The following is a 40391-nucleotide window of genomic DNA, read 5'->3' on the forward strand; positions in this document are numbered from 1 at the left end:
CCCGCGGCGGCACGAACTACGTGGTCACGAAGCGCCGGGCGCAGACCTACTCCGCGCGCACCATGCGCTGGGGCGGCGTGATCCTGGCCGGCTTCCTGGTCTTCCACCTGCTGCAGTTCACGGTGAAGGCCATCACCACCGGCTTCAAGGCCAGCGATGACCCCTACACGATGTTCGTGAAGAGCTTCAGCGGTCCCATGAGCTTCATGGTGGTTGTGTATGCGATCTGGCTCGTGTCCGTGTGCATGCACGTCCGGCACGCCGTGTGGAGTTCCCTGACCACGCTGGGCCTCAACACCTCGGAGCGGGCCCGCGGCGTCCTCAACGCCCTCGCGATGGCCGTCGCCGTGCTGTTGTTCCTCGGCTTCATCGCCGCCCCCCTGGCGTGCGCTCTCGGATGGATTCACTGATGACGACTACGAAGATTGCTCCCGCCGCTGACTTCTGGACCGTCGGCGCCGACATCGAAGACACCAAGGCGCCCAAGGGCGTCCCGGTGCAGGAGAAGTGGTCCGAGCACAAGGCGCACGTCCGGCTGGTCAACCCGGCCAACCGCCGCAAGCTGACCGTGATCATCGTGGGCACGGGCCTGGCGGGCGGCGCCGCTGCCGCAACGCTGGGCGAAGCCGGCTACAACGTGCAGAACTTCTGCTACCAGGACAGCCCGCGTCGCGCGCACTCGATCGCCGCCCAGGGTGGTATCAACGCCGCGAAGAACTACAAGAACGACAACGACTCCACGTTCCGCCTGTTCTACGACACGGTCAAGGGCGGCGACTACCGCGCCCGCGAGACCAACGTGTACCGCCTGGCCGAGGTCAGCGCGAACATCATCGACCAGTGCGTCGCCCAGGGCGTCCCGTTCGCTCGTGAGTACGGCGGCCTGCTCGACAACCGGTCCTTCGGTGGCGTCCAGGTGCAGCGCACCTTCTACGCCCGCGGCCAGACCGGCCAGCAACTGCTGATCGGCGCCTACCAGTCGCTCGAGCGGCAGGTCGCGGCCGGCACCGTCACGATGCACACCCGGCACGAGATGCTCGAAGTCATCCTGAAGGACGGCAAGGCTCGCGGCATCGTCACCCGCGACATGGTGACGGGCAAGATCGAAGCCTGGACCGGTGACGCGGTCGTCCTGGCCACCGGCGGCTACGGCAACGTGTTCTTCCTGTCGACCAACGCGATGGGCTGCAACAACACCGCCGCGTGGCGCGCGCACCGCAAGGGTGCCTACTTCGGCAACCCTTGCTACACGCAAATCCACCCGACGTGCATCCCGGTGCACGGCACCTCGCAGTCGAAGCTGACGCTGATGTCGGAGTCCCTGCGCAACGACGGACGCATCTGGGTCCCGAAGCGCGCCGAGGACTGCGGCAAGGATCCCCGCCAGATCGCCGAAGAGGACCGCGACTACTACCTGGAGCGCATCTACCCGGCGTTCGGCAACCTGGTGCCGCGTGACATCGCGTCCCGTCAGGCGAAGAACATGTGTGACGAGGGCCGCGGCGTCGGCCCGAAGGTGGCCGAAACCGATCACCACACCGGTGAGACGGTCATGCGGTCCCGTGGCGTCTACCTCGACTTCGCGGACGCCATCGGACGCCTCGGCAAGAAGGCCGTCGAGGCCAAGTACGGCAACCTCTTCGACATGTACGCCCAGATCACGGGCGAGAACCCGTACGAGACGCCGATGCGCATCTACCCGGCCGTGCACTACACGATGGGCGGCATCTGGGTCGACTACGACCTGATGACCTCGATCGAGGGCTTGTACGCGTGCGGTGAGGCGAACTTCTCCGACCACGGCGCCAACCGCCTGGGGGCGTCCGCCCTCATGCAGGGCCTCGCGGACGGCTACTGGGTGCTGCCGAACACGATCAACGACTACCTCGCGGATGCTCCGTTCCCCAAGCTGGCGGCGGACGATCCGGCGGTCGTCGAGGCGCTCGCCAGCGTCCAGCAGCGCATCGACAAGCTGCTGAGCATCAACGGCAACCGGACGGTCGACGACTTCCACCGCGCCCTCGGGCACATCATGTGGGAGTACTGCGGCATGGAACGCACCGAGGAGGGCCTGAAGTACGCCATCGGCGCCATTCAGAAGCTCCGCGAGGAGTTCTGGACCAACGTCAAGGTCACCGGCGTCAACGAGGACTTCAACCAGACCCTCGAGCGGGCCGGCCGCGTGGCCGACTTCCTCGAGCTGGGCGAGCTCATGTGCGTGGACGCCCTGCACCGTCGCGAGTCCTGCGGCGGCCACTTCCGGGCCGAGTCCCAGACCGAGGACGGCGAGGCGCTGCGCCATGATGACGAGTACCTCTACGTCGCCGCCTGGGAGTACACCGGCACCAAGCCCATCCTGCACAAGGAGCCCCTGGTGTACGAGGCGATCGAACTGAAGCAGAGGAGCTACAAGTGATCATCAACCTGCGTGTTTGGCGCCAGCCGAATGCCCAGACCCCGGGCAAGATGGTCGCGTACCGGGTCGAGGACGTGTCCGAGGACATGTCGTTTCTGGACATGCTCGACCTGCTGAACGAAGACCTGACGGTCCGCGGCGAAGAGCCGGTGGCGTTCGACTCCGACTGCCGCGAGGGCATCTGCGGCATGTGTGGCGTCGTCATCAACGGCTCGGCCCACGGGCGCGCGTCCTCGCACGGCAACGTTCCGACCACCACGTGCCAGCTGCACATGCGCAGCTTCGCCGACGGTGCGACGATCGACGTCGAGCCCTGGCGTGCGGGCGGCTTCCCGGTCATCAAGGACCTGGTCGTCGACCGGTCCGCGTTCGACCGGATCATCCAGGCCGGCGGCTTCATCTCGATCAACGCGGGCTCGGCCCCCGAGGCTCACTCGGTGCCGGTCCCCAAGATGCAGGCAGACCGCGCGTTCGACGCGGCCACCTGCATCGGCTGCGGTGCGTGCGTGGCCGCCTGCCCCAACGGGTCGGCAATGCTGTTCACGTCCGCGAAGATCACCCACCTCGCGATGCTTCCCCAGGGCCAGCCCGAGCGGTACCTGCGCATCAAGAACATGGTGGGGCAGCACGACGCCGAGGGCTTCGGCGGCTGCACGAACATCGGCGAGTGCGCGGACGTCTGCCCCAAGCAGATCCCGCTCGACGCCATCTCGCAGTTGAACCGCGACCTGATCAAGTCGCTGTTCAAGGCGGACGGCAAGACGGCCTGACGTCTCGCTTCAAGCACGGCGGCGCCGGCTCCCTCGGGACCGGCGCCGTCGGCGTCCGCTGAAGAAAACGATCGGACGCCGGCCGAGCCGTTGGCTTCAGGGCGGGCGGCGTCCGGATTGGCTCGGACCGGATGCCTTGTGGCAAACTTGGCCCTCGTTGTGCCGTGACGCTCCTGCCACAGGGGGTTCCGTGTCCGGACGACCACCAAGACGATTCCAAGGTGACCTGTGGCACCGGCGAGGACTGAACTGATGAACAAGCTGGTCTCCGAGATCACGCAGGCGGCGCTGCGCGACGACATCCCCGACTTCCGCCCCGGCGATTCCGTCAAGGTGCACGTCAAGGTTGTCGAAGGCAACCGCTCCCGTATCCAGGTGTTCGCAGGCAATGTCATCGCCCGCAACGGCTCCGGCATCGCCGAGGCTTTCACCGTTCGCAAGGTGAGCTTCGGCACCGGCGTCGAGCGCACCTTCCCGCTGCACTCCCCGATCATCGACAAGATCGAGATCGAGCGCCGCGGCGACGTGCGACGCGCCAAGCTGTACTACCTCCGCGGTCTGCGCGGCAAGGCTGCCAAGATCAAGGAGAAGCGGGACCACTAGCCCGCGGGATGCGGGAGGACGCCATGACGGACGCGAAACGTGCGCTGAAGAAGGGCGGTGGCGTCCTCGGAGCAGTCAAAGAGATCGGCATCATCCTGGTCGGGGCGCTCGTCGCCTCGACCTTGTTGCGCATGTTCCTGCTGCAGGTCTTCGTGATCCCGTCGGGGTCCATGGAGAACACCATGCTCATCGGCGACCGGGTCGCGGTGCAGAAGGTGTCCGGCTTCCAGCGCGGCGACATCGTGGTGTTCAAAGACGATCTTGGCTGGCTACGCTCCACCACCAAACCGCCGCAGCAGTGGTGGCAGTCCGGGCTGACGTTCGTCGGCCTGCTGCCGGACGAGAGCCAGAATTACCTCATCAAGCGCGTCATCGGCATGCCCGGCGACCACATCTCCTGCTGCGACTCGGCGGGCCGGCTGGTCGTCAACGGGTTCGCGCTGGAGGAGTCTGAGTACCTGTTCAAGGACGCGTCCGGCAAGCAGGTGCAGCCCTCCGAGATGGTCTTCGACATCGTCGTGCCGCAGGGCAAGATCTTCGTGATGGGCGATCACCGCAACGCCTCGTCGGACTCGCGCTGCCACCTGGACGCTACGTATAACGGCGTGGCCGGGGCGTCCGCCTTCGTCAGCCAGTCCTCGGTCGTCGGCCAGGCGGTCGCCACCGTGTTCCCCTTCTCGCGGATCGGCGGGCATCCACGCCCGGCCACCTTCGCCGGGGTGCCGGCGGCGACGGGTACCGCTCCCGCTTCGCCCGTCATCAACGGCCAGCCGCCGCCCGCCTGTTAGGGGGGCCATGGCGTTCGTGATCCGGCGGGCTGCCGGTCTGTACGGCTACGAGCGTGCGCTCGCCCGGGCCGGGTTCGTCCGCGTCGCGGGGGCCGACGAGGCCGGACGCGGGGCCTGCGCTGGCCCGCTGGTGGCCGGCGCGTGCATCCTGGGCAGCCGGGCTATCGAGGGCTTGGACGACTCCAAGAAGCTCACGGCGCCCGCCCGCGAGCGGCTGTACGACATCATCACGAAGCGCGCCGTGGCCTGGTCCGTGGTGAGCATCTCCCCAGCGGAATGCGACGCGCTCGGCATGCACGTCGCGAACCTGGAAGCCCTGCGCCGAGCGGTCTGGCGCCTCGGCGTCCAACCGGATTTTGTGCTCACCGACGGCTTCAGCGTCGACGGTCTGGGGCAGCCTTCGCTGGCGATGTGGAAGGGGGACGCCGTGGCGGCGTCCGTGGCGGCGGCGTCCATTCTGGCGAAGGTGACCCGAGACCGGATCATGGCTGATTATCACGCTGACTACCCCGATTACCGGTTCGACGTCCACAAGGGCTACTGCACCAAGCTGCACCAGGACGCGCTGGATGCGGTGGGGCCGTGCGCGATCCACCGCCTGAAGTGGGACAACGTGGCTCGGACTATTAGGCTGGGGGAGTTATGAGCGCCGAGGATCTTGAGCAGTACGAGAGCGAGCTGGAACTCCAGCTGTACCGCGAGTACAAGGACGTCGTCGGCATCTTCACCTACGCCGTCGAGACCGAGCGGCGCTTCTACTTATGCAACGCGGTCGACCTCAAGGTTCGCACCGAAGGCGGTGACGTCTACTACGAGGTGTCCATGGGGGATGCCTGGGTCTGGGACATGTACCGTCCGGCGCGCTTCGTGAAGTCGGCGAAGGTGTTGACCTTCCGCGACGTCTCGATCGAGGAGATCGCGCACGCGGATCTGAAGATTCCCGACGACCTCCGCTGAGCTTGAGCCGGGTAACTGAACAAGAGTTATCCACAGGCTGCAAATATTCGCCCTCCCGCGCCCAATGTGTGCGCGGAGGTGGCAGATGACACATGGGGTGAGTGACCGGCGCGAGACCGGCGTTTCGGGCGAGGACATCGCGGCCGTGCACCTGGCGCGTCGCGGCTGGCTGATCGTGGCCCGCAACTGGCGGTGCAGGTCCGGCGAGATCGACATCATCGCGAGGGATCCCGACGGCGTGCTGGTCGTCGTCGAGGTCAAGACGCGGCGCGGGCTCGGCTTCGGCGACCCGTTGGAGTCGTTGACCTACGCCAAGGTCCGCCGACTCAAGGGCCTGGCCATGGAGTGGGTCCGATCGCAGGAGGACGCCGTCGGCCCGGTTCGCCTGGACGCCATCGGGGTCTTGTTGGACGCCGACGCGGCTCCCCGGCTGCGGCACGTCCGCAACCTGGAGCAGCCGTGAGGCTCGCGCGGGCGTGGTCGATCGCGCTGGTCGGCATGGAGGCGACACTGGTCGAAGTCGAGGTGTCGATCGGTGGCGGCCTGCCCAACACGATGATCGTCGGGCTGGGTGACACGGCCGTGAAGGAAGCGAGCCAGCGGTGTCGGTCCGCGGTCGCAGCGGCCGGTTTCGCCTGGCCGCCGTCGTCGGTCACCGTCAACCTCACCCCCGCGGACATGCCCAAGAGCGGATCGCATTACGACCTGCCCCTGGTGGCGGCCACGATGGCCGCGTCCGGTGTGGTGCCCCGGCGCGCGCTGGAGGCGACGCTGTTCCTGGGCGAGCTGGGTCTGGACGGGCGGGTGCGATCGGTCCGCGGGGTGCTGCCGGCGGTGCTGGGCGCGAGCCGGTCCGGGTTCGAGCGGGCGGTGGTGCCGCTGGGCCAGATCCGTGAGGCGCAGCTCGTCGAGGGCATCGGCGTGGTGGGTGTGGAGTCGCTGGGGCACCTCGTGGCGGTTCTGACGGGCGAGCCCTATGACGTGGACGTGGTCGATCCTGCCGCTGGCAGTGACGAGGTGGCGGGGAGCAAAGACCTGGCCGACGTCGTCGGTCAGCCCGAGGCGCGGTGGGCGCTCGAGGTCGCTGCGGCAGGGGGCCATCACCTGTCGATGGTCGGCCCTCCTGGGGTGGGCAAGACGCTGCTGGCCGAGCGGCTGCCGGGCATCCTTCCCGATCTGGCCGTGGACGAGGCTCTCGAAGTGTCGGCGATCCACTCGATGCTGGGTGCGTCCCTCGAGGGCGGACTCATTCGGCGGCCCCCCTATGCCGACCCCACCACTCGGCGTCCCTCCCCGCGCTGGTGGGCGGGGGTCCGCACCTGGCACGTCCGGGAGCGGTGTCGAGGGCCCACCGAGGCGTCCTGTTCCTGGATGAGGCGTCAGAGTTCTCGCCGGCGGCCCTGGAGGCGCTGCGGACGCCGTTGGAGAAGGGGGTGATCGTGCTGGCGCGGTCCCAGGGGGCAGCCGCGTACCCCGCCCGGTTCCAGCTGGTGTTGGCCTCCAACCCGTGCCCGTGTGGCTGGTACAACGTGGCGGGATTCGCGTCCCGGTGCCGGTGCCAGCCGTACGCGATCAAGCGGTACTCGAGCCGACTCTCCGGGCCGATCATCGATCGGATCGACATCCAGCTGCGGCTGCAGCCCTTGAGCAAGTCTCACCTGCGGGGCAACCACCCCACCGAAGAGACCTCTGCCGTCGTGGCGCAGCGAGTGCTGGAGGCCAGGTCGCGGCAGCGACACCGCCTCGACCGGCACGGGTTCTCGCGCAACGCGGAGGTCCCCGGCTCTCTGCTTCATCGGGACCTGCCCAACCCGACCGGTGTGGAGGACGTCGACGCCGCCGTTCGGCGGGGCGTGCTCAGTTCGAGAGGCGTCGACAAGGTGCTCCGGCTGGCCTGGACGATCGCCGATCTCATGGGGCACGGGGTTCCCGATCGGGGCGACGTACACACCGCGCTGGCCATGAGACAGGGCGAGACCGAGGAGGTGAACTGTGCCTGACGAAGAGCGAGAGGCACGCAGGGCTCTCGCCTGCGTGGTGGAGGCGGGTGAGCCGCGGCTGGCGTCCGCGCTGGGCAAGGCGGAGCCGCAGGTGATCTGGGAGCGCGTCGCGGCCATGGCGGGCAGACGGCTGGAGGATGGGAGCCACGACCCTTGGGTGCGCCGGGCGTCCGCGATCGATCTGGACGCGGTCCGTGCAGGTGAGGTGGCCCATGGGCTGCGGTTCATCATCCCTGGCGACGACGAGTGGCCGGCTGGTCTGTCCGCTCTCGAGGGGTGCCCCGCGGTTCAGGGCATCGCAGGGGCGCCGATCGGTCTGTGGGTGCGTGGTCCCCGTCCACTGGCGGCGTTGTCGGAGGTGTCGGTGTCCATCGTGGGGTCGCGGGCTGCGACGTCCTACGGGGAGCGGGTCGCGTCCTCGCTGGCGGGAGGGCTCGCCGAAGCCGGCGTCTGCGTGATCTCCGGTGGCGCGTACGGCATCGATGCCGCCGCGCACCGGGGCGCACTGGGGGAGAAGGGGACGACGGTCGCGATGCTGGCCTGCGGGCTCGATGATCCGTATCCGAAGCTCAACGTGGGACTCCTGGAGTCGGTGGCGCGGGCGGGGGCGTTGGTGTCCGAGTACCCGCCCGGAGCACATCCCACGAGACCCCGGTTCCTAGCCCGCAATCGCCTGATCGCGGCTCTATCCCAGGGCACGGTGCTCGTCGAGGCCGCCGCCAGGAGCGGCGCCCGCAACACCGTGAGCTGGGCGACCGGGTGCGGTCGCCCCGTGATGGCCGTGCCGGGGCCCATCGGCAATGCGACGTCCTACACGCCCCATCGGCTGATCCGGGAGGGCGAGGCGGTGCTGGTCAGCAGCGTCGACGAGGTGCGGGAGCTGATCGCTCCGCTCGGAACGGTCGCGCTGGGGCGGCCTCGTGCCGGACGCCTCCTCGACACGCTGACCGACGATCAGCGGTCGGTCTACGAGGCCCTTCCTGCGCGCGGAGGACGCACCGTCGACGACCTCGCGATGCGCGCCGGCCTGCGGATGCCGCTGTGCCTAGCGGCCTTGTCGATCTTGGGCGACGCCGGGCTGGCGACCTGCCGCTCGGACGGCCGATGGCGGCTCGGATCGGTCTCCGACCAGCCGGTCTTGATCCCCGACGTAGCGACCCCGCCGGCCCTGCAGCCCGGGAGTCGTCCAACCGAACCGACGATGCCGCGCTCGGTCGCGCCGAAGGAGTCACAGCGATGAGTACGTTCCGACCCAGGCCCCGACTCACGCTTCGTCACGCGGTGGTCTTCGTCGCACTCGTGCTGGTCTGGCAGCTGACCGGGGCGCTGGGCGCCCTCGCCTTGGTCGTGCCCTATGGCTACTCCGGCTACAACAGCATCGGCATCTCCGACACTCCGGCCGGCCAGGACCAGTCGTCCGCCACCCACATGGGCACCTTCTTCGGCCGCGTCGCGTCGAACGGGGGAGCTGGGACGGGCGCCGACCGCGTGGTGTGCATCAACGCCGACCGCAGCACTCCGACCTATCTCGATGCTCACAAGGACGTGTCGACCAACAGCCAGCTCGGCTACCTCGTCAACAGGTACGTCAACGTGGGAGACGACCGCACCCTCTGGACGCCAGGGGGAGCGGTCAACAGGAACCACCTGTCCTACCCGGCCGGAGGCGCCGCAGCGCTGCAAGCGGGGGCGCTGCAGTACATCCTTCGAAACGCCCTCGATTCGTCCGCGACCTGGACGGGGATCAAGGCCACGTTCGCACGCGGGAACCCCATGGCGTACAACGCGATGGTCGACCAGGCTGCCCAGCTGTCCGCAGAGGCGATCAGCATGACCTCACTCTCGGCGGGCCCGGCCGTGGCGGACGTCAACGCGAAGCACTCGGGCGGCACCGTGACCGGCATCGGCGTCCGCACAGGAACGGGTGACTTCCTGGCGGGCCAGACCTACACCGCCAAGCTGGTGGCCACGCCCGAGGGGTCTGCCACGTTCCACGGCGGCAAGACGACCCTCACCGGTACGACATCCGCGACGCCCATCCCCCTGGCGTGGGCGGTGACCGACCTGGCCGTCGGGACCAACGTGACGTTCGAGATCACCTATACGGGGCCCCTGATCGGTTCGCACTCGTACAAGGTCTACTCGTCGAACGTGGCTGGTCAGCAGGACATGGTGTCGGCCGGCGCTTTCGCCCCCTCCAGGCTGTCGGCGCAGGCGCAGGCGACCGTCGCACCAGTCGTTCTTACCCCCACGGTGGACTCCAAGGCCGCCGTCCGTGTCGACCTCCCAGGGGCCGCCTTGAGCGACACCGTGACCGTTGCGGGGCTGGAGCTCCTGGCTGGTCATGAGGTGGCCGTGGTCAACACGATGTACGGGCCGTTCGCGAGTCGTCCGCCCGCCGGCGGGCCAGTCCCGGACGGGGCGCCGGTGTTCGCGCGGCTGACCAAGACCGTCGTGCCCGAGGCGTCCGGTGCCGGCACGGTGACGTTCACGAGCCCGGAGGTGACCGCCAAGGGCGGCTACTACGTCTTCGTGGAGTCGGTTCCCGAGCAGCGGGTCGCCGGCTTCCTCGTGAACGGCGTGGTGGGGTCGTTTGGTCGGGACGCCGAGACCACCCTCGTCCGGGACGCCGAGGTCACGACCACCGTGTCGCGGCAGGACGCTGTTCTTGGACAGTCGGTCGCCGACGCCGTTGTCGTGAAGAACGCCGATGGACTCTCAGGCAAAATCGTGGCTCGCCTGTACGGACCCTTCCCCGGACAGGTGACAGCGCCGCCCACGGATGCGGACTGGCGCAAGGTGGTCGCGGCGGGTCTCGCCCCGGTGACCTCCGAGACGCTGGCCTTCCACGGAAGCGGCACCTACACGACCAAAGCGGTCAAGCTCAGCTCACCCGGCTACTGGACCTGGCATGAGACGTTGATCGTGCAGGAGACCGGCAGGAAACTCGAGACCGCGTACGGGGTTCCAACCGAGACGACACTCGTGATGCGACCGGCGCTGGCGACGAAGGCCAGCGCGCGGGTGGTGCTCATCCGCGGCGCCGCCGTCACCGACGAGGTCATGGTGACCGGGCTCGGCGAGCAGACCGGGCACGTCGTGGCCAAGCTCTATGGCCCCTTTCCCGAGAGCCGACCAGCAAGCACTGTCCAACCGACTGACACGGAGTGGCGCGACGCCATCAAGGCCGGACTAGCGCCCGTCTTCGTCACGTCGCTGGACGCCGTGGGTGACGGCACCGTGACGACAGCGGGGTTCGCGCCGCTGCTGCCGGGCGTCTACACGTGGTACGAGTCCATGACGGTCGAGGGATCATCTGAGGAGTTCGAGACCCCACTCGGTGTCAGCTCCGAGACCTTCAGCGCCATTGAGCCGCGCCTCACGACCGTGGCGAAGGCGACCACGACGATGGTCGGCGGCCACCTCTCGGACACCATCGTGCTGTCGGGCACCGGTGGACAGCCCGGGACCATTCTGGGCGAGCTCCTGCACGCGGAGGGCGTTGACTGCACCCGCGTCGACTGGGCGACGGCGACCCGCCAGCGGATCAAGAGCATCACGACGTCAGGGGACGGAACGTTCCAGACCGAGTCGTTCACCGCCGATCGAGCCGGCTGCTGGACCTTCGTCGAGACCTGGACCGCAGACGTCGACCCGGCTGTCACGGTCGCCACGTCGCCGGGGGAGCCGTCCGAAACGGTGCGGATCTCCCCCAAGCCGAGCGCCGAGGGCGCGGGTGCCGCCACCGGCTGGTCGCCCGACGCGCCGAACGAGGTGCTCGTCGGGGTCGGCGCGGCCGCGGGCACCGTCGGGGTGGCCCTCCTCCTGGCTCCCAGCTTCCACTCCCGGCGGAAACCGTGAGGCGGGCACGTGGCCGGCGGGTGCTGGGTGCAGCCACCGGGCTCCAGTCTGCGGGACTCGGTCGAGCGGGGTGCCCTCCGCGACGGGCCGTGAGCGGCTGGCCGGTCCCGGGCCCGCCGAGGTGGGGACGGCTCATCCGGATGGCCGGCGTCGGACTGGTTCTGGCCGGTGCGGTGCTGGTCGGGCTGGGGCAGTGGTGGCTCAGGGTTCCCGGCATCGAGCCTCCCGCGCTGCCGTACGCCTTCGATCTGGACGCGTCCCAGTCCACGACGCCAACGACCGATGCCTCCCCGGCATCGTCGTCGCCAGAGGACGGGGCCAACGCCGGCATTGTCCAACCGACGCCATCGGCCGCGCCGGAGCGGATGTCGGTGAGCATCCCGGCTCTAGCGCTCAAGGCGAGAATCGTGCCCGCGGACTCGTTCGAGCAGGTCGGCGCCCTGAGGTCCCTGTCGATCCCATCGGACGCCAGCGCGGCGGCCTGGTTCAGCGGCGGCGGGACCGTGGCCAACCTGGGCCGCGGTACGACGCTCGTCGCCGGCCACGTGGTCAACGACGGGCGGCGAGGGGCCTTCTTCTCGTTGTCCCTGGCCAAACCCGGCATGCTCGTCTACACCACGGACGCGGACGGCCGACGACGCGAGTGGTCCGTCGCCGGGTCGCGCCAGACCCCCAAGGCCCCGTTTCCCGCCGACTTCTGGTCGGCCGAAGGCCCGGCGCGACTGGTCCTGGTGACGTGCGGTGGCCGAGTTCTCCCGGACGGTCATTTCGAGGACAACATCATCGTGACCGCGGTGCCGACCGGACGACTCGAACCGGGCGCCGCAACCGGGGGGGCCTAGTGGACGCCGCAGCCGGGCTGTCGTCGCGCAGACTGGTCTCCTGCCGGCGGCGCGCCCCGCCCGCGGTCAGTACATCCGCGCGCAGGGATGGCTCTTCGGGCGACTCCACCCGGCTCATCCGCCGGCGATGCGTTGCTCAGCGAGGCGCGTCGGGTGGCGGGGGCCGATGCAAGCCACCACTGTCGCCAGGCGTACCGGGGCTTCGGCCAAAGAGCAGGCCTCAGTGTTCGAACTCCGCTGCCTCTTCGTTCGTGTAGAAGGTGACCTCTTCGGGCCCCGGCAACCGGTCGTCGGGAAGGGCGAGCAGGCGCTGTCGCCGCGCCTCCCGGTTGGTCGTGGCCAGCGCTTCGAGGGCGCGGAGGCGTCCAGGGACGTCGTTGTCGCGGAGCAGCGCCAAGCCCTCTTCATAGACCGCGGCGCTGCCATAGATCAGCTCCGCTTCGTCGAAGACCTTGCAGGCGACCATCGTGGTGAAGCTGTCGAAGGACGCCTGATCGGCGAGGCGAGCCATCGGCTTGATCACGTAGTCGACCTCTTCCCGAAACGCCGGGTTCCGCAGGTAGAGCCACTTGCGACCGAGCAAGGCCTCGTCCAGCACGGGCATCAGGGCCGCGGCGTCGGCGTCCCGAACGAGCACGATGATGTCGAGGTCGGAGCCCTCCACGACCGACTGCGTGCTGGTCTCCCGCCGCGCCACATCGTGCGACATCCCGTACACGATGTCCCCGGCGACCAGCGCGCAGAAGGCGTCCAGGTTCGCGCGTCCGGCTCGGACCAGTGGCCCGAACGCCTCCTGGACGATCCGGGTGGCGAGGCGGTGTTTGTTACGGCTGATCACGGTGATCCGAGCCTGCAGTCGTCGGGCCGCCTCGTCGACCGCGTCGGCATCGGACGCCAGCCCCACGATCGTGTAGGTCATGAACTCGCGCAGGATCGAGGGCGACAGGCGGGCGAAGCCCTCGATGGTGCGGTCGAGGCGGACGTAGCGGCGTCCCACGGTCTTCAGCAGCAATGCGTCAGCGGTCGTACACGCCTTCCACAACGCGAAGATCTCCCCGCCCACGGCCTCGTGCAGCTGAGCTCCGGTCAACGGACCCTGCTCAGCCAGGACCTTGAGCACGTCATCGATCGCCGCACCGGCCACGACCGTCAGCCGATCGCCGCGCGCACCACGTCCGCGATCTGCTCGGCGTAGCGGTCGGTGACGTCTTCGCTCGGCCCCTCCACCATGACTCGGCACATGTTCTGGGTGCCCGAGTAGCGCACCAGCACGCGTCCGCGTCCCTCGAGCTCCGACTCGACCCGGGCGATGGCGTCGGTGAGACCGGCGATGTCCTCGACGGGCGGCTTCGACGTGACGTCGATGTTGATCAGCTTCTGCGGGAAAATCGCCATGACTGTTGCCAGCTCCGACAGCGGACGGCCCGACTTCAGCATCGTCGCCACCAGTTGCAGCGCGCTCAGGGTGCCGTCGCCCGTCGTGTGGTGCTTGAGGAAGATCATGTGGCCGGAATCCTCGCCACCGAGCACTCCGCCGAGCCGCTGCATGTCCTCCAGGACGTTGCGGTCGCCCACCCCGGACGCGTGGTGCACTATGTCGAACGTGCGGCAGGCCTCGCGCAGGCCCAGGTTGCTCATCACGGTCGTGACGAGGAGGTCTTTGACCAGCTTCCCCTCGAGCTGCAGCTGACGGGCGCAGATCATCAGCACCTGGTCGCCCCGGATCTCTTGGCCGCGCTCGTCCACCGCGATCAGTCGGTCGCCGTCGCCGTCGAACGCGAGCCCCACGACCGAGCCGGTGTCCAGCACGACCTGGCGCAGCCGCTCGGTGTGCTGGGAGCCGCAGTTGTCGTTGATGTTGTAGCCGTTCGGCTCGTCGTTGATGACGGTCACGTCGGCGCCCAGCTCGGCGAACACGGCCGGCGCCACCTTGTAGGTCGCACCGTGGCCCACATCGAGCGCGATTTTCACGCCGTCGAGCGACAGCGATCGCGGGAACGTGTTCTTGAGGAAGACGACGTAGCGCCCCATGGCGTCCTCGAGCCGGTGCGCGCGGCCCATGTCGCGGGCATGCGGCACCATCGTCGACAGCTGCCCGCCCAGGATCAGCTCCTCGATGTGCGCCTCCTCCTCGTCCGACAGCTTGAAGCCGGAGCCGGAGAAGATCTTGATGCCGTTGTCCTGGAAGGGGTTGTGGGACGCCGACACGACGACTCCGGCGTCCGCGCGCATGCTTTCGGTGATGTAGGCGATGCCGGGCGTGGGCAGCACCCCGACCATCTCGACCGACCCACCCATCGAGGTGATGCCTGCTTCCAGCGCGCTTTCGATCATGTAGCCGGAGATGCGCGTGTCTTTGCCGACGACGACCCGGCCGTGCTTGCCCTCGTCCTTCAGGACCCTTGTGAGCGCCTGGCCGACGTCGAACGCCATCGTGGCGTTCATCGGGTACTGATTGGCCTCGCCGCGGATTCCGTCCGTGCCGAAGAGCTTGCCCATCGCGCCTCCTGACTAGTGCGCTCAGCCGAACAGCCCAAGGTCAGGTGCGAGGGCCGCGCTGCGCGCACGCAACGCCGACACGATACCGGTCAGCCAGGCGGTCCCGTCGGCCTTGACCGAGGGCTCGAGTGCACGAACGGCGTCGACATAGGCGAGGCCGCTCGCTGCGGCGTCCGATAGCGAGGCCACCAGCGAGACTGGAGCGACGGCGTCCGAGGGGTCGAAGAGTCCGGGCAAGTCGGACGCCGCAGCCACGAGTTGCGCGCGTCCAGGATCGCCGTCGGCGGGCACTTTCGCGATCATCGCCAGGAGCCGCTTGATGCGTTCCGCACGGCCGGCCGCGAGGGCATCCAGGGCGCCCTGCAACACGAGCGGTCCGAGGTCGACGGCGTCGAAGAAGGGACGCCGCGCCGCCCGGTACCACGCGTCGAGGGCCACCAGGGAGGCCAGGTAGTCGACGTTGTGCTCCAGGACGCGCCGTAAGGCTCGGTAGGACGCCTTCGCCGCCGGACGCCGCAGGTCGCGGTGGACGCCTTCGAGGACCAGCAGTCCGTCCTCGTCGACGTCGCCGCGCAGGATGCTGCCGGCCCCGACGATCGTTCCGAAGCCGGTGTGGACGGGCCCGACCGCGCCGCCTTGGCCGCCGAGGAAGATGGGCGGCTGATCCAGCATGACGCCGCGCGGCACGTCGCCGAACAGGGACGCCGTCGTCTTGTCACCGTCCGGGGTGAAGTTGAAGTGGATGTAGGAGGAGCCGACCTCGCTGTGGTCCGATCGGCTCGTGCCGCCCGACAGGAGGCAGTCGCAGAAGTTGATGAGCGAGCCCAGGGTGACGAACGGGAACAGGATCGTCTGCTTGAGCCCGACGCAGTGCGCCCCGGACGCCTCCTCCTCGAGGATGCAGCCCTCGCGCACGTGGGCCCCCAGGCCCAGGTTCGCTCCGTCCAGGAACGTCGAGTTGGCGACGTAGCCGCCCTTGAGGTGGACGCCGCCGCCGAGTTGGCAGTTCTCGACGGTGACCGGGGTCTCGGCGCCCAGGACACAGCCGGCGGAGATCACGGTCTTCGCGCCGCGGAGTCGGGTTCCGGGGTGGAGCACCACCCCGTCGCCCGAGATGCGGTCGATGTCGACGTCGTCGTCGACGTCGAGGCTGCCGGGGTTGGGGATGACGACGCCTTTGGCGAGAAGGTCCGCGACCGCGGTCTGGCCGCGTGGCAAAAGGGTCATGTGGGCGTCCTCACTACGTCGTCTGCGCCGGACGAGGGGAGTGTATCGCCGGGCTCAGCGCACGATCAGGAGGCTGGCCCCGACGGCGGTTGCTGCCAGCGTGGCGTATTCGAACTGCCGCTGCGAGACGCGGTGGATCGCCGCCCGCCCGGCTGCGGCGCCGATCAGAACAGCGGGCACGGTCAGCGCAGCGATCGTGAGGACCTGCGGCGTGAACAGGCCGAGGGACGCCGAGAACGGCACCTTGCAGACGTTGACGATCCCGAGGTCGTTGCCACGATCGACGATGAGGCGGCTAAACGGGGGACGGGCGGTCGTGGGCGCTCCTGGATGAATGCCAGCGGACGGGACCTAGCCCTCCGGCCGGTGGGTTCCCGGACCTTCAGCCCGCGTCTCGACCTCCTGATACCAAGTGCGCGAACGCAGGGGCTTACCGAACGATCGGTGGTCATGCACGCCGGGATCAGCGTCCGATGTCGTGCACTCTACGTGCACTTCGGGGCAGTCAAACCCGGACGACTCCGATCGAATCCGGACGCACGAAAAGAGCGAACCCCCGGTCAACGTGCGTTGACTAGGGGTTTCTCTAGTGCGCGAGAGAGGACTTGAACCTCCACGCCCAATCAAGGGCACTAGCACCTCAAGCTAGCGCGTCTACCTATTCCGCCACCCGCGCAGGTGGTGACCCGGTTCCCCGGAGCAGCCCGGCAACTATAGCAATCCCGTCCGGCCAAGACGAATCACGCCGAGGCCGCGACGTCGGCGTCCGGACGCCCCAAGTTGGGACCACCCGAGACGTCGTCCAGCGCCAGCGCGATTTCGGCGGGCAGGTCGACGTCGTCGAGGCCGAGGTACGTGTCCAACTGCTCCACCGTGCGGGCGCCGAGCAGGGGAGCGGTGACGCCGGGGGCGTCACGGACCCACAGCAGCGAGACCTCGGCCGGCGTGAAGCCCAGCCCGGACGCCGCCGTGGCGACCGCCTCCACGACGGCCCGGGAGCGCGCCTCGAGATAAGGGGTGACATACCAACTGAAGTGCTCCATCGAGGCCCGCGACCCCTTCGGGATCGACGCCCGATACTTGCCGGTCAACACACCCCGTCCGAGCGGCGAATAGGGGAAGAACCCCAGCTCGAAGTGCCGGATGCACGGCAGCACCTCGACCTCGGCCCGCCGCGCCAGCAACGAGTACTCGACCTGGGCCGAGACGATCGGCGTCCGGCCGGGGAACGCCGCTTGCCAGGTCACGGCTGCGGCCGTCTGCCAGCCGACGAAGTTCGACACCCCGGCATACCTCACGGCGCCTGTGGCGACCGCATGATCGATGGCAGCCAGCGACTCCTCCAAGGGCGCCTGCCCCCAGGTGTGCAGCTGCCACAGGTCAATGTGGTCGGTGCCCAAGCGCCGCAACGAGTCGTGCAGATCGGCCAGCAACGCCCCCCGCGAGGTGTCGACGATGCGCGAGCCGTCCCGAATGCTGAAGCCGGCCTTCGTCGCGATGACCAGATCGTCCCGCCGGACCACGGTCCGCATCAGCTTGGCGAGCATCCGCTCCGCATCGCCCTGGGCGTACGCCGCCGCGGTGTCCACCAGGTCGCCGCCGGCGTCCACGAAGGCCTTGATCAGCCCGCGGGCATCGTCCATGCCGGTGTCCCGACCCCAGGTCATCGTCCCGAGCCCGAGGCGTCCGACCGCAAGACCGGACGCCCCCACCGACCGCCGTCGCACGCTAGACCGCCAGGATCGTGCCTTGCCAGAGCAGGGCAGCGATGGCCAGACCGACCAGGATGCGGTAGACCACGAAGGCCGTGAAGTTGTTGGACGCCACGAACTTGAGCAGCCAGGCGATCGACGCGTACGCCACCACGAACGACACCAGGATGCCCACGACGGTGGCCCCCCAGCCGACGCCGGCCGAGATGTTCTTCGCCTGCGTAACGGCCTCGAAACCGCCCGCCGCCAGCAGCGTCGGGATGCCCAGGAAGAAGCTCATTCGCGTCGCGGTCACCCGGTCGATCCCCATCAGCAGGCCGCCCGAGATCGTCGCGCCAGAGCGCGAGATGCCCGGAATCAGCGCGATCGCCTGGATCAGGCCCAGCAGCAGGCCGTCCTTGATCGTGATCGAGTCCTCGCCGCGCGTCTGCTTGCCGAGCTTGTCGGCGACCAGCATGACCAGACCCCACACGATGAGCGCGGCGACGATCACCCACAGGTTCCGTAGCGGTCCCTCGATCTGCTTCTTGAACGCCAGCGCCACGACGGCCGTCACGAAGACACCCGCGATGACGGCCCACCCCATCTGGAAGTCAGGGTTCTTGCGCCGCGAGGCGTCCCGCAGGCCACCCAGCCAGCCTGTTGCGATCCTGACGATGTCCTTCCAGAAGTACACGATCGCCGCTGCCATCGCGCCGACCTGGATCACCGCCGTGTACGCCGTCACGCCCGGATCATCGATGGGCAGGCCCATCAGCTTCTGGACGACGTTCAGATGGCCGGTGCTCGAGATCGGCAGGAATTCGGTGACCCCCTCGACGATTCCGAGAATGATCGATTGCCACCACTGAAGCATGGGTCCACTTTCTGCCTGGGAGTGCGCGTTCGCGCGGCCGTAACACTACCCCGGACGCCCTGAAGGGCGGCTGAGCCGGGCCGGTACGCTGACCCCGCCGATGAGAGAGGAATGCCCCATGAAGGCCTGGACGCGCCCCGAGGTGCCCGTTCTCGATCCGTCTCCCGGACGCCCCCGCGTGCACGACACCGCGTCCGGCCAGCTCGTGACCGTCGGTCCGGACGACGGCGCGGCCCGCCTGTACGTGTGCGGTATCACGCCCTATGACGCGACCCACCTCGGCCACGCGAACACCTACGTCACCTTCGATCTCCTCAACCGGGCCTGGCGCGACGGCGGCCTGGACGTCGTCTACACCCAGAACGTGACCGACGTCGACGATCCGCTGCTCGAGCGCGCCGAGGCGACCGGCGTCGCCTGGGAGGAGTTGGCCGCCGACCAGGTCGAGCTCTTCCGCACCGATATGGAGGCGCTCAACGTCATCCCGCCCGATCACTACATCGGGGCCGTCGAGTCCATCCCGCTGGTCATCGATCTCATCGGACGCCTCCAGGCCACCGGCCTGATCTACGCCGTCGACGACGCCGAGTACCCCGACCTCTACTTCGCCTGCTCGCAGGCCGCCGGCTTCCTGAGCGAGTCGCACCTCGACGTGGACGCCGCCATCGCGATTTTCGGCGAGCGCGGCGGAGACCCGGATCGCCCCGGCAAGCGCGATCCGCTCGACTGCCTCGTCTGGCGGCTGGCGCGACCGGGGGAGCCGTCCTGGGAGTCGAACCTGGGCCGGGGGCGTCCGGGCTGGCACATCGAATGCACCGCCATCGCGCTCGAACACCTGGGCGAGCACTTCGACGTCCAAGGCGGAGGCTCCGACCTGATCTTCCCGCACCACGAGATGTGCGCCGCGGAGGGCACGGCCGCGACCGGGCGCCCCTTCGCGCGCGCCTTCGTGCACGCCGGCATGGTCGGGTACGACGGCGAGAAGATGAGCAAGTCGAAGGGCAACCTCGTGCTCGTCTCCAAGCTGCGCGCCGCCGGCGAGGACCCGATGGCCATCCGCCTGGCCCTGCTCGCACACCACTATCGCGACGACTGGGAGTACACGGACGCCGACCTGGCCGCCGCCCGCGAGCGACTCGCCCTGTGGCGTCGCGCCGCCCATGGCGATGCCGGACTGCCGGCGTCCGACACCATCGACGCCATCCGCGCGGCCCTGCGCAACGACCTGGACGCCCCCGCAGCCCTGACCGCCGTGGACGCCTGGGCGGCGGCGTCCGTCGACATCGACGTCGACGACACGGACGCCCCGAGCGCCGTGGCCCGAGCCCTGGACGCCCTCCTCGGCGTCCGGCTGTGAACTAGGCTGACCGGCCGTGAAGACGTTCGAGGGACTGTTCGCCGAGTTGTCCGAGAAGGCGCGGACGCGCCCCGCAGGCTCCGGCACCGTGGCCGAGCTGGACGCCGGCGTCCACTTCATCGGCAAGAAGCTCGTCGAGGAGGCAGCCGAGACCTGGATGGCGGCGGAGTTCCAGTCCGACGCGCAGTGCGCCGAAGAGGCCAGCCAGTTGCTGTATCACCTGCAGGTCATGCTGATCGCCAAAGGTCTCACCCTCGACGACGTGTACGCCTACCTCTGAGGCCCCCTTTATCCTCATGGGGTGAGTGAGGATCGTGCCCTGTTGAAGATCGCCCTGCCGAACAAGGGCTCCCTGGCCGAAGAGACGACCGCGATGCTGCGGGAGGCCGGCTACAAGCAGCGCACGGATCTGAAGGACCTCGTCTTGGTCGACGAGGCGAACGGCGTCGAGTTCTACTACCTGCGTCCGCGCGACATCGCCGTCTACGTGGGGGAGCGCACGCTCGACCTGGGCTTCACCGGACGCGACATGCTGCTCGACTCCGCCGCCGAGGCCGACGAGATCATGCCGCTCGGCTTCGGTGGCACGCGGTTCCGGTTCGCCGCGCCGGGGGCGTCCGAGTGGACCGTCGCCGACCTCGAGGGCAAGCGCATCGGCACGTCGTACCCGGGTCTGCTCCGCAGCTACCTCGACTCGCACGGCGTCACCGCCCGCCTCATCAAGCTGGACGGTGCGGTCGAGTCATCGGTCCGGCTGGGGGTCGCGGACGCCGTCGCGGACGTCGTCGAGACGGGCAGCACGCTGAAGCGGGCCGGACTGGTGATGTTCGGCGACTCGATCCTCGACTCCGAGGCGATCTTGATCAAACAACGCGGCGTCGCCGACCCGTCCGGGCTGGACCTGCTGAAGCGTCGCCTGACCGGCGTCATCGCCGCCCGCAACTACCGGATGATCGACTACAACGTGCCCGTCGAGGAGCTCGAGGCCGCGTGCTCGATCACGCCCGGCATCGACAGCCCCACGGTCTCGCCGCTGCACCGCGAGGGCTGGGTGGCCGTCCGGGCGATGATCCCGTCCAAGCAGGCCCAGGCGATCATGGACGAGCTCTGGGACGCCGGAGCCGAGGGCATCCTCGTGACCGACATCGCGGCCTGCCGACTCTGAGCCCCAACGCAGACGATGGCCCCCGTGATCGGGGGCCATCGTCTGCGTTGGGCCTAGGTGGTCGTCGTCTCGGACGCTGGCGTCTGGTCGTAGATCGGACGATCGCGGACGGCGGTGGCGCCAGGCGTGCTCGGGGGCGTCTTCTTCTTGCGCGGGCGGTGCGGGATCACGCGGCTGAGAAGCATGAGTGCCAGGCCGACTCCGAGCACGATGAGTCCGGCCATGGCGACGGGGGCTAGCGGAGCGCCCATGAGCAGCTGCCACCACTCCGCCATCCGGTTCCAGCCGTCGATGAGGAAGGGCACCGCCCCGGCCAGCAGCGCACCCACCGGGAGGCAGGCGAGGCCGACCCACCAGACGAGCGCCCGGACGGTGGCGCGCCGCAGCATGACGGCGACACCCACCAAGATGAGGAGCGAGACCGCGATGCAGATGATGGTGATGAACAGGTTGGGGTCCATGGCGAACACCTTAGAGGGGGGCCCGCACTGCGCTGCTTCGGCACGCATGCGAATTCGGCACCGATTTGAGTTCCACTAGGTTGCTGCGCGTGAACAGCGCTTCGTGGCAGCCCACCTCATCGGTCGACCGGGGCCAGGCGGACGCCGACGTCCGGGCGGCCCTCGCGGCGGCCTATACCGGCGGCGACTCGTACGCGCGAGCGATCGCCGCCCTGTGTACGGCCCGGCTGATCCTGCCGACGGTGGATGCGCCGGCCGAGGCCGAGCCCGGGGCGTCCAAGAAGGGCGACGATCACGACCACGACCATTCGGACGCCGACGGTCACGGCCATCCCGAGCTGGCAGCGGTGCTCTTGCGCTCGGCGTCCGGGGAGAAGGCCGTGCTGGCGTTCACCGGCATGGACGCCTTGGCTGCGTGGCGTCCGGACGCTCACCCGGTGCGCTGCACGCTCGACGATGTGGCCGCGACGGTGGCCGAGACGGAGTCGTCCACCATCGTCATCGACGTGGCGGGCCCGCATCAGCTCGTGATCGAGTCAGAGCTGGTGGCCGAACTGGCCCAGGGTCATCGCCTCGCCGAATTGGAAGACGGCAGCTTCGCCTGGGTCTGGGTGGACGGGTCGTCCGGAGCCTGACCGCTGACGATCATCGCGGCCGCCTGAGCCCGCGTGTTCGCCCCCAGCTTGCGCAGCACCTGCTCGACGTGACCCTCGGCCGTCCGGATCGAGATGGTCAGCGCCGTCGCGATCTCCTTGTTCGACAGGCCGCGAGCCAGGTACGTCGCGACCTCCGCCTCACGGCTCGTCAGCCGGACGCCGGGCAGCGGCTCCGTTGAGGGCTTGGCCTGGGAGAATTCGAGCGACTCAGCCTCAGCTGAGCCGACGCGGCAGGGCCCGGGACGCATGGTCCCGCGCCCTGCCGCCTGTTGGAATCGGCGGTCAGGCTTCGGTGCGGTTGGCGATCACGACGGGGGCGCCCACGACGGCTTCGCCCGCGCGACGAGCATGTCCCAGCCCGAGAACCGACAAGACCAGCATGCCGAGGCCCGCGAGTCCCGTGGCTACGAACCCCCAGAATGCGATCTTGCCGATGGTGCCGAAGGCGTAGGCGGTGAGCAGCATGCTGCGCAGCGTGTCGCCCATGAACAAGGTCTCGCGGAGATCGCAGGCCTGCTTGGTGGCGTCCTGTGCCATCGTCGGATCGGCCTTCTTGGCTGCGTTGCAGACCCCGGAGACCTCTGCGTAGGTCTTGCCGCCGGAGGAGGCGTTCATGTGAGCCTGGATGTAGTGGTCCGCGTAGGCCTTTGCTGCGTCGCCGTTGTCGAGGGGCTGGCCTGCGAACGGTGTCAAGGCAGCCTTGTCGGCGTCCGACAGCCCAGCCATGGCGGCGGCGACGGGCATGGTGATGCGCTGGGCGGCGAGCTGGTCACGCACCGTGCCGGTCGCGAATGATTGGCCCCAGAAGGCAAGACCTGCCACCACCAGCAGCACGGCGGCGATGAGCAGGCCGACATAGGACACGAGTCGGTCGAAGGTCGAACGAAGCATGGTTGATCTCCTGAACCTGGGGGCGGCCGCCTGGTCGGCGACCACCTCGACGATACCCCTAGGGGGTACGTGGGTGGGCGCAGGAATGCTGAAGCTCGCATCGTTGGTTACGTGTCGAGCGGCCGGGCGGCTGCCGAGCTCGCGGTCGATTAGGACGCCGCGCTGGCTTCCACGTAGACTGCTCGGGTTCGATTCACCCGACAGGGTGCGTCCGCATCAAGTGGGGCCCCGGCTCCCACCCGCACGATTCACGTCGTCGGGTCACCAAGGTGCCCTCGCCGATGGCGAGGTGAGTGCCTGTGGCTGGGGCTTTCGCGTGCGCGGAGGCCCTTTTCGTTTGTCCGGACGCCATACCAGTCAACCTTGGAGGAACCCATCAGCACCGAACCGCGCATCAACGAGCGTATCCATGTGAACGAAGTGCGTCTGGTCGGCCCCAAGGGCGAGCAGGTCGGCATCGTCCGCATTGAGGACGCGCTGCGGCTCGCCAGGGACGCCGATCTCGACCTGGTCGAGGTCGCACCGCAGGCACGCCCCCCGGTGTGCAAGCTCATGGACTACGGCAAGTTCAAGTACGAGGCCGATCAGAAGGCCCGCGAGAGCCGCCGTAACCAGGCCAACACGGTCATCAAGGAGATGAAGTTGCGTCCGAAGATCGACGGGCACGACTACGACACCAAGAAGGGCCACGTCGTCCGGTTCCTCAAGGCCGGCGACAAGGTCAAGATCACGATCATGTTCCGCGGACGCGAGCAGTCGCGTCCGGAACTGGGTTACAACCTGCTGAAGAAGCTGGCTGACGACGTGTCCGAGGACGGCACCGTCGAGTCCGCGCCCAAGCAGGACGGCCGCAACATGCTGATGGTGCTCGCACCGACGCGCAAGAAGTCCGAGGCCAGGGCCGAGCAGGAGGCCGAGAAGGTCGCCCGCATGGCGTCCCGCGCGGCCGCGACCGAGGCGGAGGAGCGCGAGCTCGCCGAGCACCGGGCGGCCACCAAGGCCCAAGCAGCACCGAAGAAGAAGAGGGGTCCGGCCGACAACCTGGACCCGGACATCGACCTGTAAGACGTCCGATCGCCCCGGCCACGCGAGTGGTCGGGACCGTATGACCGAGAGAAAGAGAGCGGCCTAGATATGCCGAAGATGAAGACGCACTCCGGTATGAAGAAGCGCGTTCGCGTGACCGGGAGCGGCAAGTTGATGCGTCAGCGCGCCGGCAAGCGCCACCTCAACGAGCACAAGCCCACCAAGCGCACCCGTCGTTTGAGCGTGGACGTCGCCGTCGCCGCGGCAGACATCAAGATCGCCAAGCGCCTTCTGGGCAAGCGCGCCCGCTGACCCGCTGCCCTGCAGCAACCCGACACGAGCAACAAGGAGTACTCCCATGGCACGCGTGAAGCGTTCCGTCAACGCGCAGAAGAAGCGCCGCGAGGTCCTCGAGCAGGCATCCGGCTACCGCGGTCAGCGTTCGCGGCTGTACCGCAAGGCGAAGGAGCAGATCCTTCACAGCTACGTCTACAACTACGCGCACCGCAAGGACCGCAAGGGCGATTTCCGCGCCCTGTGGATCCAGCGCATCAACGCCGCGGCGCGCGCGGAGGGCATGACGTACAACCGATTTATCTCGGGCCTCAAGGCCGCTGGCGTTGAGGTCGACCGGAAGATGCTGGCCGAGCTGGCCGTCAGCGACACGAACGCATTCGCCGCGCTCGTGACGCTCGCCAAGGCCAACCAGCCCGCTCCGGCCGCTGCCTGAGACATTCTGCACACAACGCCCGCGGCGCACCCCGGCGATCCTCGCCAGGGGTGACGCCGCGTTCGCGTCCCACCGCCCCCATCCGGCGCGACCGCGCCACACCGAGTGGAGATTGAGATGACCGAGAGCTTGTTGCTGGAGGAGCCCTCGCAGGCCGTCCTGCGAGATGCCCGGAAGCTGGTGCGGAGCAAGGACCGCAGGGCCGCCGGGAAGTTCCTGGCCGAGGGGCGCCAGGCGGTGCGTGAGGCGCTGAAGGTGCCCGGCGTCGTCGATTCGCTGTTCCTGCGCTGGTCGAGCGCTCGCGAGAACGTGGACCTCGTCGAACTGGCTCGCGCCGGGGGCGTCCCGGTGTACGGGGTGTCCGAGCAGAACCTGGCCACGATGTCGGACACCGTGACGCCGCAGGGCGTCATCGCGGTCGCGAACGACGTCGACATCTCCCTGTCCGAGCTGATGGGCACCAAGCGCAAGAACCCGACGCTGCCCAAGAAGAAGCATCAGCGCAAGGACGTTTCGCTGGTCGTCATCTGTGCGCAGATCCGCGACCCAGGCAACGCCGGCACGGTGATTCGCTGCGCGGACGCCTTTGGTGCGGACGCCGTGATCCTCAGCTCCGACTCGGTCGAGCTCTACAACCCCAAGGTCGTGCGGGCGAGCGTGGGCAGCATCTTCCACCTGCCGATCGTGACCGGGGTCGACCTGGACCAGGCGATCCAGGCTTGCCGCGCGGCCGGCATGCAGGTGCTCGCCACCGACGGCGACGCGGGCATCGACCTGACAGACCTGGAAGCCGACCTGGGTGGTCCGACCGCCTGGGTGATGGGCAACGAGGCGTGGGGGCTCCCGTCGGAGAGCCTCGAACTCGCCGATCACACCGTGGCCGTGCCGATCTACGGGCAGGCCGAGAGCCTCAACCTGGCGACGGCCGCGGCGATCTGCCTGTACGCCTCGGCGACTGCACAGCGGGCCAACCCGGGCCAGCCGTTGCCCTCGGCTGACCAGCCGGCCCTGCCCTGCGCGGAGCCCTTGGCCTAGTCGGCCCACGAACCACCGAAGGGGAGTGCCCATGACGGGCGAGCAGAACGGACCGCTCAGCGAGGCGTCCATCGAGGCGATGGTCGCGGACGCCGTGGCGGCGATCGCGGCGGCGTCCAGCATCGCCGAACTCAAGACGGCGCGGCTCGCGCACAGCGGCGACAAGTCGCCGCTGGCGCTGGCGAACCGCGAGATCGGACGCCTCACGCCCGATGCCAAGCGCGAGGCCGGCCAGCGCATGGGCGCGGCACGCGCCCGCGTTACCGCGGCGCTCGCCGAGCGGGAGGCCGAGGTCGCGTCCGCCGAGCTGGCCGCGACGCTGGCGTCCGAACGGGTGGACGTCACGCTGCCCGTCAGCCGGACGCCCCAGGGCGCGATCCACCCGATCACCGGCCTGATCGACGAGCTGAGCGACGTGTTCGTCGCGATGGGCTGGGAGATCGCCGAGGGACCCGAGCTCGAGGCCGAGTGGCTGAACTTCGACGCGCTCAACATCCACGGCGACCACCCGGCGCGCGGCACCACCGACACCCTGTTCGTCGAGCCGGTGACCGCCCACCAGGTGCTGCGCACCCACACCTCGCCGGTCCAGATGCGAACGATGCTCGACCGCGAGCCTCCCATTTACGTCGTCTGCCCCGGACGGGTCTACCGCGCCGACGAGTTCGACGCGACGCACGTGCCGGTGTTCCACCAGATCGAGGGACTCTGCGTCGATCGCGGCATCACGATGGCGCACCTGAAGGGCACGCTCGATCACCTGGCCCGGTCGATGTTCGGCGACATCACGACGCGGCTGCGTCCGAACTACTTCCCGTTCACCGAGCCGTCGGCCGAGATGGATCTGGAGTGCTTCGCCTGCCACGGCGCCTCGGTCGGCAATCCCGAACTCGACTGCAAGACCTGCCGCAACGAGGGCTGGATCGAGTGGGGCGGCTGCGGCGTGGTCAACCCGCGCGTGCTGCGCGCCGCCGGGATCGACACGGATGTCTACTCGGGCTTCGCGTTCGGCATGGGCATAGAGCGGACGCTGATGTTCCGCAACAACGCCGCCGACATGCGCGACATGGTCGAGGGCGACGTCCGGTTCAGCCGCTCACTGAAGGGAGAGGCCCGATGAAGGCCCCGAAGAGCTGGATCGCCGAGTACGCCGCGCTGCCCGCGGGCCTGTCCGGACGCGAGCTGGGCGAGGCCCTGATCAAGGCCGGCCTCGAGGTGGAGAGCGTCGAGACCATCGGCGGCGAGCTGTCCGGCCCGATCGTGATCGGACGCGTCCTGGACTTCGTCGAGGAGCCGCAGAAGAACGGCAAGACGATCCGCTGGTGCCACGTCGACTGTGGTCCTGATCAGGCCCCGGACGCCGCCCCGCAGCCGGTCCGCGCGGGGGAGATCACCGCCCAGCTGCCCGGCCCTTCGACAGGCTCAGGGACCGGTGATGAGAGGCTGGCTGAGCTTGTCGAAGCCCCTGCCTCGGCGTCCGGGTATTGGCCGCGCGGCATCGTCTGCGGTGCCCTGAACTTTGCGCCGGGCGATGTCGTCGTGGTCGCGCTGCCCGGCTCGGTGCTGCCCGGCGGCTTCGAGTTGGGCTCGCGCAAGACCTACGGGCACCTCTCCGACGGCATGATCTGCGCGGTCGACGAGCTCGGGCTCGGCTCGGACCACTCGGGCATCTTGATCCTTCCGGACGCCGCGCCGTCCGGCGAGCCGTGGGTGCTGGGCTCCGACGCGCTGGACGCGATGGGCGTCCGCGACGACGTTCTCGACATGCCCGTCACGCCCGACATGGGCTACTGCCTCAGCATCCGTGGGCTGGCGCGCGAGGCGTCCCAGGCCCTCGACGTGCCGTTCACCGATCCGATCGATCGCGCGGTGCCGGCCGAGAAGCACGAGGGCTACGGCGTCCGGCTCGAGACGCCTGGCTGCCCGCTGTTCGTCGCCCTCACCGTCACGGGAGTCGACCCGACGCGTCCCACGCCGTCCTGGCTGGCGACGCGGCTGGAGGCGTCCGGGATGCGTTCCATCTCGCTGCCGGTCGACATCTCGAACTACGTGATGCTCGAGACCGGTCAGCCGAACCACTGCTACGACGCGGCGCTGTTGGACGGCGACATCGTCGTCCGTCTCGCGGCCCCCGGCGAGCGCCTGGTGACCCTCGACGACGTCGATCGGGCCCTTGATCCGGCCGACATCGTGATCGCGGACGCGGCCGGAGTCATCGGTCTTGGTGGCGTCATGGGCGGTGCGCGCACCGAGCTGAGTGACTCGTCCACCACGATCGTGATCGAGTGCGCGCACTTCGATCCCATCGCGATCGCCCGCACCTCGCGGCGCACCAAGCTCAGCTCGGAGGCGTCCCGTCGGTTCGAGCGCTACGTCGATCCGGGCGCGACGTATGCGGCGGCCCATCGGGTCGCGCAGCTGCTGGTCGAACTGGCCGGCGGCACGTTGGCCGCGGGGGAGACCGTCGCAGGTTCGGTGGCGCCGTTGCCGGCGACGACGATCGCCGCGGACCTGCCCTCGCGCGTCCTCGGCATGCCCGTCACCCCGGAGCGCGTGGTGGCCATCCTGGAGCGCTCGGGCGTTGCGGTGGCGCAAGACGGCGACCACCTGCACCTGCAGCCCCCGACCTGGCGTCCGGACCTGGCCGAGCCCTACGACTACGTCGAAGAGGTCGGCACCAAGGTCGGGCTCGATCAGCTGCCCTCGATCGTCCCCTCGGCGCCGGTCGGCCGCGGGCTGACGCGCGAGCAGCGCCTGCGGCGCGCGATCAACCTCGCACTGGCGTCCGCCGGCTTCGTCGAGGTGCTGACGTTCCCGTTCTCGTCGAGCGCGGATCTGGACGCCCTCGGCGCCGGTCCCGACGACGAGCGCCGCCGGACGGTTCGGCTCGCCAATCCGCTGGCGGACACGGCTCCGTTCATGCGGACGACGCTCCTGCCCGGCCTGTTCGCCGCCGTCGCGCGCAACACGTCGCGCGGCAACGACGACCTGGCGATCTTCGAGGCCGGACGCGTGTTCGTGGCAGGAGAGGGCGGCCAGTCGCCGATGCTGTCCGTCGCGTCGCGTCCGTCGGAGGCCGAGATCGAGGCCCTGGACGCCGCCTTGCCCGCCCAGCCCCGGCACCTGGCCGCGGTGTTGACCGGCAACTGGACGCGCGCCGGCTGGCAGGGTGCCGCGGAGCCCGCGTCCTGGACACAGGCGCTGGCCTTCGCCGACGTGGCTGCGTCCGTGCTGGGGCTCACGCTGGACCGCCGCGCGGTCGAGTACGCGCCGTGGCACCCGGGCCGCTGTGCCGAACTGTCGGTCGCGGGCACGGTGGTCGGTCATGCGGGTGAACTGCACCCGACGGTCTGCGCGACCTTCGGGCTGCCGGCGCGCACGGCGGCAGCCGAGCTTGACCTCGACCTTCTCCTGACGCTGTTCGGCGGGCCGGGCTCGATCGCGCCGGTGTCGTCACACCCGGTGGCCAAGGAGGATGTCGCCCTCGTCGTGGACGAGTCCGTGACGGTCGGTGACCTCGAGCGCGCGTTGCGCGACGGTGCCGGCGACCTGCTCGAATCGCTCGCGCTGTTCGACATCTACCGCGGCTCCCAGGTGCCGGAGGGCAAGAAGTCCGTCGCGTTCGCGCTGCGGTTCCGGGCGCCCGATCGCACGCTCAAGGACGCCGATGCCGCGGCCGCCCGGGACGCGGCCGTCGCCGTCGCAGCCGAGCGCCACGGGGCCGCGCTGCGGGCCTAGGGCGCGATGCGCCTCGACCCTTTCCTCCCGCCGGACGGCTCCGCCGACCCCGACGACCTCTACGACGGGTTCGTCGCCTGGGCGAAGGCGTCCGAGGGGGTCAGCCTGTACCCGCACCAGGAGGAGGCGATCCTCGGCGTCCTGACCGGCGCGAACGTGATCGTGACCACCCCGACGGGCTCGGGCAAGACGCTGATCGCGACGGCGTCCCATTTCGCCGCTTTCGCCGCCGGACGCCGCACGTTCTACACAGCCCCGATCAAGGCCCTGGTCAGCGAGAAGTTCTTCGCGCTGTGCGCGATCTTCGGTCACGAGTCCGTCGGAATGGTGACCGGGGACGCCTCGGTCAATCCTGACGCGCCGATCGTGTGCTGCACCGCCGAGATCCTGGCGAACATCGCGCTCCGACAGGGGGAGACGGCCGACGTTGGGCAGGTCGTCGTCGACGAGTATCACTTCGTCGCCGATCGCGATCGCGGCTGGGCCTGGCTCGTGCCCCTCGTCGAGCTGCCCCAGGCGCAGTTCGTGATCATGTCGGCGACGCTGGGCGACGTCACCGGTCTCGCGCGCGACCTCGAACGCACGACGGGGCGTCCGACGTCGATCGTCTCGGACGCCGTCCGTCCGGTCCCGCTGAGCTACCGCTGGGCGTTGACGCCGATCCACGAGACGATCGCCGAGATCGTCGACACCCACACCGCGCCCGTGTACGTCGTGCACTCGACGCAGAGCGCGGCCGTCGACCGGGCCCAGGCGCTGCTGTCGTCGGGCACGGTCAAGGCCGCCGCCGCGTCCGGACGCCGCGAGCTGACCGAGGCGCTGCGCGGGTTCCGCTTCGCGGGCGGCTTCGGCAAGACGCTCTCGTCGTTGTTGCACGCGGGCATCGCGGTTCATCACGCGGGGATGCTGCCCCGCTACCGGCGTCTGGTCGAGCAGCTGGCCCACAAGGGCCTGCTGACCGTCATCTGCGGCACCGACACCCTCGGGGTCGGCATCAACGTGCCCATCCGGACGGTCCTGTTCTCGGCCCTGACGAAGTTCGACGGACGCCGCGGGCGCACGCTGCGCGCCCGCGAGTTCCACCAGATCGCCGGACGCGCTGGACGGGCCGGCTTCGACACGGTGGGTTACGTCGTCGCGCAGGCGCCCGAGCACGAGGTCGAGAACGCGCGCATCCTGGCGAAGTTCGCCGACGACCCGAAGAAGCTGCGCTCGGTTCGGCGCAAGCAGCCGCCGGAGGGCTTCATCAACTACACCGAGGCGACGTTCACCAAGCTCATCGAGTCGGTGCCGGAGGAACTGCACGGACGCCTCCGCGTCACGCACGCCCTCCTGCTGAACCTGCTGCAGCGCGACGCCGACACGGCGTCCGCCTTCCAACATCTGGTGGACGCCTGCGTCCCGGACCGCTCAGGCCGCCGCAAGCTTGACCGGCGGGCGGCTCAGATCGGACGCTCGCTGATCCGCGCAGGGGTCGTCAGCCGCCTTGAGACGCCCACCGCCGGTGGCCGCCGCTACGCGCTGAACGTTGACCTCCAGCGTGACTTCGCGCTCAACCAGCCGTTGTCGGCGTTTGCCCTGGCGACCTTGGACGTCCTCGATCCGGAGTCGCCCACGCATGCCCTGGACGTCGTCAGCGTCATCGAGGCGACGCTGGAGGACCCCCGCGTCATCCTCGTCGCCCAGCAGTTCAAGGCTCGGGGCGTTGCCGTGGCCGAGATGAAGGCCGACGGCGTCGACTACGACGAGCGCATGGAACTGCTCGAGGACGTGACGTGGCCGCGGCCGCTGGCCGACGTCATCGACGCGACGTACGCGCTGTTCCTGCCCGCCCATCCGTGGCTGTCCGAGACGCCCCCGTCGCCGAAATCGATCGTCCGCGACTGCTTCGAGCGGGCGATGACGTTCGGGGAGTATGTGGCGTTCTACAAGCTGCAACGCACCGAAGGGCTGCTGCTGCGCTACCTCTCTGACGCCTACCGGGCCCTGCGCCAGACGGTCCCCGCCGCCGCTCGGACCGAGGAGTTCACCGACGTCCTGGAGTGGCTGGGGGAGGTCACCCGGCTGGTCGACTCGTCCCTGCTGGACGAGTGGGCTGCCCTGGGTCAGCTGTCGTCCGGGACGCCCTTGGCTGCCGACGACGCCCCGCCGCCGAACCGGACCGTCACCTCCAACGCGCGGGCGTTCCGCGTGCTGGTGCGCAACGCGATGTTCCGGCGGATCGAGCTGGCGGCGTCCGACGACGTCGACGGCCTCGCCGCGCTGGAACCGGCGGGCACCGCGATGACCCGGGCCCGCTGGGACGCCGCCCTCGGCGACTACTGGGACGCCCACGACGAGATCGGCACCGGCCCGGACGCCCGCGGTCCGGGCCTGCTGGTCATCACCGAGGCGGGCCGCACCTGGGGCGTCCGGCAGATCGTCGACGATCCGGCGGGGGACCACGACTGGTCCATCACGGCGACGGTTGACCTGGACGAGTGCGACGAGGCCGGCGAGCTGATCGTCCGGACGCTCGACTTCGCTCGTTTGGACTAGTCAGGCGGACGCCGCGCCGCGCGTCCCCGCAAGGCTCTACGCTCGCTCCATGGCCATGACGGTGGAGCAGTTGACGAAGATCCTGGCCGAAGCCGACCCGGTCGGGCTGATGGCCGGGGGTGCGGCCCAAGACGAGTACGCCCGCGAGGCGGAGGCGATCCTGGCGCTCAAGGGGGTGCCGACGCTGACCGAGATCACCGGCGTCTTCGCGGTCAGCTTCAGCGAGCCCGGGGCGTGCACGCGCGAGACCGCGCGGTGGATCGCCGAGCAACTGGCGCAACACCGCGACTAAGTCCGTTTTGCATAGTTATGTGAGCTGAGGAATACTCGGGCGCATGACCGTCAAGATCGCCGTTGCAGGCTGCTCGGGATACGCCGGGGGTGAACTGCTCCGGTTGCTGCTGGCCCATCCTGAGGTCGAGATCGGTGCGCTGACCGCCAAGTCGTCCGCGGGGTCGACGCTGTTCGAGCATCATCCCCACTTGACCCCGCTGGCCGGACGCACCGTCGTCGAGACCACCCCCGAGAACCTGGCCGGCCACGACGTCGTGTTCCTGGCGTTGCCGCACGGGGCGTCCGCCGAGGTCGCAGAGGCCCTCGGCGACGATGTGCTCGTCATTGACGCCGGCGCCGACTTCCGGCTCAGCGACGCCGCGGTCTGGGAGCAGTTCTACGGGACGCCCCACGCGGGCACCTGGCCCTACGGCCTGCCCGAACTGCCCGGGAACCGCGCGATCCTGGCCACCACCAAGCGCATCGCCGTGCCGGGCTGTTACCCGACGGCGTCCACGCTGGCGCTGCTGCCCGCCCTGACCAGCGGGATCGTCGACGGTCACGACGTGGTCGTCGTGGCGGCGTCCGGCACGTCGGGGGCCGGCAAGGCGCCGAAGACGCACCTGATCGCCGCCGAGATCATCGGGTCGGTCAGCGCCTACGGCGTCGGCGGCGTCCACCGGCACACCCCCGAGCTGCTGCAGAACTTCGCCCGCCTCGGTGCGCCGAACCCGAGCGTGTCGTTCACGCCCGTCCTGGTCCCGACCTCCCGGGGCATTCTGGCGACCGTCTCCGCCCCGCTCGCGCGGCCGACGACGCCGGACGAGGCCTACGCCGCGTACCAGGCCGCCTACGCCGATGAGCCCTTCGTCACGCTCCTGCCCCGGGGCGCCTGGCCCATGACCCAGTCGATCGTCGGCTCTAACGGCGTCCACCTTCAGGTCACCGTGGACGCCGCCGCGAACCGCCTCGTCGCGGTCTGCGCGATCGACAACCTGACCAAGGGCACCGCGGGCGGCGCCATCCAGTCCATGAACATCGCCCTCGGCCTGCCCGAGACCCTGGGCCTGACCGCGATCGGAGTCGCCCCGTGAGCACCACCGCAGCCCAAGGATTCGTCGCCGCCGGCGTCACCGCCGGCATCAAGGCGTCCGGACGCCCCGACCTCGCGCTGGTCGTCAACACCGGTCCCGACAAGGTGTGCGCCGCCGTTTACACCTCGAACCGCTTCCAGGCGGCTCCGGTGCTGTGGTCCAAGGGCGTCACCGCGTCCGGAGTGCTGGACGCCGTCGTCCTGAACTCGGGCGGAGCGAACGCCTGCACCGGCGCCGACGGCCTCGCGGACTCGAAGGCGACCGCGCAGCTGGTCGCGAGCGCCATCGGCACCACGCCCGACCGCGTCGCCGTGTGCTCCACCGGACTGATCGGCGTCCGGCTGCCCATGGACGCCATCACGCGCGGGGTCTCCATCGCTGCCGAGACCCTGGACGCCCAGGGCGGCAGCGACGCCGCCCAGGCCATCATGACCACCGACACCGTGCCCAAGACCGCGGTCGAATCCGTGGACGGCTGGACGGTCGGTGGCATGGCGAAGGGCGCCGGCATGCTGGCGCCGGCGCTGGCGACGATGCTCGTCGTCGTCACCACGGACGCCGTCCTCACGGCCGCCGAGGCGGACGCCGCCCTGCGCGAGGCGACGCGGCTGACCTTCGACCGCACCGATTCCGACGGCTGTATGTCGACCAACGACACCGTGATCTTGATGGCGTCCGGCGCCAGCGGCGTCCGGCCGTCGACGGAGGCCTTCACCGAGGCACTGACGGCCGTCTGCGGTGACCTGGCCTCCCAGCTGCTCGCCGACGCCGAGGGCGCGGCGCACGACATCGCGATCCACGTCGAGAAAGCGGCCACCGAGGACGACGCCCTCGACGTCGCCCGCTGCATCGCCCGCTCGAACCTCTTCAAGTGCGCGGTGTTCGGCAACGATCCCAACTGGGGACGCGTCCTGGCCGCGGCCGGCACGTCGAAGGCGACCTTCGATCCGGACGCCGTCAGCGTCAGCTTCAACGGGGTCGAGGTGTTCACCTCCGGCGGCCTGGGGGCCGACCGGTCGCTGGTCGACCTGAAGTCCTCGCGCGACGTCGACGTGACCGTCGACCTAGCCGCCGGCGATGCGTACGCCACCGTCTGGACCAACGATCTGACCTACGACTACGTCAAAGAGAACGCGGAGTACAGCTCATGACGGACGCGCGCCACTCGACGAAGAAGAAGGAGCTGTACCGCAAGGCCGCCACCCTCATCGAGGCCCTGCCGTGGCTGGAGCAGTACGCGGGCAAGATCATCGTCGTGAAGTACGGCGGCAACGCGATGCTCAACGACGAGCTCAAGCAGGCCTTCGCCGAGGACATCGTGTTCCTGCGTCGGTGCGGCGTCCTGCCGGTCGTCGTGCACGGCGGGGGGCCGCAGATCAGTCTCATGCTGAAGCGGCTAGGCATCGAGTCGGAGTTCAAGGGCGGCTTCCGGGTCACGACGCCGGAGGCCATGGACGTCGTCCGGATGGTGCTCGTCGGCCAGGTTGGACGCGAGCTCGTCGGCCTGCTCAACCAACACGGCAACCTGGCGGTCGGCCTGTCGGGCGAAGACGCCGGGCTCTTCCGCGCCGCACGTCGCGGCGTCATGGTGGACGGCGAGCAGGTCGACCTGGGCCTCGTCGGCGACGTCGTCGAGGTGCATCCGGAAGCGGTCCTCGACCTCATTCAGGCCGGACGCATCCCCGTCATCGCCACCGTCGCCCCCGACGAGGCCGGCGACGTGCACAACGTCAACGCCGACACGGCGGCGTCCGCCCTGGCCGTCGCGCTGGGCGCCGAGCGGCTAGTCGTCCTGACCGACGTCGAGGGCGTCTACGCCGACTGGCCGAACTCGACCGAGATCATCGCACGCATGAACTCCGCCGAAGTGGAGGCGCTGCTGCCGACGCTCGAGTCCGGCATGGTCCCGAAGATGGAGGCCTGCCTGCGGGCGGTCCAGGGCGGCGTCCCGCGGGCAACCGTCGTCGACGGACGCGCACCCCACACGCTGCTGCTCGAGGTCTTCACCGATGACGGCGTGGGAACGATGGTGACCAAGTGAGCGGCCTGGTCGCGCCCGGATCGGACGCCGCCGGCCTGAGCCAGGCCGACTGGCTGGACCGCTACGGCGCGGTCATGATGAACACCTTCGGGACGCCGTCGCGCGTCTTCGTCCGCGGGGAGGGCACCCAGCTCTGGGACGCCGACGGGCGGCAGTACACCGACTTCCTGGCCGGCCTCGCGGTGAACGCGCTGGGTCACGCCCATCCGGCGGTTCTGGCCGCGATCACGGCCCAGCTCTCGATGTTGGGCCACGTGTCGAACTTCTTCGCGACTCCCGCGCAGGTCGCGCTGGCCGAGCGTCTCGTCGGCTTTGCGACCGAGAACGCGCCGGGGACGCCAGCGCGCGTGTTCTTCACCAACTCGGGCACCGAGGCGAACGAGTGCGCGTTCAAGGTGACGCGCCTCACCGGACGCACCCGCATCGTCGCCATGGAGGGCAGCTTCCACGGACGCACGCTGGGCGCCGTGGCGATCACGGCGAACCCCAAGTACCGCGAGCCCTTCGAACCGCTGCCCGGCGACATCGTCTTCACCCCGTATGGGGACGCCGACGCGCTCGCCGCCGCGGTCGATGAGACCACCGCCGCCGTGGTCCTGGAGCCGATCCAGGGCGAGAACGGCGTCGTGGACCCGGGCGACGAGTTCCTCCGAGCCGCCCGCCGCATCGCGACCGCGAACGGCGCGCTGCTCTGGATCGACGAGGTGCAGACCGGGATGGGCCGCTGCGGCGGCTGGACCGCCTCGGCGGCGTCCGGCGTGACGGCCGATCTCGTTACGTTCGCGAAGGGCCTCGGCAACGGCTTCCCGATCGGGGCCTGCGTTGCGACCGGCGAGGCGTCCGGCTTGCTGCAGCCGGGCCACCACGGCAGCACCTATGCCGGCAACCCCGTCGCGGCCGCTGCAGGCCTAGCCGTGATCGGCGTCATCGAGAGGGACGGGCTGCTGCGGCGCGCGTCCGAACTGGGTGACGCGCTGGCGTCCAGGATCGCGGCGCTGGGTAACCCTCGGGTGCAGGCGGTCCGTGGCCGCGGTCTGCTGCGCGGGATCGTCCTGGCCGACGAGTCCGCCCCGGCCGTGGTCAAGGCCCTGCTGGACTCCGGCTGGGTCGCGAACGCGCCCCGGCCCCACGTGATCCGCGTGGCGCCGCCCCTGATCGTGAGCCCGGACGAGATCGAGCGCTTCGTCGCGGCCCTGGACGCCACCCTGGCCGCCACCTCGGACGCGTCGTGAACGACCGCGCGCCGCAGACCAAGGCCGCCCGCCAGGCACGGATCGAGGACCTGCTGAGGGGGGCCCAGATCCGGTCGCAGCACGAGCTGGCCGAACGGCTGGCGTCCGAAGGCTTCAACGTCACCCAGGGCACCCTGAGCCGCGATCTGGTGGACGTCGGAGCCCTCCGCGTCCGGTCGCGCGACGGCGAACTCGTCTACGCCCTTAAGGGCGAGGAGCCCGGAGGCGGCGCCCAGCGGCTCGCGAAGCTGGCCCAGGTCTGCGAGGAGATCCTGGTGTCGGCGGAGGCGTCCGCAAACCTGGTCATCGTCAAGACGCCGCCGGGGGCGGCGCAATACCTGGCGTCCGCGATCGACAAGGTGGGGCTCACCGACGTGCTCGGCACCATCGCCGGGGACGACACGATCATGTTGGTGTCGCGTGACCCCGACGGCGGACGCGCGCTGGCCGCCTACCTGCTGGGACTGAGCGAGAGGGAAACAAGGGCATGAGCGAGACCGAGGGACGCCTGTGGGGCGGCCGCTTCGAGGGCGGTCCGGCCGAGGCGATGTTCGCCCTGTCGAAGTCGACCCAGTTCGACTGGCGACTCGCCCGCTACGACCTGGCCGGCTCGCGCGCCCACGCGCGCGCCCTGCAGCGCGCAGGCCTGCTGACCGAGGGAGACCTCGCGGGCATGCTGGCCGGACTCGATCAGTTGGACGCCGACGTCGCGGCCGGCCGCTTCGTCGCCGCGCCGACCGACGAGGACGTCCACGGCGCCTTGGAGCGCGGGCTCATGGAGCGCGTGGGTCCTGAGTTGGGCGGACGCCTCCGCGCCGGCCGCTCGCGCAACGACCAGATCGCCACGCTCATCAGGCTGTACTTGCGCGACGAGTTGCGGGTCGTTGCGGGCGGCGTCCAGTCGGTCGTTGAGGCCCTCACCCAGCAGGCCCGGACGCACCTCGGCGTCCCCATGCCCGGACGCACACACCTGCAGTCGGCGCAGCCGATCCTGCTGTCGCATCATCTCTTGGCCCACGCCTGGCCGCTGCTGCGCGACGTCGAGCGGCTGCAGAACCTGGACGCCCGCCTGGCCGTCTCGCCCTATGGCTCGGCTGCGCTGGCGGGCACGTCGCTCGGCCTCGACCCTGAGTTCGTCGCGTCCGAACTGGGCTTCGACTCCTCCGTGGCCAACTCGATCGACGGCACCGCGGCGCGTGACCTGGTGGCCGAGGCGGCGTTCGTGCTGGCGATGATCGGGGTCGACCTGTCGCGCATGGCCGAAGAGGTGATCTTGTGGTCGACCGTCGAGTTCGGCTTCGTCACCCTGGACGACGCCTGGTCGACGGGCTCGTCGATCATGCCGCAGAAGAAGAACCCGGACGTCGCCGAACTCGCGCGTGGCAAGGCCGGACGCCTCATCGGCAATCTCACCGGCCTGCTGGCGACCCTCAAGGGGCTGCCGCTGGCCTACAACCGCGACCTTCAAGAGGACAAGGAGCCCATCTTCGACGGACTGGACCAGCTCCGCGTCCTGTTGCCCGCGATGGCGGGGATGATCGGCACGCTGGTGTTCCATCCGGAGCGGCTGGCGTCGCGGGCGCCAGCCGGCTTCTCGCTGGCGACCGACGTCGCCGACTGGCTCGTCCGGCAGCGCGTCCCGTTCGCGCAGGCGCATGAGGTCGCCGGCAAGGCGGTCCGGTACTGCGAGGGGCGGGGCATCGAGCTGACGGATCTGACGGCGTCCGATCTCCCCGAGATCGACGGACGCCTCACGCCGGCCGTCCTGCACGTGCTGACGGTGGAGGGCTCGATCAACTCACGGGATGGCCGCGGGGGGACCGCCGCGGCCCGAGTAGAGGAGCAGGTGAGGGAGGTATCCGCCGCCCTCGAGGCCGTTCGCGACTGGCTCACGGTTCGAGGCGACGCGTAGGCGTCCGTTAGTGTGAGCGCCGTGAATGCGGTGCTCGACGAACTGACCTGGAGGGGCTTCATCGCCCACTCGACAGACCCGGACGCGTTGGCGTCCCACCTGGATGCCGGGCCGATCAGCTTCTACGTCGGCTTCGACCCGACGGCGCCGAGCCTGCACATGGGCAACCTGGTTCAGCTCATGCTGGCGCGTCGGTTCCAGGCCGGCGGCCACCGTCCGATCCTGCTCGTGGGTGGCTCCACGGGCCTGATCGGCGACCCGCGCCAAAGCTCCGAGCGGGTCATGAACCCCAAGGATCTCGTGCACGAGTGGGTGGAGCGGATCCGCGCCCAGGTGTCGCAGTTCGTCGACTTCGACGGGCCCAGTGCAGCGACCGTGGTGAACAACTACGACTGGACGGCAGAGCTTTCGACGCTGGACTTCCTGCGTGACGTGGGCAAGCACTTCTCGGTCAACCGCATGTTGGATCGCGAGGTCGTCAAGGCCCGACTCGAGACCGGCATCTCCTACACCGAGTTCAGCTACGTCCTGCTGCAGTCACTCGACTTCCGCGAGCTGTACAAGCGCCACGGCTGCACGCTGCAGACCGGCGGCTCGGACCAATGGGGCAACATCACCGCCGGTGTCGAGTTGATTCGGCGCTCAGAAGGTGCCCGGGTCCACGCGCTCGCGACGCCCCTCATGACGAAGGCGGACGGCACCAAGTTCGGCAAGACCGAGTCGGGTGCGGTCTGGCTCGACCCGGCGATGACCTCGCCCTACGCGTTCCACCAGTTCTTCCTGAATGCAGAGGACGCCAAGGTCGCTGAGTACCTGCGCATCTTCACCACGCGGTCCCAGGAGGAGATCGACGATTTGGCGCGCCAGACCGTGGAGACTCCCCACCTCCGCGCTGCCCAGCGCGCCCTGGCCGACGACATCACCGACCTGGTGCACTCGCCGGCCGAGCGCCAAGCCGCGACTGACGCCGCCGCTGCCCTCTTCGGACGCGCAGAGCTCGCCTCACTGCCGGAAGCGACCGTGGCCGCCGTGTGCGAGGAGTTAGGCGCGCATCGACTGGACGTCGGCACGGAGCTGCCCACCGTGGTGGATCTCTTGGCTGCGTCTGGAGTGGTGGCCAGCAAGTCAGCTGCACGCCGCGCCATCGAGGAAGGCGGCGCTTACCTCAACAACGAGAAGGTGACCAATCCGGACGCCCGCGTCCTAGGTGACCAGTTGCTCCACGGGCGGTACGTCGTCACCCGGCGGGGCAAGAGAACGGTCGGCGCGATCGAGCTCGCTCGCTGACCAGTCCCGCTCCCGCTACTGCTGAGCCCGACGGGTGGTGATCGATCGGTCGACTGCAAGTGTGCCGCGAGGCAGGCCGCGCCGATTTGACTCTCGCGTGGGGGCAACGTAACGTTGTCCAAGCCTTCCGGTGAGACGGACGCGCTGGCTAGCCAGAGCGGACGGATCGGAGGCGTCTCCCAACACAACGCTCCACGGATCAAATCGTTCAATCGATTCGGAATCCGGCGGATCTGCGTCGCGGAAATGAGGCAAACTCGCCGATTTGACATGGCGATTCGGCCTCAATAATGTTTACCGAGTTGCCCCACGGCGTTCAGCAATGAGCAAGGTGGTGTGCTTCGGAAGTTTGAGAACTCAACAGCGTGCTTAGGTCAATGCCATTTTTTGGTGCACTATAAACAAGATTCGTTTTGTTTGTGTG

Annotated in this window: 40 protein-coding genes, 1 tRNA gene and 1 pseudogene (1 of these 42 cut by a window edge); 32 read left to right on the forward strand and 10 right to left on the reverse strand. The window is 69.3% G+C overall.

The annotated features are described in order from the left end of the window. The 13 genes and pseudogenes from FN821_RS04530 to FN821_RS04585 all read left to right on the forward strand — a co-directional run. Positions 1–410: the 3' portion of a succinate dehydrogenase cytochrome b subunit gene (locus FN821_RS04530; protein WP_221929110.1), read on the forward strand. 316 nt of this gene lie to the left of the window's left edge; the window shows 410 of its 726 coding nt (coding positions 317–726); its start codon lies off the left edge, out of view; the stop codon is at positions 408–410. Then, a complete protein-coding gene (locus FN821_RS04535) occupies positions 410–2416 on the forward strand; it encodes a fumarate reductase/succinate dehydrogenase flavoprotein subunit (protein WP_180319733.1) in 2007 nt (668 codons plus the stop codon). Before FN821_RS04530 ends, FN821_RS04535 begins: the two co-directional genes overlap by 1 nt. Continuing rightward, on the forward strand, positions 2413–3186 hold the full coding sequence (locus FN821_RS04540; protein WP_131171250.1) for a succinate dehydrogenase/fumarate reductase iron-sulfur subunit: 774 nt from the start codon (positions 2413–2415) through the stop codon (positions 3184–3186). Before FN821_RS04535 ends, FN821_RS04540 begins: the two co-directional genes overlap by 4 nt. Positions 3187–3438: 252 nt before the next feature. After that, the gene (rplS, locus tag FN821_RS04545; RefSeq protein WP_131171249.1) at positions 3439–3789 is read left to right on the forward strand and encodes a 50S ribosomal protein L19; all 351 of its coding nucleotides are present in this window, start codon (positions 3439–3441) and stop codon (positions 3787–3789) included. 23 nt (positions 3790–3812) lie between these two features. Then, entirely contained in the window at positions 3813–4577 is a 765-nt protein-coding gene (lepB, locus tag FN821_RS04550; RefSeq protein ID WP_131171248.1) for a signal peptidase I, read from the forward strand. A 7-nt stretch (positions 4578–4584) separates the two neighbouring features. Next, on the forward strand, positions 4585–5223 hold the full coding sequence (locus FN821_RS04555; RefSeq protein WP_131171247.1) for a ribonuclease HII: 639 nt from the start codon (positions 4585–4587) through the stop codon (positions 5221–5223). Next, positions 5220–5534 (forward strand): DUF2469 domain-containing protein, encoded by a 315-nt coding sequence (locus FN821_RS04560; RefSeq protein WP_131171246.1) that lies wholly within the window; start codon positions 5220–5222, stop codon positions 5532–5534. The genes FN821_RS04555 and FN821_RS04560 overlap by 4 nt, the downstream gene beginning before the upstream one ends. Before the next feature lie 97 nt (positions 5535–5631). Continuing rightward, a complete protein-coding gene (locus tag FN821_RS04565) occupies positions 5632–5997 on the forward strand; it encodes a YraN family protein (protein WP_241660084.1) in 366 nt (121 codons plus the stop codon). Between the two features lie 92 nt (positions 5998–6089). Further along, positions 6090–7129, forward strand: a pseudogene (locus FN821_RS04570) (YifB family Mg chelatase-like AAA ATPase); the annotation flags it as partial. Between the two features lie 114 nt (positions 7130–7243). Next, positions 7244–7534, forward strand: coding sequence for a magnesium chelatase subunit ChlI family protein (locus tag FN821_RS15110; protein WP_244944430.1), 291 nt, complete (start codon positions 7244–7246; stop codon positions 7532–7534). Continuing rightward, entirely contained in the window at positions 7527–8774 is a 1248-nt protein-coding gene (gene dprA / locus FN821_RS04575) for a DNA-processing protein DprA (protein ID WP_131171244.1), read from the forward strand. Before FN821_RS15110 ends, dprA begins: the two co-directional genes overlap by 8 nt. After that, positions 8771–11395, forward strand: coding sequence for a hypothetical protein (locus tag FN821_RS04580; RefSeq protein WP_131171243.1), 2625 nt, complete (start codon positions 8771–8773; stop codon positions 11393–11395). Before dprA ends, FN821_RS04580 begins: the two co-directional genes overlap by 4 nt. 140 nt (positions 11396–11535) lie before the next feature. Next, complete coding sequence (locus tag FN821_RS04585; RefSeq protein ID WP_131171242.1) at positions 11536–12237, forward strand: class F sortase; 702 nt, start codon at positions 11536–11538, stop codon at positions 12235–12237. Between the two features lie 220 nt (positions 12238–12457). On the opposite strand, the gene FN821_RS04590 is transcribed toward FN821_RS04585, so the two are convergent. The 7 genes from FN821_RS04590 to FN821_RS04620 form a co-directional block, all read right to left on the reverse strand. Further along, positions 12458–13381, reverse strand: coding sequence for a hypothetical protein (locus FN821_RS04590; protein WP_131171241.1), 924 nt, complete (start codon positions 13379–13381; stop codon positions 12458–12460). Between the two features lie 5 nt (positions 13382–13386). Then, a complete protein-coding gene (glmM, locus tag FN821_RS04595; protein ID WP_131171240.1) occupies positions 13387–14736 on the reverse strand; it encodes a phosphoglucosamine mutase in 1350 nt (449 codons plus the stop codon). A 21-nt stretch (positions 14737–14757) separates the two neighbouring features. Continuing rightward, the gene (locus FN821_RS04600; RefSeq protein ID WP_131171239.1) at positions 14758–15963 is read right to left on the reverse strand and encodes a UDP-N-acetylglucosamine pyrophosphorylase; all 1206 of its coding nucleotides are present in this window, start codon (positions 15961–15963) and stop codon (positions 14758–14760) included. A 54-nt stretch (positions 15964–16017) separates the two neighbouring features. Next, entirely contained in the window at positions 16018–16206 is a 189-nt protein-coding gene (locus tag FN821_RS04605; RefSeq protein WP_131171238.1) for a hypothetical protein, read from the reverse strand. A gap of 347 nt (positions 16207–16553) precedes the next feature. After that, positions 16554–16639 (reverse strand) — tRNA-Leu (locus tag FN821_RS04610). A 64-nt stretch (positions 16640–16703) separates the two neighbouring features. Continuing rightward, complete coding sequence (locus FN821_RS04615) at positions 16704–17690, reverse strand: aldo/keto reductase (RefSeq protein ID WP_131171237.1); 987 nt, start codon at positions 17688–17690, stop codon at positions 16704–16706. A gap of 1 nt (position 17691) precedes the next feature. Beyond that, a complete protein-coding gene (locus FN821_RS04620) occupies positions 17692–18531 on the reverse strand; it encodes an undecaprenyl-diphosphate phosphatase (RefSeq protein ID WP_131171236.1) in 840 nt (279 codons plus the stop codon). A gap of 118 nt (positions 18532–18649) precedes the next feature. Between FN821_RS04620 and mshC the strand changes: the two genes are divergently transcribed. From mshC to hisG, 3 genes are read left to right on the forward strand one after another with little or no spacing between them, the layout of a single operon-like run. Then, entirely contained in the window at positions 18650–19888 is a 1239-nt protein-coding gene (mshC, locus tag FN821_RS04625) for a cysteine--1-D-myo-inosityl 2-amino-2-deoxy-alpha-D-glucopyranoside ligase (protein WP_131171235.1), read from the forward strand. Between the two features lie 16 nt (positions 19889–19904). After that, positions 19905–20168, forward strand: coding sequence for a phosphoribosyl-ATP diphosphatase (locus FN821_RS04630; RefSeq protein ID WP_131171234.1), 264 nt, complete (start codon positions 19905–19907; stop codon positions 20166–20168). A 39-nt stretch (positions 20169–20207) separates the two neighbouring features. After that, positions 20208–21053 (forward strand): ATP phosphoribosyltransferase, encoded by an 846-nt coding sequence (hisG, locus tag FN821_RS04635; protein ID WP_131171397.1) that lies wholly within the window; start codon positions 20208–20210, stop codon positions 21051–21053. Positions 21054–21106: 53 nt separating this feature from the next. Here hisG and FN821_RS04640 read toward each other — a convergent pair whose 3' ends face one another. Beyond that, positions 21107–21514, reverse strand: a complete 408-nt coding sequence (locus FN821_RS04640) for a hypothetical protein (protein WP_131171233.1) — start codon at positions 21512–21514, stop codon at positions 21107–21109. 89 nt (positions 21515–21603) lie between these two features. On the opposite strand from FN821_RS04640, the gene FN821_RS04645 reads away from it, so the two are divergent. After that, positions 21604–22149, forward strand: a complete 546-nt coding sequence (locus FN821_RS04645; protein ID WP_165489232.1) for an SseB family protein — start codon at positions 21604–21606, stop codon at positions 22147–22149. Here FN821_RS04645 and FN821_RS04650 read toward each other — a convergent pair. Both FN821_RS04650 and FN821_RS04655 read right to left on the reverse strand, forming a co-directional pair. After that, a complete protein-coding gene (locus FN821_RS04650; protein WP_131171231.1) occupies positions 22080–22418 on the reverse strand; it encodes a response regulator transcription factor in 339 nt (112 codons plus the stop codon). The genes FN821_RS04645 and FN821_RS04650 overlap by 70 nt on opposite strands. A 34-nt stretch (positions 22419–22452) precedes the next feature. After that, positions 22453–23061 carry a hypothetical protein gene (locus FN821_RS04655; RefSeq protein WP_131171230.1) on the reverse strand — a complete coding sequence of 203 codons (609 nt, stop codon included), beginning with the start codon at positions 23059–23061 and terminating at the stop codon, positions 22453–22455. Between the two features lie 363 nt (positions 23062–23424). On the opposite strand from FN821_RS04655, the gene infC reads away from it, so the two are divergent. From infC to tyrS, 15 genes are all read left to right on the forward strand, one after another. After that, the gene (gene infC, locus FN821_RS04660; RefSeq protein WP_221929111.1) at positions 23425–24126 is read left to right on the forward strand and encodes a translation initiation factor IF-3; all 702 of its coding nucleotides are present in this window, start codon (positions 23425–23427) and stop codon (positions 24124–24126) included. Positions 24127–24195: 69 nt separating this feature from the next. After that, positions 24196–24399: a 50S ribosomal protein L35 gene (rpmI, locus tag FN821_RS04665; RefSeq protein ID WP_131171228.1), complete on the forward strand. Its 204-nt coding sequence runs from the start codon at positions 24196–24198 to the stop codon at positions 24397–24399. A gap of 46 nt (positions 24400–24445) precedes the next feature. Next, positions 24446–24817, forward strand: coding sequence for a 50S ribosomal protein L20 (rplT, locus tag FN821_RS04670; RefSeq protein ID WP_131171227.1), 372 nt, complete (start codon positions 24446–24448; stop codon positions 24815–24817). Positions 24818–24934: 117 nt separating this feature from the next. Continuing rightward, positions 24935–25852 carry a TrmH family RNA methyltransferase gene (locus tag FN821_RS04675; RefSeq protein ID WP_131171226.1) on the forward strand — a complete coding sequence of 306 codons (918 nt, stop codon included), beginning with the start codon at positions 24935–24937 and terminating at the stop codon, positions 25850–25852. Positions 25853–25883: 31 nt separating this feature from the next. Further along, positions 25884–26972, forward strand: coding sequence for a phenylalanine--tRNA ligase subunit alpha (pheS, locus tag FN821_RS04680; RefSeq protein ID WP_131171225.1), 1089 nt, complete (start codon positions 25884–25886; stop codon positions 26970–26972). Beyond that, positions 26969–29590: a phenylalanine--tRNA ligase subunit beta gene (gene pheT, locus FN821_RS04685; RefSeq protein ID WP_131171224.1), complete on the forward strand. Its 2622-nt coding sequence runs from the start codon at positions 26969–26971 to the stop codon at positions 29588–29590. The genes pheS and pheT overlap by 4 nt, the downstream gene beginning before the upstream one ends. A 6-nt stretch (positions 29591–29596) precedes the next feature. Beyond that, positions 29597–32128 (forward strand): DEAD/DEAH box helicase, encoded by a 2532-nt coding sequence (locus tag FN821_RS04690; RefSeq protein ID WP_131171223.1) that lies wholly within the window; start codon positions 29597–29599, stop codon positions 32126–32128. Between the two features lie 49 nt (positions 32129–32177). Then, positions 32178–32420: a hypothetical protein gene (locus FN821_RS04695; protein ID WP_131171222.1), complete on the forward strand. Its 243-nt coding sequence runs from the start codon at positions 32178–32180 to the stop codon at positions 32418–32420. 43 nt (positions 32421–32463) lie between these two features. After that, a complete protein-coding gene (gene argC, locus FN821_RS04700) occupies positions 32464–33495 on the forward strand; it encodes an N-acetyl-gamma-glutamyl-phosphate reductase (RefSeq protein WP_131171221.1) in 1032 nt (343 codons plus the stop codon). Beyond that, entirely contained in the window at positions 33492–34646 is a 1155-nt protein-coding gene (gene argJ, locus FN821_RS04705) for a bifunctional glutamate N-acetyltransferase/amino-acid acetyltransferase ArgJ (RefSeq protein WP_131171220.1), read from the forward strand. The genes argC and argJ overlap by 4 nt, the downstream gene beginning before the upstream one ends. Next, positions 34643–35536 (forward strand): acetylglutamate kinase, encoded by an 894-nt coding sequence (gene argB / locus FN821_RS04710; RefSeq protein ID WP_131171219.1) that lies wholly within the window; start codon positions 34643–34645, stop codon positions 35534–35536. The genes argJ and argB overlap by 4 nt, the downstream gene beginning before the upstream one ends. Continuing rightward, positions 35533–36768: an acetylornithine transaminase gene (locus FN821_RS04715; RefSeq protein WP_338324567.1), complete on the forward strand. Its 1236-nt coding sequence runs from the start codon at positions 35533–35535 to the stop codon at positions 36766–36768. The genes argB and FN821_RS04715 overlap by 4 nt, the downstream gene beginning before the upstream one ends. Beyond that, positions 36765–37259, forward strand: coding sequence for an arginine repressor (locus FN821_RS04720; RefSeq protein ID WP_131171218.1), 495 nt, complete (start codon positions 36765–36767; stop codon positions 37257–37259). Before FN821_RS04715 ends, FN821_RS04720 begins: the two co-directional genes overlap by 4 nt. Beyond that, positions 37256–38680: an argininosuccinate lyase gene (gene argH, locus FN821_RS04725; RefSeq protein WP_131171217.1), complete on the forward strand. Its 1425-nt coding sequence runs from the start codon at positions 37256–37258 to the stop codon at positions 38678–38680. Before FN821_RS04720 ends, argH begins: the two co-directional genes overlap by 4 nt. 21 nt (positions 38681–38701) lie before the next feature. Further along, complete coding sequence (gene tyrS / locus FN821_RS04730; protein ID WP_131171216.1) at positions 38702–39967, forward strand: tyrosine--tRNA ligase; 1266 nt, start codon at positions 38702–38704, stop codon at positions 39965–39967. Positions 39968–40391: the final 424 nt, after the last annotated feature.

The sequence above is a fragment of the Propioniciclava tarda genome, from assembly GCF_900182665.1.
GTDB classification, from domain to species: domain Bacteria; phylum Actinomycetota; class Actinomycetes; order Propionibacteriales; family Propionibacteriaceae; genus Propioniciclava; species Propioniciclava tarda.

Excerpts from the sequence above, each read along its gene's own strand:
- FN821_RS04535 (WP_180319733.1), top strand. The coding sequence starts at position 410 with ATGACGACTACGAAGATTGCTCCCGCCGCTGACTTCTGGACCGTCGGC.
- rplS (WP_131171249.1), top strand. The coding sequence starts at position 3,439 with ATGAACAAGCTGGTCTCCGAGATCACGCAGGCGGCGCTGCGCGACGAC.
- lepB (WP_131171248.1), top strand. The coding sequence starts at position 3,813 with ATGACGGACGCGAAACGTGCGCTGAAGAAGGGCGGTGGCGTCCTCGGA.
- FN821_RS04555 (WP_131171247.1), top strand. The coding sequence starts at position 4,585 with ATGGCGTTCGTGATCCGGCGGGCTGCCGGTCTGTACGGCTACGAGCGT.
- FN821_RS04560 (WP_131171246.1), top strand. The coding sequence starts at position 5,220 with ATGAGCGCCGAGGATCTTGAGCAGTACGAGAGCGAGCTGGAACTCCAG.
- FN821_RS04580 (WP_131171243.1), top strand. The coding sequence starts at position 8,771 with ATGAGTACGTTCCGACCCAGGCCCCGACTCACGCTTCGTCACGCGGTG.
- FN821_RS04585 (WP_131171242.1), top strand. The coding sequence starts at position 11,536 with ATGGCCGGCGTCGGACTGGTTCTGGCCGGTGCGGTGCTGGTCGGGCTG.
- glmM (WP_131171240.1), bottom strand. The coding sequence starts at position 14,736 with ATGGGCAAGCTCTTCGGCACGGACGGAATCCGCGGCGAGGCCAATCAG.
- FN821_RS04600 (WP_131171239.1), bottom strand. The coding sequence starts at position 15,963 with ATGACCCTTTTGCCACGCGGCCAGACCGCGGTCGCGGACCTTCTCGCC.
- FN821_RS04620 (WP_131171236.1), bottom strand. The coding sequence starts at position 18,531 with ATGCTTCAGTGGTGGCAATCGATCATTCTCGGAATCGTCGAGGGGGTC.
- mshC (WP_131171235.1), top strand. The coding sequence starts at position 18,650 with ATGAAGGCCTGGACGCGCCCCGAGGTGCCCGTTCTCGATCCGTCTCCC.
- FN821_RS04640 (WP_131171233.1), bottom strand. The coding sequence starts at position 21,514 with ATGGACCCCAACCTGTTCATCACCATCATCTGCATCGCGGTCTCGCTC.
- FN821_RS04650 (WP_131171231.1), bottom strand. The coding sequence starts at position 22,418 with ATGCGTCCCGGGCCCTGCCGCGTCGGCTCAGCTGAGGCTGAGTCGCTC.
- FN821_RS04655 (WP_131171230.1), bottom strand. The coding sequence starts at position 23,061 with ATGCTTCGTTCGACCTTCGACCGACTCGTGTCCTATGTCGGCCTGCTC.
- rpmI (WP_131171228.1), top strand. The coding sequence starts at position 24,196 with ATGCCGAAGATGAAGACGCACTCCGGTATGAAGAAGCGCGTTCGCGTG.
- rplT (WP_131171227.1), top strand. The coding sequence starts at position 24,446 with ATGGCACGCGTGAAGCGTTCCGTCAACGCGCAGAAGAAGCGCCGCGAG.
- FN821_RS04675 (WP_131171226.1), top strand. The coding sequence starts at position 24,935 with ATGACCGAGAGCTTGTTGCTGGAGGAGCCCTCGCAGGCCGTCCTGCGA.
- pheS (WP_131171225.1), top strand. The coding sequence starts at position 25,884 with ATGACGGGCGAGCAGAACGGACCGCTCAGCGAGGCGTCCATCGAGGCG.
- pheT (WP_131171224.1), top strand. The coding sequence starts at position 26,969 with ATGAAGGCCCCGAAGAGCTGGATCGCCGAGTACGCCGCGCTGCCCGCG.
- FN821_RS04690 (WP_131171223.1), top strand. The coding sequence starts at position 29,597 with ATGCGCCTCGACCCTTTCCTCCCGCCGGACGGCTCCGCCGACCCCGAC.
- FN821_RS04695 (WP_131171222.1), top strand. The coding sequence starts at position 32,178 with ATGGCCATGACGGTGGAGCAGTTGACGAAGATCCTGGCCGAAGCCGAC.
- argC (WP_131171221.1), top strand. The coding sequence starts at position 32,464 with ATGACCGTCAAGATCGCCGTTGCAGGCTGCTCGGGATACGCCGGGGGT.
- argB (WP_131171219.1), top strand. The coding sequence starts at position 34,643 with ATGACGGACGCGCGCCACTCGACGAAGAAGAAGGAGCTGTACCGCAAG.
- argH (WP_131171217.1), top strand. The coding sequence starts at position 37,256 with ATGAGCGAGACCGAGGGACGCCTGTGGGGCGGCCGCTTCGAGGGCGGT.